A 57,671-nucleotide genomic window follows, 5' to 3' on the forward strand; every position below is an offset into this window, starting at 1 on the left:
ATCGTGCTCATTTTCTGATTGATTTTGTTCCAGCGTTGCTGGGGTTGTTTTGATGAATTGTATGCAAATAGGATACTTGTATAATTTTCCTTTAGCCGCAGCCATACTGGCCATTATTACTGCGTAAATTTCTAAGATAAAAAGCCCAAGGAGCAATAGAACTACTATAAAAAATAAGATTGCATATCCTACACTATTTTTAATTTCTGAAAAATGGAGACGATCCACATTGTGTTCTATAGAATCAATTAATGCTATAAAATCTGAAGCAAAAATGATAAAGAAAGGGAGACATACCAATCCAATTACTAAAGTGTAAACCAAGACACTTAACTGAAAATTTAGCGCCTGCTTCCCATGTTCATCAACAAAACTTCTTTCTTTATTAATGGTCCATAATAATAGGGGACCTACAAAATTTCCAAAAGGGAAAAAGTATTTTAAAAAGGTAGAGAGGTGAATAAAAGTACTAACACTTTTATCGTTTTCTGAAATTTCTACACTTGATTTTGAAGTTGGATTTTCCATGATTCATTAATTTCTTATACAAATATATGTTTAAAAAAAGGTATTATGTTACGCATAGTACTAAAATTTAACAAAATTTTAAGAATTGTAAAATTCTATTTACCAGCGTATCTTCGTGCAAAATATTTCTCTAATGCCCATATCAGCTAGTAAAATCAACACATTTACTTTATTTAAATTACCTTCTGCTTTTTTTTGTGGTGTTCGGGTTGTATCTATTACTGAAAGCACGTGTGTAGTTAAAGTAAAGCACCGTTGGATTAATCAAAACCCATTTAAGTCTATGTTTTGGGCTGTACAAGGTATGGCAGCAGAGTTAAGTACAGGCGCTATGGTTTTATCTTCTATTAAGGATAGTAATGCCAAAGTTTCTATGCTAGTAGCAAATAATAATGCTTCGTTTACTAAAAAAGCAAGAGGCCGTATAACATTTACTTGCAAAGATGGTCTTGCAATTACTGAAGCTATAAAAAAAACAATTGAGACTGGGGAAGGACAAACCTGCTGGATGCAATCTGTAGGTGTAGATAAACAAGGTGATGTTGTTTCTACATTTAATTTTGAGTGGACAGTAAAAGTTAAAAGTAAGCAGTAGTTAGTTGAGGTAAACAGTTGAGGTAAACAGTTGAGGTAAACAGTTAATATAGTCTAAAGTTTTTATATTTTATTTTTGAGTTTAGGTTTTCATCTTCATCTTCGTTTCCATATCCTCCTTATTCTATATTCTTCAAGCTAACCTGTAACAATTTCAAATACTACCCAACACATATAATAGTATCAACCTTTAATTTTAAAAAAAAATGAATGCACACGAAATAGATTACACCATTTATGGTGAAGAAATGCAATATGTAGAAATAGAATTAGACCCTAATGAGGGAGTAGTTGCAGAAGCTGGTAGTTTTATGATGATGGATGATGGCATCAAAATGGAAACTATTTTTGGAGATGGTTCTCAAAAAGATAAAGGGTTTATGGGAAAGGTATTTGGAGCAGGAAAACGCTTACTTACAGGAGAAAGTCTATTCATGACCGCTTTTTATAATACCGTTGTAGGCAAAAAGAAGGTTAGTTTTGCATCACCCTATCCTGGAAAAATTATAGCAATTGATTTACAAAAGTTTAATGGTAAGTTTGTGTGCCAAAAAGACGCTTTTCTTTGTGCTGCAAAGGGAGTTTCTATAGGGATAGAGTTTTCAAAAAAACTTGGAAGAGGGCTTTTTGGTGGCGAAGGCTTTATTATGCAAAAGTTAGAAGGAGATGGAATGGCGTTTGTTCATTCTGGAGGTACCACAGCTACAAAAGAGTTAGCACCAGGAGAAAAACTTAAAATTGATACGGGTTGTATTATTGGTTTTGACCATACAGTAAATTACGATATTGAGTTTGTTGGGGGAATAAAAAACACTCTTTTTGGTGGTGAAGGACTCTTCTTTGCAAATCTTACAGGCCCCGGAACGGTTTATATTCAATCACTACCTTTTAGTAGGTTAGCAAAAAGAGTTTGGGCAGCTGCTCCAAGAGGCGGGGGAAAAGATAAAGGAGAAGGTAGTATTCTAGGAGGTTTAGGAGATTTATTAGATGGTGATAATAGATTTTAACACCTTTTGTTGAAAAAAAACAGAATTAATTTCGACTTTTTTAGTTATATTTATATCACTAATAAAAAACAACTGCTTATAGTCCAAAAATACTTAACTTTTTAATTTTGTTTACTATGTCAAGAGCAATGTTTGATTACACCAAGACGGTGCTTTCTAAAGTTAGTTTTGATGTAAATTTGTTCTGTAAAGAGTTGAAAAAGGCGATGGATAGACTTCTTCCTTATGAAATCGAGGAACTAAAAGTTTGGATAGATACTCTAATAAAGCAGAACCCGCAACTTGATAAATGTCTAATTTATTTAAATTAATAAATAAAAACCTCTAAGAAATTAGAGGTTTTTTTATTTTACAGGTGATATAATTTTTACATCTTGAAAAGCTATAGCACCTCTAACAACTCCAGCAATAACATCATACATTGCGTTAATAATTTGCATCTTTAACTCACTAGCACTATAAATAATACTCACCTCTCTCGCTGGAGATGGTTCATTAAAGTAACGGAGGTTTTTTTCTTGTTTTTCTGAAAGGTCTAGTGTGTGTAAGTAGGGAAGTAAAGTCATTCCTAGCCCTTCGTTAGATAACTTTATAAGTGTTTCAAAACTTCCACTCTCTAATTGAAAAGTATCATCTGGATTTAGTTTTGAAGCTTTACACAAATTTAACACCCCATCTCTAAAACAATGGCCATCTTCAAGTAATAAAATATCATCTAGGTCAAGGTCTTTTCCATCTATTTTTTTCTTATTAGCTAACCTGTGACTTAGGGGAATATATCCAACAAAGGGTTCATAATATAAAGGACGTTCTTTAATTGTTGGTATTTCTAAGGGAGTTGCAGCAACCGCAGCATCTAGATGCCCTTCATTAATCTTCGATATAATCTCATCGGTAGTTAACTCTTCAATTTTTAAATGAACTTTAGGATACTTTTTAGTAAAATTCTTTAAAAACATAGGAAGTAGTGTAGGCATTATCGTTGGGATAATTCCTAAATGAAAATCTCCACCAATAAAGCCTTTTTCTTGATCTACAACATCTTTCATTCGTTCAGACTCGTTCACAATGTTACGTGCCTGACTTACAATTTTTTTCCCTACAGAAGTTAATTCAATAGGCTTCTTACTCCTGTCAAAAATGAGAATGTCAAGCTCTTCCTCCAGCTTTTGTATTTGCATACTTAATGTAGGCTGGGTAACAAATGTTTTTTGAGCCGCTTTTGTAAAGTTTTGATGCTCTGCAACTGCAAGCACATATTTAAGTTGGGTAATCGTCATTATAATGATGTGTCTACCAAATATAACCCTATTGTTAAAACTTATAAAACTTTTTGTTATAAAAGTTTTTGCCTATCTAAAATTAGATCATTGGGTTATTGTACTTTATATAAGTTTACCGTTTTTTGCGTAAATCTACGTACTACTACGTATGTCATTATCTACTTGTAGAGAACACAAACTAACAGATAGTCGAAGATTTAATATTTCTTTAACTAAATTAAGTAGCTGACTGTTAGTTAATTAATTTTTTTGTTATTTAAATTCAGCTTAAAGAAGTTGCTTCATCGATTATTTTTCAATTATACTAAATAATCAGCTACCTTACAGTAGAAATTTTTAAGGACTTAACTTGTTTAAAAGTAAGGCTTAAATATATGTACAGTATACCACAGTATTAATAAATTATAACTAAATAACCACAATCATGAAAAAAATTACATCCGCAAATCATTTTTTTTCTATCTTTTTTTTCTTACTAATTTTCTCGTTTAATAGTAATAACTTACTGGCACAAACATATTGTACTTCAAGTGGGTCTGCTGGGAGTACTTTTTTTGTAGGGCAAACATGTTTAGCAGCTAATAGTCCAAATTGTGAAAATTGTTGTGCTCAACCTGGATCTTATACAGATGAGACTGGTCGTCAACCTATCACAACGTTTACTCCTAATAGCGCTACTAATGATAACTTATTTGTAAGTTACAATACAAATTCTGGTGGATTGCAAAATTATGTTTTTGCAGTTTATATTGATTTAAATCAAGATGGTGATTTTGAGGATCCTGGGGAAGAAGTCAATACTGGTGGTGGCTCTTTCAATTCACCAACTGGAGGGGGAGGAACATTTGGTGCTACACCTAGCATTCCTGTTACAGCCACAAATGGTGTCACAAGAATGAGATTTATAGTTAAAAATGGTACAACACCAGTTTCAGGTCCTTGCGAAAATGGATTTAATGGAGAAACAGAAGATTGGCCTGTAGAAATTGCTGGTGCTGGAATGACTGGTGGCGGAGATACAACACCACCCAATGCAGTATGTATGAATGCGACAGTACAGTTAGATGCCGCAGGGAATGCTACAATAACTGCTACGCAAGTTGATGGAGGTTCTACAGATGATACAGGCATCACCATGAGATCGGTTTCACCTAATACATTTACATGTGCAAATGCTGGAACTAATATAGTTACACTAACGGTAGAGGATGCAGCAGGTAATATGGATACGTGTACCGCAACTGTTACTGTAGAAGATAATATAGACCCTACAATTACTTGTGCAGCAGGTGGAACAAGAAATCCACAGCCAGGTCAAATGGCTTATACAGTTCAAGGTAACGAGTTTGACCCAACAGCTTCTGGAGATAATTGTGGTGCTCCTACCTTAACACATAATTTTAATGGTGGTGGAACTTCGTTAGCTGGAGAAATGCTACCACTTGGTGACACTATGGTAACGTGGACTGCAAATGATGGTAATGGACAAACAGCTTCCTGTATGCTTACTATAACTGTGGAGTATGATACAGACCCTACTATTACTGGAGATGCTAACGATAATGATTTTGAAGTATTTATAGATGGTACTGAAATAGTAGTAACACAGGATGGAACTGAAATTATAAGACAACCAATAAGTGTTACTAACTCTATAACAATTAATGGTGGTGATGGTAATGATAATTTTGAAGCAGATTTTTCTGGAGGAAACTTTACAATACCTATTACTGTTAATGGACAAGGACAAACTGGAGCACCAGGAGATGCTTTGGTAATTTCAGGAGGGACATTTACAAATACAACAGTAAACCACTCAACACCTGGTCCAGATGGTAACAATGGAGATTTAGATTTTGATGGCTCAATGATTACCTATACAGGTCTAGAACCTATAGATATGACTGGTAGTACAATTACAAACTTGGTGTTTAACCTACCTACAGGTGTCGCTAACGATGCTACCTTGCAAAATAATGGTGCTGCTGGAGCTTCAGAGTTAATAGATAACGGAGCTACTTTTGAAGATACTGCTTTTAGTAATCCAACTAACTCATTAACAATAAATACAGGAGACCAAGGAGATATTATCAATGTATCTGGACTTGATGCTGCTTTTGATGCTAGTTTCACTATTAATGCAGCAATTACAGGAGACAACGTAGTTTTTGATACAGCTCCAACTTCAATTGGAACAGGAGACTTACTTGTTAACGCAGATGCTTTATCTGTAGAAAATAGTGTCTCTACTTCGGGAAGTATTACTATAAATTCAAATAACAGTACAGCAATTACTGCAACAGGAACAGTAGAAACAACGGGTGCTAGTGATGTAAGCATAAATGCTGGTATAGCTGCAACTCCTGGTTCTGCATTTATAGGTCTTAATACCTCTGGAACAATACAAGCTACAGGAGCAGGAAACGTAACAATCGTTGCTGATGCTGGTGGAACAACAGGAAACTTTAGAACGGGGATTTTATTAGGTGGTACAGCTTCTATTACATCAAATACTGGAGCATTATCTATTACAGGAACAGGAGCAAATGCTGTAAATAGTAATCACGGAATTACTTTTTTCCCAGGTAGTTCAGTAACCTCAAATGGAGGAGGAATAACACTTAATGGAACAGCTGGAAATGGAGCTGGTATTACAAATTTTGGTATTGCTGGAAACAATGTGACTATTCAAGATACCAATAATGGACTTGTTTCAATAACGGGTGTTGGAAGTGGAAACGGTCAAGGAGGCGTTGGTGTTCGATTTATTTCTGGAAGTCAAATAAACTCAACGGGTAATAATGTAGTAATAGATGGAACAGGTTCTGCAACGGGTACAGTTGATAACTTTGGAGTAGAAATCAATGCAAGTTCTATAACTGGTACTGATGTTAATTTAAATGGTACTCCTGGTAACGCAACAGACGCTGCAATGACATTTATTGGAGGTATGAGTGCTGTAACAGCTACTAATTCACTTACCCTTAACGCAGTTTCTGGAGAAATTAATACGCCAGATGGAACACAAACCAATGATTTATTTACAGGTACAAATGTTATTGTAGATGGAATATTAGCTCCAGGTCAATCTCCTGGACAACTTTTAGTTGTTGGTGCTTTTGCTATTGGAACAGGTGATACCTTAGAGGTAGAAGTTGATGAGTTTGATACTGCAGGAACAGACTACGACCAAGTAGTAGTAACAGGAACAGTAGATATTACAGATGCTACACTTACCCTTGTAGACAATACAGCTGCTACAGGAGTTATTGGTGATGTAATGACGCTTATAGATAATGATGCGGCAGACCCAGTTGTTGGAACATTTGCAGGACTTGCAGATGGTGATGATGTTTCTTTTAATGGTGAAACATGGAGAATTTTTTATAGTGGTGGTGATGGTAACGATGTATTATTAGCTTTTGTGCCAGACCCACTAGCAGATGTATATGTAAATGATAATTTTACAGCTGCAGACGGAACTTTTATTGCAGATGCAGACCCTAATACAGCAGGAGCACAAGCTGCTGTAATAGGTGTAAATGCATTTGATACCATTCAAGAAGGAGTGGATGAAGTAATTGCTGCTGGAAATGTAAACATCACAGACGATTTAGGAACAGATGGACCTGGAACATATATTGAAAATGTTACCATAGCGAAAAGTATAAATATTCTTTCTACAGAAGATGATCCAACAGCAGTAATTGTAGATGGTGGAGCTGCAGGAAGTGTTTTCTCAACCTCAGGTGGAGTAAATACAATGTCTTTTACAAGTCTTACCATTCAAAATGGTAATGCTGCTAATGGAGGAGGAATTAATAATACTGCTGCTACGGTCTCTATTAGTAATTCTTTAGTGCAAAACAATACAGCAACGTCAAGAGGAGGAGGAATTTTGAATGATGGAGGATTAGTTACTGTTACTGCAAATACAACTATAAATAATAATACAGCTAATCTTCGTGGTGGAGGTATCGAAAATTTTGGAGGTACTTTAAACGTGTTTGGTATGGTTACTAACAATACTGTTCCTGGATCTGGTGGAGGAATTTTATCACAAGCAGGAACTGTTACGCTTGATGGAGCAACTATTTCCGGAAACCAAGCTAATTTTGCAGGTGGAGGTGTTTCACTTGAGACTAATGCAAACCTTATTACATTAAATAATGTATCGATAACTGGAAATTCAACATTAAGTAATGGAGGGGGGGTATTTTTTCAAAGCTCATCAACTGCCACAATAGATATGGCTACTATTGCAAATAATACTGCAGGTCTATCTGGAGGAGGTATTTACATAAGAACTGATGCTGGAGTTGTAACTATTAGCAATTCAACCCTAGATACTAATACGGCTAGTGGAAATGCAGCAACAGAAGGTGGAGGTGGAGTTTTTCTAGATGATGCTAAATCACTTACGCTAGATAATACAGTCTCAATTATAAATAATATTGCAAATGGTACTTCTGGAAGTGGAGGAGGAATCTTCTTAGATACAGGAGCATCATTAACTGCAACAGGAACTACAATTACTGGAAATCAAGCCAACAGAGCAGGTGGAGGAATAGAAGATAATTCTGGAGCTGGATTGAGTCTTATATTAACAGATATAATTTTAAATAATAACAGCGCATTATCTAATCCAGGAAACGGAGGAGGTTTACACATAACTGGCGCTGGTGATACAGACATCATTGGTGGAACTGTAAATAACAACACAGCTGCTTTAGAAGGTGGTGGTTTATGGAATGGTACTGGAACTATGACAGTTGATGCAGTTACCATTAACAATAATACTGCTAGTGGAGCAGCTGCCAATGAAGGTGGAGGAGGAATCTTCAATGCTGGAGGCATTGTTTCAGTAGTAAACGGAACAACAATAAGTAACAATGAAGCCGATGGTACTGCTGGCTCTGGTGGTGGAATTTTAAGTGATGGAGGAACATTATCTGTATCAGACTCAGAAATATCTAATAACCAAGCCAACAGAGCTGGTGGAGGTATAGAAGTCACAGGAGCTGCAAGTCCTTTAACACTTACTAACATTGTTCTTAATGATAATAATGCAGGAGTTGCTCCTGCTGTAGCCGCACCAGGAAATGGTGGAGGGTTACATATAACAGGTGCAATCGATGCTAATATAACAGGTGGTGAAGTAAATAATAATATTGCAGCCTTAGAAGGAGGTGGATTATGGAATGGCACGGGTACCATGACGGTAGACGGTGTTCGAATTGGAGTAGATGCTACTGGCAATGACCAAGGAAACGATGCACAAGGAGCAGGAGCCGATGATGGAGGTGGAGGTATCTTTAATAATGGAGGTACTTTAATAGTAGAGAATGGTTCAGGTATTCGTTTTAATACTGCAACAGGAGCACAAGGTTCTGGAGGAGGAATCCTTTCAGTTGCAGGTGGAGGCGTAACCGTTGAGAACTCAGTAGTTTCAGATAATGAGTCTAACAGAGCTGGTGGAGGTATCGAAATGGCAGGAGCAGGAGGTACATTATCTATGGATAATGTAAACATGCGTCGTAATGTTACAGGAGTTGTAACTGGTGCTGGAGCTCCTGGAAATGGAGGAGGAGTACATATCACAGGTATGTTAGATGCGACGATACAGAATTCTTCAATCCGAGGAAATATTGCTGCTAATGAAGGAGGAGGACTTTGGAATGGAAGCGGTACAATGACAATAACAAATTCACAAATAAGAAACAACGAAGCCAATGGTGACGACTCTGGAGCTTCTGGTGGTGGAGGTATCTTTAATGAAGGCGGAGTAGTAACTACAGATGCAGACACAACTATTCTATTCAACACAGCAACAGGCGGTGCGTCTGGTTCTGGAGGAGGAGTATTAGTCGCTGGTGGATCATTCACAGCAACCGGAACTCGTATTGCACAAAACACAGCTAATAGAGCTGGTGGTGGAATCGAAGTACGTGATGCAGCAGCAGGTGGTTTAGCAACAATAATTTTAACAGATGTTAATTTAAATCAAAATGATGCTCAAGCCAATCCTGGAAATGGAGGAGGACTGCATATTACAGGCGCATCCAACAGTAGTATTACTGGTGGAACTGTGAATGGAAACGATGCTGCCAATGAAGGAGGAGGACTCTGGAACGGAAGCGGTATTATGACAATTAGCGGTGTTACCATATTTAATAACGATGCTGATGGTGATGATGCAGGTATGTCTGGTGGAGGCGGAATCTTTAATGAAGGTGGTATTGTAAATACAGACGCTACAACACTTATAGATAACAATCGTGCATTAGGAGGTGCATCTGGTTCTGGTGGAGGTATTTTAAATGCCGCTGGAACGATGAATATTAATGGAACAACTATTACAAACAACCAAGCTAATAGAGCTGGTGGAGGTATCGAAGTAAATGGAGTTTCTTTAACGAACCTTATAGATGTAACATTAGATGATAATCAAGCACTTGCTAACCCAGGTAATGGTGGTGGTTATCACATTACTGGAGGTGGTGACACTAACATAACAGGAGGTACAGTTAATAACAATACTGCAGCCAACGAAGGTGGGGGATTATGGAATGGAACAGGAACCATGACACTTACTAACGTAACAATTACTAACAACGTTGCCAATTCTGTAACTACTGGTGGTGGTGGAATCTTCAACAATGGTGGTATTGTTGATGTAGATGTAGCAACTTCGGTTACAATGAATGTTGCCGATGGTGCAACGCCTGGTGGCCGTGGGGGTGGATACTTCAACAGTACTGGAGGAACCCTTAATATTGCTTCAGGGTCAACCATAACTATGAACTATGCAAGTAGAGCTGGTGGTGGTATCGAAGATGCAAGTGATGGCACTTTGGTTCTAGATAATGTAACGATTACTCAAAATGGAGCAGGGGTTGACCCAGGTTTCTTTGGAGGAACAGTAACACCAAACCCAGGAAACGGTGGAGGTATTCACTTATCAGGAACTACAAGTCTTACAATTACCAATAGTGAAGTAACATCAAACCTAGCGGCAAGCGAAGGTGGAGGACTTTGGAACAATCAAGGTATAATGACTATTGGTACTACTGAAATTACAGACAATGTAGCAAGTGGAGATGGAGCCGATAACGGTGGTGGAGGTGTCTTCAATAATGGAGGTACTTTAGATATTCAAGCAGGTACTTTAATCCAGAGTAATAATGCAAACGGAATTTCAGGTTCTGGTGGAGGTGTTTTCTCTACAGATGGTGATGTAACAATTGCAGACTCGACGATAGAGTTAAATACTGCAAATAGAGCAGGTGGGGGTATCGAAATTATAGATGGTACTTTAAACTCCACAAATACATTTATAGACACTAATGCTACTGGAAGTAATCCTGGAAATGGTGGAGGACTTCATATTACAGGAGCTGCAAATGTTTCCATATTAGGAGCAACAGTTGAGGGTAATACTGCAGCCTCTGAAGGAGGAGGATTATGGAATTCTGCTACAGGAACACTAAGTGTAGATACTTTTGTAATAAACAATACCGCAAGCGGTGCTGCTGCCGATAATGGTGGTGGAGGAATCTTTAATAATGGAGGTACTCTTTCAGTAGAATCAGGAACAACTGTAAGTGGAAACATTGCAGATGGTACAGCTGGTTCTGGAGGAGGAATCTTCTCTGTTGCTGGTGACGTGACCATAGCAGATGCTTCTATTGTTAATAATACATCAAACAGAGCAGGTGGAGGTATCGAAATGATAGATGGTACCTTGACTATGAACAACACACAATTAAATGATAATGAAACATCTGCCGCACCAGGAAATGGAGGAGGACTGCATATTACAGGTGCTGCTAATTCAATTATTACAGGTGGTAATGTAGAAGATAACATAGCTGCTTCAGAAGGAGGAGGACTCTGGAATGGAAGTGGAAACATGACTGTAGATGGTGTAATTATAGATAGCAACACAGCAAGTGGTGCTGCTGCTAATGAAGGTGGTGGAGGAATCTTCAACGCTGGAGGTAGTGTAAGTGTTATAAATGGAACAACAATAATTAATAATATAGCAGATGGAGTTTCTGGATCAGGTGGTGGAATATTGAGTGATGCTGGAGGAACTGTTTCAATTGATGGTTCAACTATTTCTAATAATGAAGCCAACCGTGCAGGTGGTGGAGTTGAAATGGAAGGTGGAAACCTTACCGTTACAAGTTCTAATATATTAAATAACGATACTGGTGTTGCCTCTGGCGGAGCTAACCCTGGAAATGGAGGTGGTGTTCACTTAGGTGCTGGTGCTAATGGAAGTTTTACAGATAGTACTGTAGATGGAAATGTAGCTGCTGCCGAAGGTGGTGGTCTTTGGAATAGTAACTCTGGTACTATGGATGTAACAAATACAGCTATCACAAATAACGCTGCTAATGGAGACTTACCAGATAACGGTGGTGGAGGAATCTACGAAGATGGAGGTACCCTTAATATTAATACAGGAACACTAATAGATAATAATACTGCATTAGGAGTCTCTGGTTCTGGTGGAGGTATTCTTTCCAAAGGAACTGTTTCAATTGATGGTTCAACTATTTCCAATAATGAAGCTAACCGCGCAGGTGGTGGAGTTGAAATGGAAGGTGGAGACCTTACCGTTACAAATTCTAATATAGTAAACAATGATACTGGTGTTGCCTCTGGTGCTGCCAATCCAGGTAATGGAGGTGGTGTTCACTTAGGTGCTGGTGCCAATGGAAGTTTTACAGATAGTACTGTAGATGGAAATGTAGCTGCTGCCGAAGGTGGTGGTCTTTGGAATAGTAACTCTGGTACTATGGATGTAACAAATACAGCTATTACAAATAACGCTGCTAATGGAGACTTACCAGATAACGGTGGTGGAGGAATCTACGAAGATGGAGGTACCCTTAATATTAATACAGGAACACTAATAGATAACAATACTGCATTAGGAATCTCTGGTTCTGGTGGAGGTATTCTTTCCAAAGGAACTGTTTCTTCTAACGATGCAACAATCACGAACAACCAATCAAATCGTGCAGGTGGTGGAATAGAAATGGTAGGTGGAAGCCTTACAACTTCTAATATGGATATATCAAATAATGATACTGGTGTTGCTTCTGGTGGAGCTAATCCTGGAAATGGAGGAGGAGTTCATGTAACTGGAGCTGGTACAGTAAATATTACTGATGGAACAGTAAACGGTAACGTCGCTGCATTAGAAGGAGGAGGACTTTGGAACGGAAGTGGAAACATGATTGTAGACGGTGCTTTAATTGATGGTAACACCGCAAGTGGAGCTGGAGCTAACGAAGGTGGTGGAGGTATCTTTAACGCTGGTGGTAGTATAACAGTAACCAATGGAGCAACGATAAGCAATAACATAGCCGATGGAGCTTCTGGTTCTGGTGGAGGAATTTTGAACGATGGTGGAGATTTAACTGTATCAGATTCAGAGTTATCAAATAACACTTCAATGCGAGCTGGTGGAGGAATTGAAGTTGCGAGTGGCGGAGGAATCAACAGTTTGACTAATGTTGATTTATTAAACAATACGACAGCAGCTGCTCCAGGAAATGGAGGAGGGCTTCATATTACAGGAAGTGACAACTCAACTATTACTGGTGGAACCGTAAGTGGTAACGTCGCTGCATTAGAAGGAGGAGGACTTTGGAACGGAAGTGGAAACATGACTGTAGACGGTGCTTTAATTGATGGTAATGCTGCGAGTGGAGCTGGAGCTAACGAAGGTGGTGGAGGAATCTTTAACGCTGGAGGTAGTGTAAGTGTAATAAATGGAACTACGATAAGCAATAACATAGCCGATGGAGCTTCTGGTTCTGGAGGAGGAATTTTGAACGATGGTGGAGATTTAAGTGTATCAGATTCAGAGTTATCGAATAACACTTCAATGCGAGCTGGTGGTGGAATCGAAGTAGCAAGTGGTGGTGGAACTAATAGTTTGACTAATGTTGACTTATTAAACAACACGACAGCCTCATCACCAGGTAATGGAGGAGGACTTCATATTACTGGAGGTGATGATTCTACCATTACTGGTGGAACCGTAAGTGGTAACGTCGCTGCATTAGAAGGAGGAGGGCTTTGGAACGGAAGTGGAAACATGACTGTAGACGGTGCTTTAATTGATGGTAATACTGCGAGTGGAGCTGGAGCTAACGAAGGTGGTGGAGGAATCTTTAACGCTGGAGGTAGTATAACAGTAACCAATGGAGCAACGATAAGTAACAACGTAGCAGATGGAGCTTCTGGATCTGGAGGAGGAATTTTGAACGATGGTGGAGATTTAAGTGTATCAGATTCAGAGTTATCAAATAACACTTCAATGCGAGCTGGTGGAGGAATTGAAGTTGCGAGTGGTGGTGGAACTAATAGTTTGACTAATGTTGAATTATTAAACAATACGACAGCAGCTGCTCCAGGAAATGGAGGAGGACTTCATATTACTGGAGGTGATGATTCTACCATTACTGGCGGAATAGTTAGTGGTAATGTTGCTGGAAGTGAAGGAGGAGGACTATGGAATGGTTCTGGAACGATGACAGTTGATGGAACATTAGTTGATGATAACTTGGCAGATGGAGATGACCCAGATAATGGTGGTGGGGGTCTCTTTAACGCAGGAGGTTCACTAATAGTTGTAAATGCAACAATTACCAATAATGACGCTGATGGAACATTTGGTTCTGGAGGTGGAATCTTAAACGATCAAGGAACCCTTACTGTAACAGATACAGAGATAGCTAGCAATGAGTCTAGAAGAGCAGGAGGAGGTATTGAAGAGAATTCTACATCAGGAAGCAACTTAGTACTTACAAATGTAACTTTAAACGGAAATACAACAGCTAATACACCTGGAAACGGAGGAGGACTTCATATTACGGGAAGTGGAGGCGCTACTATTGATGGAGGAAGTGTTTCAGCTAACGTTGCTGCATCTGAAGGTGGAGGTCTTTGGAATGGAACAGGACTTATGACTATTACTGGTACTATAATAGAAGATAATATAGCTATGGGTAACTCTGGAAGTAATGGAGGAGGAGGTCTCTTTAATGAAGGTGGAGATGTATCTATTACAGATGTAACCTTTATGAAGAACATCGCTAACGGTACTTCAGGTTCTGGTGGAGGATTATTCACTAAAGCTGGAGGTGTAACTATAGTAACTACTTTATTTGATGGTAATAGTGCAAACCGTGCAGGTGGAGCTATAGAAGTAGTGAATGGAGCATTAGACTTTTCAAACTCACAGATGATAGGTAATGATGTTAATAATGGAGTTGGAACAGCTAACCCAGGAAATGGAGGAGGACTTCATGTAACTGGTAATTCTGCATCGGTTACTATCTCAAATAGTGAGGTAAGTGATAATCAAGCTGCTAGAGAAGGTGGTGGACTATGGAACCAATCAGGGTCATTAATGACAGTAGAAGTATCTACAGTAGATGGAAACAGTAGTTTTGGTACAGACCCAGATGATGGAGGTGCAGGTATCTTTAACAATGGTGGATTACTAGATATTATTGATTCAACAATATCTAACAATGAAGCAATTGGAGGTAATGGAGGAGCACTTCATAATAATACTGGAGGTGATGTAACAGTTGTTACTAGTACACTATCTGGTAATAGTGCTGGTTCTGGTGCTGGAGCATTTAACAACGGATCTAGTTTAGACTTTAATGCGGTTACTATTGCAAATAATACTTCTTCAAGTACTGGAGGTGGTATAGAAAGCGCAAGTAGTACTTCATTGAAAAACACACTAGTTGCAACAAACAATGCTTCATCAGGAATGGATGTTTCTGGTAGTTTTGTTTCTAATGATTTCAACCTAATTGGTACAGATGATTTAGGAGTATTCCCAGAGCAGTCTAATGATATTGAAGAAGCTGATGCATTCTTAGGTCCATTACAAAACAATGGTGGTACTACAGAAACACATGAGCTATTGTTTGGATCATTAGCATTTAATGGAGGAGACCCGGCTGATACTTTTGATGATCAAATAGGACAGGCAATTTTCTCTACAGCAAGAGATATTGGAGCGTTTGAAGCGCAAACAGTAATACTTAATGTTGAAGAAACTGCAGATGGAGGATTTGATATTAGAGTATACCCTAACCCTTCTAAAGGACAATCTAATGTGTCTATTCCAGTAAACTTTGGAAATGAGATAACAATGACAATCATTGAAGCAGGATCTGGCAAGCTGGTAAGAGTAGATACTCTTACGAGTGGTATTAATGAGGTTCGTTTTGATGAAATGCAAGATGGTGTATATGTGTTACGATTAGTATCAGAAACACATACTTCTACCCATAGATTAATTCTTGGGAAGTAATAGATAAACAATATTCAATAACAAAAAAAGCCCTTACATATTGTAAGGGCTTTTTTTTAGTAAGTACTATTTTTACTATTGGCAAATTACATTCTTATTTCCATTTCGATAGGTTGGTTAGCTACTTCAAATTTTGCATCATTCCATTGCGGTGGTCCCATACTCATTACATTGTTTGATACACCATACATTTCCTTTGGCATTCCGTTGGGTTCAAAATCCATTTGTTTATTATCATTAGTATCATGGAATAAGCTTATTGCATAAACTCCAGGAGCAACATCCTTAAAGGTTACTACCGCTTTTCCGTCCTTAATTTTACTTTCAAGCCCTTGTATTGGAGCAGCTTTCATAAAAGTAGTTTCGTTGTATAATCCAAAAATTACATGTCCTTTGTCACTCTTTACAGGAACAGTTACTGTTATGGTAGTTCCTTCGTTTTTTGTTTCAGTAAGTGATGTTTGTGCGCTTACAAATAATGTGCTTGCTAAAAGCGCTAGTGTTGTGATAATAGTTTTCATCTGTATATAATTTAAGTTGTTTTTTATTTCTGAAACAAAGATGCAACGTAAATCTCTTTGGATACAATGAAAGCTACTCAACTGTAGTTTTAGTAGGATGAAGTGTATTGTACTAATTATACTTAAATAGATAACCCTTTAAAAGTTATCTATAAAAGCCCTCTAGCTTTTATTTCTAAGTACTTGTTAATTGTATTTACAGTTAGGTCTTCTGGTGCGGTTAGGATGCTTTGTATGCCATATTTTTGAAGTTCATTTACAATTAGCTTCTTTTCAAAAACAAACTTTTCAGCAATAGTTTTCTCAAAAATTTGGTGTGTAGTCTCAGCACTTTTATTTAAATAGGCTTTTAATTCTGTATTTTCAAAAAAGATAACAACTAGTAAATGTGTTTTTGCAATAGCTTGTAGATAGGGAAGTTGCCTGTGTAAAGCATCAAGTGTTTCAAAGTTTGTATAAAGTAATAACAAACTTCTTTGCTTTATATAGTGCTTTACGTCTATATACAACCGAGAAAAGTCGCTTTCTGAAAAATCTGTTTTTATATTATATAAGGTTTCCAAGAGAAGATTCATTTGCGCATTCCGCCTTTGTGCCACTACTCTATCTTCAACTTTTCTAGAAAAAGTAAACATGCCTGCTTTATCATGTTTTTTAAGTGCAATATTACTTATTACAAGTGTAGCGTTAATAGCATAGTCAAGAAGGCTTAATTTATTAAAAGGCATTTTCATAACTCTACCTTTGTCTATGACAGAATAAACAGGTTGTGATTTTTCGTCTTGAAACTGGTTTACCATCAGCTCATTTCGTTTGGCTGTTGCTTTCCAGTTTATATTTCTTACATCGTCTCCAGGAACATATTCTTTTATTTGTTCAAACTCCATTGTATGTCCTATTCTTCTAATCTTTTTAAGACCAAAGCGTTTTAATCTATTAGTAAAAGCAATGAAATCGTATTTTTTTAATTGTAAAAAGGAAGGATAGTTTGGCACCATTTGTTCTGCTGCAAATTGCTGTCTTCTAGCAGCAAACCCTAAGATTGAAGATGAGAAAACATTTAAATTTCCAAAGTGGTATTCTCCTCTTTCTGTAGGGTGAACAGTATAGGTAAACTTTTTTTCTTCTGAAGGTTTTAAGATTGTATTTATTTCAAAGTCTCTTCGTTGCCATTGTACTGGAAGCTCATCAATAATTTTTACAGATGTTTTTATTTGAAACCTGTTTATAAGTTGTATTTCTATATCATTATCATCTCCATTTGATAACTTTTCTGGAAGTATTCTAGAAGCTTGTATGCCAACTTTATTTCTATATAATAAGAGTATATCAAAAAGTAAAAAAGCAAAGCATAGTAATAATAAGAATTTACAGAGCCCAAATAAATTTTCAAAAAAGTATGAAAACACAAAAACTACTGTAAGCGAAAATAATACAGTAAAAAACCGTTTTTGCAGATACAAACTTTTAATAAACTTCTTCATTATTATTTATTAGAACTTTTCTATTTACAGTTACTTATCGAGGAATTTCTATTGCTTCAATAATTTGTGCAACTACTTTATCTGGAGTAATACCTTCCATTTCTCTTTCTGGAGTTAATAATATTCTGTGATTTAAAACTGCTGGAGCTATTTTTTTAATATCATCTGGAGTTACAAAATCACGACCATTAATAGCTGCCATAGCCTTAGAGGCATTCATAATAGCCAATGATGCTCTTGGTGATGCACCTAAAAAGAGATTGGCATTATTACGAGTGTTATCTGTAATTGCAGCGATGTATTTTAGTAAGTTAGGCTCTATAATTATTTTTTTAATAGTGTTTTGATATTCAGCTATTTGCGATGCAGTTAAAACTGGTTTTATTAGGTCTAATGCAACTTTATTTTCGCGGTTATGCTCATTTTCTAAAATTACTATTTCTTCCTCTAGACTAGGATATGGAACATTTATTTTAAACAAAAACCTATCTAACTGTGCTTCTGGTAAAGCATATGTTCCTTCCTGTTCTACAGGGTTTTGTGTTGCAAATACTAAAAAAGGAGGTTGCATTGCATACTTAGTCCCATCCATAGTGATTTGTCGTTCTTCCATTACCTCAAATAAAGCAGCTTGGGTTTTTGCAGGAGCTCTGTTTATTTCATCAATTAAAACAATGTTTGAAAAAACCGGACCTTTTTTAAATTCGAACTCACTTGTTTTTACATTAAAAACCGAAGTCCCCAAAATATCACTAGGCATTAAATCTGGTGTAAATTGAATTCTACTAAAGTCTACATCCATTGTCTTTGCAAGTAGCTTAGCAGTAACAGTTTTTGCAACACCAGGTACACCCTCTATAAGTGAATGCCCATCACTTAAGATAGATACAATAAGCATTTCTAGCATGTTTTGCTGACCAACTATTACTTTACCTAGTTCTGCTTTAATTTTTTGGACTGCACTTTCTAAGTCTTTAAGATCTATGCGAGAAGTAAACTCCATCCCTTTAGTTTCATCTTGTGGAGTTTCTTGTGCTCCTGTATTATTTTGTGAATCTTCCATAATTTATTTTGTAAAGGCTTCTATTAGTTTGTTTAAAGATATTAAGTCTGCTTCTGTATGCATTACTTTTTCTTTAAAGTGTTTTACCGTATTAATTAGTTTCTTTGTGTCATCAATATTACTTCCACTTTTTGATGCTAATTTTTTAATGAAGTTATCATCTAATTCATTTGTGTCTAAGTAATAGTTTGTGCGTATAAACTCTAAAAAGTAGGTGATTTTTTTTGCAATAATATTACCATAGTCTTTATGCTGAAAATATAAATCTCCTATGGTCTTAGTAAATTCTATAGATGAATTTTCAAGAGGTTCTACAACTTCGATAATTCTTTGTTCTCTCTTGCTTCTAAAAAGTACAAAAAGCAGTAAACTAGCTAAAAGTAAATAAATAGCCCATTTTAATGATCCTTGACTCAGTACAAATCGCATAGGCGATTCTACAATTTTTCTTCCAGACTTCATATAGGCATCTAAGTAAATATGGTCTGCTTCTATATACGAAAGTATTCCAGCTGCATACTCCTGGCTATCTCTAAGTAAATAGTAATTTGAAAATGCTTCAGGGACTGTATGGAGGTATATTTTACCCTCTCCATACCCAACTTTAACAAAATTAAGTTCATTAAGAATACTATCTTTTTCAGTAAAATAACCTAATGCTTTTGTTTGTAAAGTGTCTATTTCTGAAAAAGTAGTCTTATACAATCCTCTTTTAAATTTTGGTAAGGAGTCTGGTGTAAATGAAGTTGAAAATAATGTTGGTTTTAACTCTTCTTCTAAGGCTGTGTAATTAGTGTTTATGCTTACTTGTAAAGAGTCTTCTAATATATAACCAAAACTAGAAGCCGACATAAATGCAGTATTACCCTTGGAGACATAATTTAAAAAAGTTTCGGTTTGGGTAGCATCAAAATAGACGTAATTATTTATAAATAGATAAGCAGAGTTTTCTTTGTAATTAGTACTATCTTGAAGAAATACGTATGGATCTTCACTTACGGTTTCTAGAGTTTTGTTATTAAATAGGGATGGCAATTCTTCGTAAAGCACATAACCTCCAAAAGGTATTTTATCGCTAGATGTATAACTAGGACTCCAGTTAATTTCTTTAGGGCGTACTGTTTCAGTAATCACCAAGACTAATAAGGCAATACCAAATATTACGAGTATTCTTTTTGAACGCTTATCTAACATGGTTAATTTGTTTTGTTAAGTGTTCAAAATCTTTTTTTGCAATATCAAAACCAGCTGTATCTAACTCAAACTCTCCATACCAAATATTATCATATAAATAAGATGTTTGTTTATATGCTTTTTTTAAAGTTCCGTCCTTAATTTCTGTGTAATAGTCTGTATTAGTCTTATCATAATGCCAGTCTATCAAATTTTTCTGAGAAAGCTCCTTCAGGCTTTTTAGATACATATACCTAATTGCAAGTCTATAATTTCCTTGTTTAAGAGCCTCTTTTATTAATGCATCTAAGTCTATATTTTCAATATGCTCTTCTTGGATGTTAAGAGGAGCTAGTTGGGTGCTTTTTTTCGTAAAGAATGAAGACGGACTATCCCCAACCAATAATTTTATTATTATATAAACAGCTAAAATTCCAATAAGTGTATAAAAAAACAACTCTAGAAATTTTATCATTTCTGGACTTACATCAAAACCAAAAAAGTCTCCAATTTTTCTAAAAAACCAACGTATTGCTCTAAAGATAAAGTTCTCTGCTTCTCCATCCATAGTGTCATAATCAAACTCATTTCCAGTATATTTTTCTGAAAGTTTTTCTGAAAAACTTCTTTGAGAAACAAGACTACTGTCAACAACCACTCTAAGGCTATCTTGAGTAAAAGCTAATATCTTAAAAGGAATAAACCCTAATAGTGTTAATATGGCAGTTTTCTTATTCAATAGTAGCTCCTATTTGGTCAATTTTACTCCTTGTTACTTGGTTATAGGTTTGTTCGTGAATTGAAAAGTATAGAACACTATTTACAAACTGTGATAATGACTGGTTGAAGGTATAGACAATTAACACAATAGTACCTGCTAAAGTCCAGACAACTTTTGCTACTGCAGATTCAGCTAAATCAACACCAGCTTCCAAAGAAAAGAATGCGTATATGCCAATTAAAATGCCTGGTATCATAAGTACTACCATGAGTAAAATACTAAGTAATAAACTTACCACTAGGTTTACTAGAACACTTTTCCAAAAATATTTAAAAAGTAAATTCCATCCTTCACTTATGGCATCCATTAAGTCTCTATTTTCGTATAACATCGCCATAAAAGCCAATCCCATCCAAGCCAAAAAGCCAAGTTGTAATGCATAATAAGCAAAAGTCCCTAAAACAGGGATAAAAGATATAATCATCCCTATCACAAAAACGACCAAGAATAGTAAACCCGCAACGATAACAAATAAGATTATTTTTCCAAGATACTTTGAAACTAAGCCCCAAACTTTCTTTTTTTCAACTTCAGGAGTATCCTTTTTTTGATATTCTATACTATAAGAAGCTGCAAGACTATAATTAAGTATTGAAGTGATTATTAATAATGCAAAAAATCCTAATGCCCCAAATCCAAGATACATAGAACTATCTATGGTTTCTGTTACTGCTGTACCGCCTATTGTAGATTGCGTGCTTCGCATCATTCCAATAAAGCCTGTAACTAGTAGGTAGCTAACACCCAAGAAACCTAATAAAAAGATACCATTATACCGTATAAAAATATTGATAAATGGTTTTAGGTTTTTTTTGAAAAAGTCGAAATATACAGCAATTATCTCACCAATATCTCTTCGTTGTTTTAACTCAATATGATCCTGCTGCATAGTTTCTGTTCAGACGTATAGGGTAAATTATATAATAGAAAATAATAAGTGCTAAAGAACTAAAAATAATAGTCATTGCCAACCAAACAGGCATATTACTGTATCGTGTGATAAAGCCTTCAATAAAGCCTGCAATAATAAAAAATGGGATTGTACTTACCACCACTTTTAACCCATCTTTTGCTCCTTTCACAAAGGAGACTTTTCTGGAGTAGGTTTTCGGAAACAAAATACTGTTTCCCATTATTAACCCAGCACAACCAGCAATTACAATTACTGAAATTTCTATGGTACCATGAAGCCAGATCGTTTTTGAAGCTTCAAATAGCAAATCTCTATTGTAGAAAAAAGCAAAAAATGCTCCAAGCATTACACCATTGCTAAAGAGAATATAGCCTGTTCCTATAGAAGTAATAACACCTGCAGCATATGCAAAAATGGCTACTCGAATATTATTTATGGTAATGCCTAGAAAGGTACCTAACTCACCACCACTTTTGTAAATAGCAGTAGGGTCTCCATTTTCTATATTATCTAATGTTTTATTTACATAGGCATCACCCAGAATTAGTCTTACAAATGAATCGTCATTAATTGTAGAAATTACACCAATTGCTGTTGCAATTGCAAATAATAAGAATGTATAGAAAAGTGTTTTGTGGTATTGTTTAAAAAATAGTGGAAATTCATATTTCCAGAAACTCACTACTCTGTTTTTTGTCTCTTTTTTATTAATATAGATTTTTTGGTGTGCTTGTGATGCTATTGAGTTTAAGTATAGTAGTGTCTTACTCTCGGGATAATATGTTTGAGCATATGATAAGTCATTAGTTAGCTGGATATAGTAATCTGCTAATAAATCTGGACTTATTTTAGAATTTAACGTGATTGCCTTTTCAAAAGCAATCCATTTTTCCTTATTTTGCTTGACGAATGCCGCCTCCCGCATAGCGCATTTTTTTTATAAAGATAAACACTTGTTTTAATATGGCAAACTTAGCAATTAACACTACTCAAAATGTAAATCTTGACTATACGGTTGTAAGTGTTGGGGAGCGTATTTTAGCTTTTTTGATTGACTTATTATTGTTTTCGGTGTACCTCTACGTAGTTGAGTTAATTACCTCTGCAATGGGGCAAGCAATAAGTGATAATTGGACCATATTCGGAATTCAGCAATTACTGCTTTTACCCGTTATGTTTTATTCTTTATATATGCATATCCTTTTTAATGGTCGAACTTTGGGTAAGTGGATCATGAAAATTAGAGTTGTAAAAATAGATGGCAATCCAGTTCATTGGTCTAATTATTTAACGTTATGGATGCTTCGATTAGTCGATATCTGGATTTTTCTTGGCTCTATTGGGCTTCTGTATTTAATATTTACTGAAAAAAACCAACGACTTGGAGATATGGCAGCTGGAACTGTAGTAATATCTACAAAGCAAAAAACAAAGATTTCTCATACTATACTTGAAGAAATAGCCGAAGACTATACTCCAACGTTTCCTTCAGTTATAAATCTAACAGATAAAGATGCTAGATTAATTAAAGAGATTTATCTTGTTGCCTTAGGCTCTAGTGATTTTAAAACACTTAATGCACTTAGAAAAAAAGTAGAGTCTGTAATTGAAGTTGAGGCAGATATGTATGACAAGCCTTTCATAGATGTTGTTTTAAAAGACTATAACTTTTACACCCAGAACATGTGAGTTTATTTTTAATCATAGACATATTAGGGACCATTGCATTTGCTGTATCTGGAGCACTTACTGCTACAAGAAAAAAGATGGATTTGTTTGGCATCTTTATTATAGCCTTTGTAACAGCTGTTGGTGGAGGTACACTACGAGATGTTCTTATAGACGCTAATGTTGTGTGGATGCGAAACCTAACATTTGTTTATGTAATTATAATCTCTGCGATTGTTGCTATTATTTTTCGTGAAAAATTACAATATGTCAAAAGGTCTCTTTTTTTGTTTGATACTATTGGTATTGCACTTTATACTATTGTGGGAATTGAAAAAGGTATTGATGCTAATTTTCCACCCTTAATTTGTATTGCATTAGGTACTATGTCGGCTTGTTTTGGTGGTGTAATTAGGGATATTTTGTGTAATGAAATACCTATAATTTTTAGAAAAAATATTTATGCTACTGCTTGTATTTTAGGGGGTGTAGCTTATTTTGTATTACGTAAGTTTGGAGTTGGAGAAAACCTTGTTGTTATAATTTCTGGCTCAATTGTAATTACTATGCGATTATTAGCTGTTACTTTTAATTGGTCATTGCCTAGTATTTATAAAAAAGAGGTAGAATAAATTAGTTAATTATTTCAGTTTTAATTTTTACATTTCTAAGTGGCCATTCGCCTTCATCTCTTGGCAAGTTAGCAATTTTTTCAACTACATCCATTCCTTTAGTGACTTTTGCAAAGACTGTATAGTTACCATTAAGGTGACTGGTTGAGGTTTGTGGTCCAAGAAAAATAAAAAACTCAAAAGGCATAGTTTGTTTGTCTGGGTTTTCTCGGTATTGCTTAGCTCCAGAAACACTTCCATAGGTATGATTACGAGTTATCTCCGCTGGGATTAAATACTCATTCCCAATTTTAAATCTTTTTTTATTGGTATCTGCATTGTCACTATTTCCTCCCTGTATTATAAAGTTTGGTACCACGCGATGGAAAAATGTCTTGTCAAAATACCCTTGTTTTACTAGGTAAATAAAGTTGGCTCTGTGTAAAGGAGTGTCTTCGTAAAGTTCAATCTCTATATTACCATGTTGCGTAATAATTTTTACTTTATTTTCGGGGTTGTTTTTTTCATATTGGGTTAAAAATGATTCTACGTTATCACTTGTTATTTTTTCAAATACTGGCTGGTTATTAGTTCCTTTATTTGCTTCAGAAGAAATGCTATCCTTTATTTTTTCTGAAGTACTTTCAGTAGTTATTTTTTTTTCCTTTTTAGTATCTTCACAACTTGCAAAAAAAATTAAGCTCAGCACAAAAAACAGGTAAAAAGTCTTCATAGAATGGAATTTTCAAAATTTGAAAAACAGATTGTAAAAATAAGCAAAATGGAACTTCCTGGTGAAACCTCCCATCTAGAAATGGCACCTATTGAACGCTTACTCGAACTTAAAAAAAAGGCTAGAGGTAAAAATACAGCAAGAAAAGCAGCAGTCTTAGCATTATTTTACCCCTCTCAAAAAGATGAAACAACAAGTTTAGTACTTATACTTAGAAAAACGTATAAAGGGGTACATTCTGCTCAAATAGGTTTTCCAGGAGGGAAAGTTGAGAGTGATGATTTGGATATATTAGACACAGCATTAAGAGAGACAGAAGAAGAAATAGGGATTACCAGAGATAAGATAAAAGTTTTAAAAGAGCTTACTGAAATTTATATTCCGCCTAGTAACTTTTTTGTTCAACCATTTTTTGGTATTAGTAACCAGAAATTAGATTTTATTCCTCAAGATTCTGAAGTAGAAGCAATAATTGAAGTGCCACTTTCGCAATTTATGAATGATACTGTTTTAGTGACCAAAACGCTAACCACTTCTTATGCAATAGAAATACAAGTACCTGCCTTTTTATTAAACAAACAAGTTGTTTGGGGTGCTACAGCAATGATGCTCAATGAAATACGACTTATGCTGAAACAAATAATCTAACCTTTGTTTTTTTGTATCTTTGAACCCTAGACTTTTCTACTAATACAAGTAGTCTACAACATAAAAACCGAACATTTTACATGGGGCTTTTTAAAAAGAATCCTTTTGGACATATACTATTTATAAAACTGTGGTTAATACGCATTCTTGGTGCTTTAACCCACCGGAGATTTAAGGGGTTTAATAAACTTGAAATTGAAGGAAGTGATATTTTACGTAACCTTCCAGATACTAACGTCTTATTTATTTCTAATCATCAAACTTATTTTGCAGATGTAGTAGCAATGTTTCACGTATTTAATGCTAGTTTGAGTGGAAGGGAAGATAGTATTAAAAATATTGGGTATTTATGGAAGCCTAAACTTAATATGTATTTTGTAGCTGCAAAAGAGACGATGCAATCTGGACTTCTTCCTAAAATTATGGCATACACAGGGTCTGTTAGTATAGAACGTACATGGCGAGCCGAAGGTAAAGAAGTAAATCGTCAAGTAAAAATGAGTGATGTAAGTAATATTAAAATTGCTCTAGATGATGGTTGGGTTGTGACCTTCCCACAAGGAACTACTCGCCCATGGAAACCTATTAGGCGAGGTACTGCTCATATTATTAAAAAGAATAAACCTCTTGTTGTTCCTATTGTTATAGATGGATTTAGGAGGTCTTTTGACAGAAAGGGGTTACGTATAAAGAAACGCGGTATTTTGCAATCTATGGAAATTAAGCAACCCCTAGAAATAGATTATGAAAATGAATCTATAAATGAAATTGTAGAAAAAATTGAATACGCTATAGAGCAACATCCTTCATTTTTAAAGGTAATTCCGCAAGAAGAATTACAAAAGGAAGAAGAGTTAAACAAAGAAAGACAATGGAGATACTAATTTTGAAGCATCAAGAATAACTCTACTCTTTTTTTCAATACTATATAATTACCATTGGGATCTCCCATATTTTTAAATCTAAACCTCCATCTTTTTTAACTCCCTATAGTTGCGTTTAAGTCTCTTTAACAAAATACCATAGATAAGTCTATAAAAAAGTAATAAAAACCCAATAAATAAAATACCTACAATTGCTTGAGAGCCAAAGAAAACAGCTGTAAATGTTTCTGGTGGGATAGAAGCATAGCCATCAAAGTTTTGTTTCATTATTTCAAAAAGTCTGTCTTTTTCAAAATAGTAATAAATATTAATACCTATAAGAGCTAAGACTGATGCACCAACGTTATAAACAACAAAGTACTTTACTGTTTTACGAGTGTTTAATATATTTTTCATTAGTTGCCTACTCGTGTCTGTAACCTGAATTTTTTGATAGTTTCTGTAGAATAGGTAAATGAAAACTATAAAAACAGAATAGTTAATAATATTCACCACTAAGAATATATTTTTTAAGCCAAGCTCTTCATTAATTGCTTTACTAGATTCAGGAATAAAAAAGGATAGTGCTGTCCAAAATAAAATCTCAGCAATACTTATAAAGAAAATCCACTTCACTATAGAAGATGATTTTTTTAGTAACATTTTATAAATGTCATCATAGGACAAAGTAGGGAGCTGTTGCTCCGTATTTTTCCACTTCTCTTTTAATAATTCTAGTTGATCCATAGCTTTTACGGATTTAATATTTTTCTAAGTTTTCCTTTTATTCGGTTCATCTTTACCCTTGCATTTACTTCACTTATTCCCAATGTTTCCGAAATTTCTTTATAATTTTTATCCTCCAGGTATAAAAACACTAGAGCTTTGTCTATATCATTTAAGGTCTTTACGGCACTATACATTAGTTTTAATTGTTCTTCAATTGTATCGTCATATTCTTCGGCAGATATCTTAAAACTAACACCTTCGTAATCGTGTGTTTTTACTCTTCTTTTAGACTTTCTGTAAAGTGTTATTGCTGTATTAAGAGCAACTCTGTACATCCATGTACTAAACTTAGCGTCCCCTCTAAACTTTGGAAATGCTTTCCATAATTGTATAGTAATCTCCTGAAACAAATCATTGTGCGCGTCGCTATTATTTGTATATAACCTACAAATCTTATGCACAATGTTTTGGTTCTCTTCTAGCTGAGTAACAAAACTATGTTCGAGTTTTTTATTCAATGATTGATTGTTAGCTATTGCATTAGTAGGTAGTGAACTTTTATTGTTACACTATTTTAAAAAATAAAAAAGATTAGTGTCTCATTTATTTACTCCTTACCTTTGTAATAATAGTCATTTATAATGAATATACCTACTTCCTCTTTGCCTCGAATTATTGTTGTAGGTGGTGGTTTTGCTGGAATTTCTTTTATTAAGAAAATGAGAAAAGAAAAAGTACAGATTGTACTTTTCGATAAACATAACTACCATACATTTCAGCCTCTTTTATATCAAGTTTCTACTGCGGGATTAGAACCAGATTCTATTGCATATCCCCTTAGAAAAATATTCAGAAAGCATAAAAATTTTCATTTTAGGTTAGCAGAAGTTACATCAATAAACACCAAGGATTCAACGATAGAAACTACAATTGGTAACCTCTCTTATGATTATTTGGTGCTTGCAACAGGCACTAAAACAAATTATTTTGGTAACAAGACTATTGAAAAAAATAGCATGCCAATGAAGAGTGTCCCTCAAGCACTTAACATACGTAGTCTTGTGCTACAAAATATAGAAGAGGCAGACATTACTGAAGATAAAGAGAAGCGACTTCAGCTTCTAAACTTTGTAATAGCTGGAGCCGGCCCAACAGGAGTTGAACTCGCGGGGGCATTGGCAGAGTTTAGAAAAAGTATTTTGGCTGTAGACTACCCAAGCTTAACACCACAAGATATGCAAGTGCATCTTGTAGAAGGGGCTAATAGAGTTTTAAGTGCAATGAGTGAACATTCTTCAAAAAAGGCCAAACTGTATTTAGAAAAATTAGGTGTCACTATTCATTTAAATACATTAATTAATGGGTATGATGGGGAAATTGTCACAACAGTAAATGAAGACTTATCTTTTAAAACTAAAACATTTATATGGGCAGCAGGAGTTACAGGTGCGCCTGTAAAAGGTCTTAATGCTAAGGCTCTAGCAGAAAGAGCAAATAGATACAATGTTAATGAGTTTAATCAAGTAGAGTCATACAAAACTATTTTTGCATTAGGAGATATTGCTTTAATGCAGACAGGTAAGTTCCCAAAAGGACATCCTCAAGTTGCACAACCAGCTATACAACAGGGAGAACATTTAGCTAAGAATATTAAGAGAATAATAGACAATAAAAGCTTAATTCCCTTCTCTTATTTTGATAAAGGTTCTATGGCAACTATAGGGAGAAACAAAGCTGTTGTAGATTTAAAGAAGTTTAAATTTGCTGGGCCTTTTGCTTGGTTTGTATGGATGTTTATACATCTATTTTTTCTTGTAGGGTTTAGAAATAGAGTAGTTACCTTTTTTAACTGGGCGTATAATTATATTAATTATGACCGAGCTGCACGTCTTATTATAAGACCCTTTAAGAGAAAAAGTTAATTAACCTTGACAGGAATTGGCCCTCCAGAAAGTACAAAACTTCCTCCTATCTCATCAATATTTACATCTAGCTCATCACTAGTCTCTATGCTTTTTAGGTTTACGTCTAACTCATCATACGTATCAACACTTTTTATATTAACATTGAGCTCGTCATAGGTATTAATATCTACAATACGTACATCCATTGTGCTAGCTTCGTTTACTGGAACTAACATATAATCTGAAGTTACTTTTGGAGTAGTATTATTTTCTGAAGCAAATGCTTTGGGAAATATATCAATGGTTTCTATTGCATTAATTGCAAGACATATAGCAATAATTGTAAGTACGGCTTTTGTGTAAAGATCTGTTTTCATAGTTGAAAATTTTATTAGTTACTACAAAGTAAACTACATTAATTATTCCAAACTTTAAAAACTTATACTTTGTAGTAGGTAACCAGTCCAATATCGTTAGCTTTCCCTTTCAGTTTTTTTGCTCCTAAAGACTTTTTTGCTACTCCTTTAGGCAGCTTATATGCAATATCTCCAAACTCTGAAGAGGCTAAAATATCAACTTGAAGTTCATTGCACATTTCTTGTATTCTGGAAGTTGTATTTAGCACATCTCCAGAAAATGCAATGTCTCTTTTAAGCTTTCCAATCTCTCCAACCATTACATTCCCAAAGTGAAAACCAACTTTAAATTCTGGTACAACATTATACTTTCTTAGATACCTGTTAGATTTATAAGCAATAATTTTTTTCATGCTATAAAAACAACGAATTGCATTTCCGTTTTTTAAACCATGCTTCATTTTCCACGAAATTACCACTTCATCTCCTACATATTGATATACCTCTCCACGTGTTTGAACAATAGCTGGTGCGATATCACGATAAAAGTCCTTCAAAAAATTAAAGTACTTTTCCTCACCCAATTTTTCTGCAATGGTTGTAGCATCTCGTATATCTGCGAACATAAAAATTCGTCGTTCATTTTTAGGCATAAAGTATCGACCCATTAAATAATCTGGGAAAACGCCTGGTCCATATTTGTCATTTACAATAAGTACTATTAATGTGACCACAACAATAACAAGCCATATAAATAGGTTTTTTATAAATAACCAACTTCCAAAGAATAAGTAAACTTCACTTAATATATCTTCATGATAAAAAGGGAGTGAGAGGTAATCTGTGTAATAATAAAATGCTCCCAAAGCACTAATTGAATAAGCAGCAACTATATATATTACAATGATGTATAGTAATGCCTTCCAAAAAGCATACTTTCGTAGCCAACGCTCCATAAGGTTTACCGTAAATATTCCACCTATTAATCCTGCAATTACTCCTACTATCAAATTAGCAGTAAAAGAAGTTTTAAAGTCAAAGCTAGAGCTCAACACACCTTCGCTTTTTAAAGTAAAAAACTCATAAAAGAATATGAGATTAGAAATAAGTACCCAAGCAAATAAAATGTATAAGGCTCTTTTAGTATAATACCAGAGTTGTCTTGAGGTATACTTTTTAAATCTTGGTTCTTTCAATTGTTTAGCAGTTTTTATATTTATCGTGTAGTCCAACACCATTAATTATCATAGGTGTTATTTTTTCAATTCTTTTTTGTTTTGTTGCATCTCTTTTGGCTTCAGAAACATATCCAGCATACTCTCGTTGCTTCCCTGGGGTTAGGCCTTTAAATGCTTCATGGAGTGCTTTATTTTTAGAAAATGCATTTTGTAGTTCTTCAGGAATTATAACCTCTTTTTTACGTTCAACTTTTACTTCTTTTCCTTGTTTACAATTTTCGACCGCCTCATCTACGTACTTTTTTACTAGTTGGGTTTTAATTGTATCATTCTCTTCAAAACGCCATTGGCGTAATGCTTTTGTTTTACCTTCTTGTGCATTTACTAAAACTTTTTCATCATCTTTAAAAAAAACTCCTTGATGAAACCAAACTGCATAGTGGTTTTTAAAAGCTGCAATCCCCGCGACTAGCTTTCCATTTAGGCTATAAGTTGGACTTCCCCATTTTATTACTTCATCAAGCTCTGTGTCCAAAAAAATATTACGTAAAATAGTTAGTTGTGATGCCCATTTAGAATGCTTTGCTATATAGGCATCTATTTTTGCACTATCATTCATTTTGTTCCTGTTTTAATTACCAAGATACTATTTTTAGTTTTTCTGAAAATAAGATATTTTCACTTTATGATTAATTTACAATTCAGCTCCCTAATTATGCAATTGGGTATTATTTTTCTGTGTACTACAATCTTCTTAAAGATGTTTGTACTGTCAAATTAATCAAAAAGAAAATGAACTACTTTAAAACAATCATCCTACTATTATCTTTTTTTATCCTTTCTGAAGGTATTGCGCAAACAACTATTAGTGGAAAGGTTACTGAAAAAAATGGCACTCCTATTTTTGGTGCTAATGTATTTCTTGATGGTACTTACGATGGAGCTACAACTAACAAAGAAGGGGTGTTCTCTTTTGAGACCTTTGAAACTGGAATACAAACACTCACAGTATCCTATGTTTCTTTTGAAACATTTATGATGGCAGCAGATATTTCTCAATTAAAAAATGTCTCTATAGTATTAGCTGAGGATGTAAACTCCTTAGATACTGTTGTGATATCTGCCGGAACATTAGAGGCTAGCGATAATAGCAAAGTTTCTGTATTAAAGCCCTTAGATGTTGTGACAACTGCGAGTGCGCTAGGTGATTTTGTTGGAGCATTACAAACTTTACCGGGTACTACTACAGTCGCTGAGGATGGTCGCCTTTTTGTACGTGGAGGAGATGCTGGAGAAACTCAAATTTTTATAGATGGAATTCGAGTATTTACGCCTTATACGCCAACTACCAACAATATACCCACAAGAGGAAGATACAGCCCTTTTTTATTTGATGGTATTACTTTTTCAGCAGGAGGATACTCAGCCGAATATGGACAGGCACTCTCATCTGTTTTATTATTAAATACTATTGATGAACCCGATCAAGAAAAAACCGAAATTGCTTTAATGACCCTAGGTGCTGGCTTAGGAAACACCCAAAAGTGGAAAAACAGCTCGTTAAGTGTAAACACTTCCTACATTAATCTTGCTCCTTATATTGCAGCTTTTCCAGACAGAAATGATTGGCAAAAACCTTTTGAAGCATTAGCAGGAGAAACCGTTTATAGGCATAAAATAGGAGAGGGGTTATTAAAACTATATGCTGCTTTTGATACATCCAATTTTGAATTGACTCAAGAAGATATTAATGACCCATCTGGAGTTAATTTTAAACTTAAAAATGCTAATTTTTATACTAATGCGAATTATACTACAGACCTAAAGAAGAAATGGAAGTTGTTTACAGGAGGAAGTTTCACAACCGCAAAAACAAGAGTAGGTATTAATACAAGCGATATAGACGATACTGAAAATTCGGCTCACTTTAAAGTACGTCTCCAAAAAAAGTTTAGTAATCGTGTAAAACTTCGTTTTGGGGCCGAGCAATTTCTAACCGATTTTACTGAAGAATTTTCAGAGACAGATTTTAATATCAACTACGGGTTTAATAATAATATCTCTGCTGCTTTTGCAGAGAGTGATATTGTTTTTTCTAGAAAGTTTGCTGTTAAGTTAGGGTTAAGAGGTGAGTATAGCGACCTTTTTAAGCAGTTTACGATGTCACCAAGAGCTTCGGTAGCTTATAAAACTGGAAAAAATAGTCAATTCTCTGTAGCTTATGGTGACTTTTATCAACAGCCAACTAATGAAGTTTTAAAGTTTAATAGTTCATTAGAGGCAAGAAAAACCCAACATTATATTATAAACTACCAATATGTTGCTAATAATAGAATTTTAAGGGCAGAGTTATTCAGAAAAGAATATTCAAATCTAATCACATACGACACAGAATTTTTAAGCTTTGATAGTACAATAGGAACTAGAGGAAATGGTTTTGCACAAGGGTTCGATGTTTTTTGGAGAGATAATAAAACATTTAGAAATTTGGATTACTGGGTAAGTTACTCATATCTAGATAGTGAACGTAAGTATCAAAACTTTCCAACAGCTGCTGTGCCTTCTTTTGCAAATGCTCATAATGCTTCTTTGGTCACAAAATACTGGATGGAAAATTGGAAAAGCCAGATTGGATTTAGTTACCAATTTGCTAGTGGAAGAACATATACTAATCCTAATAAACCAGGATTTCTCCAAGAAAAAACAAAAGCTTTTAACAACCTTAGTTTTAACTGGGCGTATTTAATTTCACAACAAAAAATCCTGTACTTTTCTGTAAATAATGTACTAGGTTTTAATAATATTAATGGATATCAATATGCTAATATTCCTAATGCAGATGGAATGTTTAACAGAAGAACGTTACGTCCAGCTGCAGACCAATTTTTCTTTGTTGGTTTCTTTTGGACTATTAGTGATGACGGAACAGATAATCAACTTAACAATTTGTAAACTAGTTATTCTCTCCTGAAAGCTGTTTTAAAAATGGCTTATAAACTTCGTGTATCCCCTCAAACTTAATAATGTTAAGTTTGTTACCAAAAAGGTTGTTTCCTTTTAGGGTCTGCTCAGTTTTTCTAGCTTCGTTTATATACTCATCTTTATCTCCGTAGAGATAAGTAACATTGGTGTTTGGATGTAAATAATTAAAGTCTGTTGGCTCTAATTCAGTTGGAATAGCTCCAGAATGAAGGACAAGATGATTGCATTGTATTTTTCTGGTGGCTGCCCACCTAGTGGCTATAGATACTCCTTGAGAGTAACCTAAAATTATTAAATTGATAGTGTCTTTTTCAGGCTTTTCATTTTTCCAAATAGCATCAATATAGTTCAAAACATTTTTAGTTTCTTCAATGGTATTCTCTCTAGTAAGCCAAGAGGCACCAACATGCTTAAAATTTTTTCCTTGATAATATTTAGAAGGCGCTTGAGGTGCAATAACGTAGTTCTTTTCTTTAGAAATTTCAGAAAAATAACGTACAAAATACTTGCTTAAATACCCCATCCCATGAAATACTAGCCATACATTTTTAGTTTTTTCAGTAAAAGTATTTAGCGTCGTGTAGGTATTTTTGTTTGTATAAGTAACAGCTTTTTCTATAGACATAGTGGCATATTTTGTATTTTTACAAAGATAATCTATGTACAATGAAATACAGTAAAGAAGAAATTTTAGAAGGTTGCCGTAAGATGTGTAAAAATACGTTGATGGAGACTCTAGATATAGAGTTTATTGATGTTACAGAGGATACTGTAGTTGCAAAAATGCCAGTTACACCAAGAGTACATCAGCCTGATGGCGTTTTACATGGAGGCGCATCTGTTGCACTTGCCGAAAGTGTTGGGAGTGCAGGAGCTTTTATCTTTCTTAATGAAGAAAATGTTGCAATTAGAGGAATTGAGATAGCTGCAAATCATGTAAAAAGTGTAAAAGAGGGTTATGTATATGCAACAGCAAAAATTTTGCATAAAGGAAGAACTATTCAGCTTTGGCAAATAAAAATTACTAATGAGGATGAAAAATTAGTATCATTAATAAAACTAACTACGCTTACATTACGTACATAGAGTATGGAATACTCTAATCTAACAAGTAAAATTGAAGCAGCCTATGCTGCGAAAAGGCCTTTTGTGTTTTTCTCAAAACCTAATGAAGATTCTGCTACTGCTATATTTCCAACACTTGAGGTATTACACCCAGTTACTGTAAATAGTCATGATGGGTTTCTTTTCGCTCCTTTTTTATTAAAGGACAAGGTTTATTTGTACCCCCTTGAAGGAAGCGAAGTTTATACAACTACAGTACCCAATATTAATACATTAAAAACTACTGTTAAAATTCAAGAATCCAAGAAAACACTTAGTGATTATGAAGGCCTAATTAGTAAAACAATTTCTGAAATTAAAAAAACAAATTTAAAGAAAGTTGTTATATCTAGAAATGTATCTATTGACCTTAAAAACTTTAAAATAGACAATTTACTTACTAGGCTTTTTAATCTATATCCAGATGCGTACAGGTATATATGGTACCATCCCAATCATGGATTATGGTGTGGAGCAACTCCAGAGTTATTGTTAAAAACAGATGGTAGTGTGATTAATACTATAGCCCTAGCAGCTACACAAACTAACGGAGCTAGTATTTCTTGGACTGTAAAAGAAAAAGAAGAACAAAGCTTGGTGACAAGAGACATTTCTAGTCTTTTACAAAGTATAACTACAGCCTTAAATATTGGTAAAGCTAAAACTCATGTTGCAGGAACACTAGCTCATTTAAAAACAGATATCACAGGAGTACTTAATAAAGGAGTTCATGATGTTTCCAGCTTAGCAAGTAGACTACATCCTACGCCAGCTATTTGTGGAACTCCAACAGAAATGGCTAAAGATTTTATTCTTAAAAATGAAGGCTATGATAGGTCTTTTTATACAGGTTTTTTTGGAATTACATCAAACAAAGGACGAGTAGGAGAGGTTTATGTAAACCTTAGATGTATGAAAATTGAAAATAAGAAAGCAACTTTATATACAGGAGGCGGTATTACAGCTTCTTCTAAGCCTAAAGATGAGCGTATAGAAACACAAAAAAAACAGCAAACTATGCTGCAAGTTCTAGCACCCTTTCTTTAGTTATAACCATGCAGTTTGTACCTTTGTATAAATGCATTTTTCAGATAAAATTTTATCGCAAACTGTAACCCAATTGTGTTTAGACTCTGGGGTTACTTCTGTAGTGATATCTCCTGGGTCTCGCAATGCTCCCTTAACAATAGGCTTTACTTTAGACAACCATTTTAATTGTTATAGTATTGTAGATGAACGTTGCGCTGCTTTTTTTGCATTAGGCATCGCACAACAAACCCAAAAACCAGTTGCCTTAGTCTGTACTTCTGGTTCTGCACTACTTAATTACTATCCAGCTATTGCCGAAGCCTTTTATAGTGACATTCCTCTTGTTGTTATATCTGCAGATAGGCCAGAGCACCTAATTGAAGTTGGGGATGGGCAAACCATTATGCAAGAAAATGTGTATGGAAAACATATATTGTACAATGCTAATTGTAAAGAAGGCAAAAACTCTCAATCTTATAATGAAGAAGAGATTGGTAAGGCATTAATAAAAGCTGTTAACGAGAAGGGACCTGTACATATTAATGTTCCTTTTTCTGAGCCACTTTACAATACCTCTGAAAAAAGAAATATAACCACCTCATTAAAGATTCCTAAGAAAAAAACAACTTTAATTTATGATGAATTAGATAGTGTTTTTACTAATTGGAATAAAGCAGAAAAAAAAATGATACTCGTTGGAGTATTACCTCCTAATAGTATTGAAGAAAAAATAATAAACAAATTAGCCGCTAATGAAAGTGTTTTGGTACTTACAGAAACTACTTCAAACCTTAAACACTCTAACTTTATAAATGCTATAGATCAATTAATAGCGCCATTAACTCAAGATGGCTTTATGCAACTACAACCAGATATCTTGTTGAGTTTTGGAGGAATGGTAGTTTCAAAAAAAATCAAAGCATTTTTAAGAAACTTTCCGCCAAAATTTCATTATCATGTAGATGCCAAAAAAGCCTACAATACATATTTTACACTAGATAAGCATGTAAAGACTACCCCTTCTCTTTTTCTAAAGGAGTTACTAAATAAGTCAACACCAATTTCGAGCACTTATCGAGATACTTGGTTAGCTGTTAAGTCTAAAAGGCTACAAGGGCATAATACTTATTTAAATAATATCCCTTTTTCAGATTTTAGTGTTTATGAAAGTATAGTTAAAAACTTGTCAAAACCTTTACAACTTCAGTTAGCAAATAGTACAGCAATTAGGTATTCACAATTATTTACACTCCCTAGTGATGTTGAGGTTTTTTGCAACAGAGGCACAAGTGGTATAGATGGGAGCACAAGTACTGCAATAGGTGCTGCTGTAGCTTCAAAACTTCAGACCTTATACATTACAGGTGACTTAAGTTTTTTTTACGATAGCAACGCGTTATGGAATAATTATATCCCCTCAAATTTTAGAATTATTCTATTAAATAATAAAGGAGGCGGGATTTTTAGAATACTACCAAAAGCTAAGGAGTCAGCTCACTTTACTACCTTTTTCGAAACAAAACATGACTTAACGGCAAAGCAGTTATGTGAACTATTTAATTTTGATTATCTAGTTGCCAAAACCAAAGAACAAACAGAAAGTGCTTTAAAAGAGTTTTATAAGGTTTCAGAAAAACCGAGGTTATTAGAAGTATTTACACCTTCAGAAATTAATGATGAAGTGTTACTTTCTTATTTTAAAGCTATCAAATAAGTTAATTTTGAAGTATATTTTGTGACCAAGAATATGCCATTTCCATGGTTTCAAAAATGGCAATTGGTTTTTTAAAAAAGATGGCTTCTAATTTAGCATTTTCTCTTGCCTCCTCCCTATCTGCCACAATGCAAATTCCTTTAAGACTGGGGATTTTGCTTAAATATTTATAATCATTAGGGTTTAAAGAGTAAGAGTTTATTCTATTTGAGATTATCACAAAAGGTTTTAATTCCACTATTTTTAAACACTTGGAAAGCAATGAAGCCCCTGTTTTAAATGAGACAGATACGCCTTCATTCATTTCTGTGACTACAATGTTATCATAAAAATAGATGGTTCCTAAATCTGCAGATATAAACTCCTTGAGAACTACATCTTTAGGGAAATTATGGTGAAGAGTTGGTTTCATTGCCCGTGAAGTTACTAAAAAATTTATGATGATTTTATTTTTTTTGAGCCCAATTTGATAGTATAAATGGTAATTTTGTGACAATGATAACATTAGGAGAATACAACACTTTAAAAATTTTAAGAGAGACAGATCCAGGCTTATATCTAGGCGATGAAGAGGGAAATGACATCTTATTACCACATAAGTATAAACCTGCCAATTACAGCTTAGAAGATGAGTTAGAGGTCTTTGTTTATCTTGATAATGAGGAACGACCAATTGCTACTACATTAAAACCCTACCTTACAATTAACACATTTGGGTATTTGCATTGTAGTGATGTAAATAAATATGGTGCTTTTATGGATTGGGGAGTAGAGAAGCACTTGTTTGTTCCGTTTAGAGAGCAAGCCAGACCTATGAAGGTTGGAAACTGGTACATTGTGTATATGTATCTTGATGAATTAACAAAGCGATTAGTTGGTTCTAGTAAAACTAATAATTTTGTATCAAATGATGATGTGACCTTAGAACGTTATGATGAGATAAATGTGTTGGTTACTCATATTACTGAAAAAGGTGCTAATGTTATTATTAATGGAAAACACAAAGGTCTAATCTATAACGAAGATATTTTTGAAGATATCCGTTCTGGAGATACCTTTGTTGCTTATGTAAAAAAAGTTAGACACGATAATAAAATAGATGTTGTCTTACAACCCCCCGGTTATAAAAGTATAGAGCCAAACGCTAATTTTATTTTAGACGAATTAAAAGCTGCAGGAGGATTTATTGGATTACATGATAAGAGTGATCCAGAAGCAATTAAAAATGAATTGGGTATGAGTAAGAAGAGTTTTAAAAAAGCGATTGGTACACTTTATAAAGACAAACAGATTATTATTAAAGATGATGGAATAGAATTGGTTGAATAATTAATAAGATTGTGTCTATAAGAAAAACTAAAATCTTATAAAGTAAAATACAAAGCTTGTTGAATACTACTAACTATTTACTGATTTACCCGATATATATCCAATGGTGAACAAAAATAAACAGGTCTTTGTTCTTGATAGACTGAATTTTTCACACCATAATTTGTAGTTCCATTTCTAGAATTACTTCCATTAACCGAAAAAGAAAAGCTAAGCCCCTTTGGTGTTGCTTTTGTTTTACCATCCCATTTTTTTGTAATATAATTTTGTCTTTCTGCTAAAGCTTCAGTCATATTAACAGGCGTTCTATAATTCTCTTCATTCATTTTAAAAGTTGGTAATTGTGAATCAAACATTGTTGGAGACGTTGTTAATGAAAAAGTTGCTAAATCTTCAATAAGGGGAAGCGATTCAGCATCAATAGTAAAATAGCGAGTTTCGAAATCAAGCTGAGAAAACCCTGTAAACGGAATAAAAACGAATAAGAATAGTAGCTTTTTCATATCTATTTTGCATCAAATTTTAAGCCAAAATTATAAATTCAATTTTTTAGCAGTAGTTTGAGGTACAGCATCTTTATGAACCATAATACTTATGGTCTTAAGACGCATATAAGCTTCACTAAAATATACATATCCTCCATTGGCATTTCTGCTTTCATCTGTCCCCCAACTGTTTTTTACTTTGTAGTAGGTTGTGCCATTTTGGTCTTGTAATATCCCAGTAACATGCATTAAATGGTCATCTGTAGTAGTGTAGTTTTCAAACTCATCTTGACGATACTCTTGTGTAATATTCATTTCAGGATAAATACCTTGCAAGGCTTTTGCGTTATTATTTGCATCCTTAGGGATTACAGCTACTCCATCTTTTGAAGAAAATGTACGCTCACTCACATCACAATCCAACTCAACAGTATAGCCATTTTTAAGAGCGTAATCTATAGTGTTCATTAGTTCATCTAGTGGGACATTATAAAAACTTCCATAACTCCAATTATCTGGAATGTTTAGAATAAATGTTTTATAAAAAGGTGCGTGTGTAAATGAGGTAATAGTAACGTAATCCCTTGGGTTTATCTTAGTCAACTCTAAGAAGCTTTTAGGTGTGTATTGCTTTCCTTTATATGTAAATTGGGTAACATTTTTACCAAGATAAACATCCAAAACTCCCTCTACAGCATGTTTCCATTTTTTACTCAATTTTCTACCAGGGTTATCTACATATGTTGTGAGCATAGATTTTAATACTGCTACCATCTCTGCGTGATTGTGATTAGTTTCATTATCAGACAAACCATCAAAAGCCTCTTGCGGTACAAGCCCATATTTTGCAACCGAGTTAATAACATCATGTGCTAAGCCTCCTTCAGAAAATTGAGCTTTTCCCTGTCGCATCACAAAATTCTCTGCCTTTTTTGGGTAAGTGTTACGTACGGTGTACATTTCAGATAAATCAATTTGATTACCCGTAAGTCTAATAATTTCAGATTCTAAAAAAGAAGAAGTAGAAAAACTCCAGCACGTTCCTGTTCTTCCTTGACTAATTACCGGTGTAGCTTCTAGGTCAATAACTTCAGTAAACTTATAAGCTTCTTGGGCATTTACTGAAATTATAAAACATACTAAAAAGGAAACTGATAAACTGAATTTTAGAAATTTGAATTTTTTCATTTGGAAATTTTATAGAGTATCTTTGATGTAAATTTAATAAATATGAGTACACCCAACTGGAAAATAGCCAAAGAATATACAGATATTACCTATAAAAAATTTAACGGAGTTGCAAGAATTGCTTTTAACAGACCTGATGTTCGAAATGCATTTAGACCTAAAACTACAAGCGAATTGCTTGATGCTTTTCACGATGCACAAGAAGATACTTCTATAGGTGTAGTTTTATTATCTGCCGAGGGACCTTCTAGTAAAGATGGTGTGTATAGCTTTTGTAGTGGAGGAGACCAAAAAGCAAGGGGGCATCAGGGATATGTTGGAGAAGATGGGTATCATAGACTTAATATCCTAGAAGTACAGCGCCTTATACGGTTTATGCCTAAGGCTGTAATTTGTGTAGTGCCAGGTTGGGCAGTTGGAGGAGGACATAGTTTACATGTAGTGTGTGATATGACATTAGCTAGTAAAGAACATGCTATCTTTAAGCAAACTGATGCAGATGTTACAAGTTTTGATGGGGGGTACGGTAGTGCATATTTAGCTAAGATGGTAGGACAAAAAAAAGCACGAGAAATATTTTTTCTTGGAAGAAATTATAGTGCTCAAGAAGCTTTTGAGATGGGAATGGTAAATGCTGTGATTCCTCATGCAGATTTAGAACAAACTGCTTATGAATGGGCACGAGAGGTTTTAGCTAAGTCTCCAACATCTATAAAAATGCTGAAGTTTGCAATGAACCTTACAGATGATGGTATGGTTGGGCAACAAGTTTTCGCTGGTGAAGCAACCCGTCTAGCTTATATGACAGAAGAAGCAAAAGAGGGGCGTGACGCCTTTCTTGAAAAAAGAAAACCTAACTTTGACAAAAAGTGGTTGCCTTAACTTTACCTTTACCTTGTAACTAATAATGGATGTACCCATAAAAAAACTTTCAATCATTATCCCAGCTTATAATGAAGGAAGAACGATTTATAAAATTTTAGATAGGGTTAAAGAGGTGACTTTGATTAATTCAATTGAAAAAGAATTAATAATTGTAAACGATTGCTCTACCGATGATACAGAAGATGCTATTCTAGAGTATAAATCTAATAATCCCTCTCTAAACATTACTTATTACAAACACGAACAGAATAAAGGAAAAGGAGCCGCTTTACACACGGGAATAATTAAAGCAACTGGAGAGTATCTAATTATTCAAGATGCAGATTTAGAGTATGACCCTTCTGAATATAACTTACTATTAAAGCCTGTAGTTGATGGATTTGCAGATGTAGTTTATGGATCTAGATTTGTAAGTGGTAAGCCACATAGAATACTATTTTTTTGGCATACTATTGGAAACAAATTTTTAACCTTTCTTTCCAATATGCTAACTAATCTAAATCTCACAGATATGGAAACCTGTTATAAGTTATTTAATACAGGCATTATACAAGGACTCACTCTAAGAGAAAACCGGTTTGGTTTTGAGCCTGAGGTAACAGCAAAAATTTCTAGAGTACCTAAGATACGTGTTTACGAAGTTGGTATTTCTTACTATGGAAGAACTTACGAAGAGGGTAAAAAAATAGGCTGGAAAGATGGTTTTAGAGCTATTTATTGCATTTTAAAGTACAATCTTTTTTCGAGGTAAATTAATCCAATCATTTTAATTTATTTTAAACAAAATCCCTTCAATACTTATAAAATCTCCGCTTCCGCTATCACCATCTATATAGTGTATTTACCCGTTAGCCTGCACATCAATACCTAATGCCTCACCTCCAGGTTGTAGGCCAGAACACAATTTTCTAGTTACTGGTCTATAACCAGCAGGTGCTATAAAAATGATTTCACCAGCTACAAAGGCTCCTGTTTTTCGTAGTAAGCCCTCTAGATAGACTCTTCTTTGGCTTTGGTGGTAACTAGGAGTTGTGTATGTGCCATTATATGCAGACCAGTTTATGTATAGCATTGCGGCTATAGAAGGTTCAAGATTGTCTACATATACTTCAAAGATTGGTAGAAACTTTAAACAATTGAGTAGAAAAACTTGTATAAGCAATTTATCTTGAGAAAAAGTATAACACATAAAAAAACGCCAAATTTCATAATTAAAAGAGATTAGGCGCTTAGTTTTATATTACTTTTCTAAAATTATGACAATACTTGGAAATTTTCTACAGCTTTTTCAATTTTAGTGTCTCCTTCTAAAATTTCAAAAGATTGGTTTTTGGCAACATGGTTGTCAAGACTTTTTACTAATGTTCTTGCAACATCCCATCGTGGTATCTCTCCCTGCTTGCCAATTTTATTTTCAAGTTTAATCTTTCCAATTCCTTCTTTATTTGTTAGAGCTCCAGGCCTTACTATCGTAAAATTTAAACCGCTTATGTCTAAATATTGGTCTGCATTTTGTTTGGCTTGAAGATATTCTTTTAGTTCGCCTTTTGGATTATCTGCTCCCATAGAACTTAGCATTACAAATTTTTTAATGCGCTCTTTCTTAGAGGCATCTATTAGTTTTTGCGCACCTTTTTGATCTACATTTATCACATCTTTTCCACCAGACCCTGCTGCAAATATAACTTTATCAATCTCTTTGGTGGTATGAGAGATATCTGATGTGAGATTTCCTATAACAGTTTTAACTCCGTTTTTCTCAAAAGTTTCTTTTTGCGATTCGTTTCTAATCATTGCCACAGGAGTATATTGTGGCGAATCTTTTAATAAATTAATGATTTTATTTCCGGTGGCGCCTGTAGCACCTGCAACTAATATATTTTCCATGCTATAATTTACAAAACGAAATATAGCCTTTAAAAAAACTTAACGCTCTTTAACGCTTAGACTTAAAAAAATTAGAATATTTAACATTACTAGAAAGACACTAGTCTTAGTATATAAAGTTTATTCTCCCGGGACTGCAGAAATACTTGTTAGCCTTTTTTTATTTTCTTTAGTAAGTTGTTTTCTAATTTGCTTAATGGTAAGTGTACTACCATCATGACTCCATCCTGGTGGACCAAAGGCATACATAAACTTATAGTATAAGTTATTTGATTTTTTCATGTCTTGCCAAATATTTTGGTATTCGTGTGTGAGTATTACGTATAAGCTGTAAGAATTTGGAGGAGTAGAAACACCATACTCAATATTTATATTTTCATCGAGCTCCTTCCATGTGCCAAACATTCTGTCAAAAATGTTAAGAAAACCACCATGGTTTTTATCCATGTATTCTATGTTTCTAGCATGATGTACTTGATGCATTGTATGGGTGTTAACAAAGGTTTCTAGAAAACCTAAATTTTTAATATACTTTGTATGTAATTGAAATTGCCAAAGTGCTTCTATACCTAAGCACACTACTAACATTTCTGGAGGAAAACCAATTATTACAATCCAAACATAAAAAAAGGGTTTGTAAAAAATTGTGAACCATCCATTTCTTACTGCAGTGCCTAGATTAAAATTCTCTGAGGAGTGATGTACAATATGTGCAGCCCATAGAAACCTAACCATATGGTTTTGTCTATGAAACCAATAGTAAGTAAAGTCATCCAGTAACATGCAAATAATCCAAACATACCAAGCATATCCAAAAGATTGCCAACCCATTATGTTTGTTCTAACACCATCTATCTCAGGGTTAAAAATGTCATAAGCAAAATTAAAAACTAGTATAATTGATACTGTTTTAATAAGTGCTCCAAGAATAGCAGATCCAATGCCAAGTAGTAAACTAGAAGTAAAGTCTTTCCACTTGTATAATTGTTTGTCGTCAAATACTTTGCTGTAGGATAACTCTAATGCTATAAAACCTAAAAAACAAGGGACGCCATATACAAGTGGGTTAGTAAAATCCATTAACTATTCTGTATTTTAAAAATTAAAAAGCTGCAAGCTAAAGTAATTATTAGAAGATAGCTTACAATCTAATAAGTATTATACAAAATAGTTAACAGAATATGTAGTTTATACGAATAAAATAATCTCAAAAAACTAATTGTACTATTGATATTAATATCTTGAGATTATTTCTATATTTATTAGTATGCTTCATCATGTATGTTTGCTACAGCACGCCCACTAGGATCATTCATGTTTTTAAAACTTTCGTCCCATTCTAAAGCAACAGCGCTACTACATGCCACACTTGGAACAGATGGTACCGTTAATGCTGCAGCATCACTTGGAAAATGCTCTTCAAAAATAGTTCGATAATAAAACTCCTCTTTGCTTGTAGGCGTTTGTATTGAGAAACGATATTGTGCATTTGCCATTTGCTCATCTGTAACCTGTGAGTCAACTAAATCTTTTAAGGTGTCTATCCAACTATAACCAACTCCATCACTAAATTGTTCTTTTTGTCTCCAAGCTACAGCTTCTGGTAGCATATCTCCAAAAGCTTCTCTTAACACCCACTTCTCCATAGCTTGTTTTGCTTTTGGGCTGTCCTGTCCGGCAATAATCATTTTGTCCTTAGGGTTTAGTCGCATAGCAACATCCATAAACTCTTTATCTAGAAATGGGACACGTCCCTCGATTCCCCATGACGCAAGTGATTTATTAGCTCGTAAACAGTCATACATATGTAACTTATCAAGCTTTCTTACATTTTCTTCATGAAAGTCTTTTGCAGATGGTGCTTTATGAAAATATAGATATCCTCCAAAAATTTCATCGGCTCCTTCTCCAGAAAGTACCATCTTTATTCCCATAGCTTTTATAGCTCTTGCTAACAAAAACATTGGTGTAGAAGCTCTAATGGTTGTAATGTCATAGGTTTCAACATGATATATCACATCTCTAATAGCATCAATACCTTCTTGTATAGTAAAATGAATTTCGTGGTGTACAGTTCCTAAGTGGTCTGCTACTTTTTGTGCCGCTGCTAAATCTGGAGAACCTTCCAGTCCAATTGCAAAAGAGTGTAAGCGAGGATACCAAGCGTTTTCTTTATCTCCACTTTCTATACGCTTGTCTGCATATTTTTTGGCAAGTGCAGAAGTAATTGATGAGTCTAGTCCTCCAGATAATAATACTCCATAAGGGACATCACTCATTAATTGTCTATGTACGGCCGCATCTAATGCATCTCTTAAATCATTGATTGAGGTTTCGTTGTCTTTTACGTTTTCAAATTTCATCCAATCACGTGTCCACCATCTTTTAAGTTCTCCTTCTTTGCTATCTAAGTAATGTCCCGGAGGGAATAATTCAATTTTAGTACAAACCCCTTCCAGAGCTTTTAATTCACTTGCAACATAAAAAGTTCCATCTTTATCCCAACCCATATATAAAGGGATAATCCCCATATGGTCTCTAGCTATTAGGTAATTGTCTGTTTCAACGTCATATACTGCAAAACCAAAAATACCATTTAGTTCGTCTAAAAATGCATTCCCTTTTTCTTTGTATAATGCTAAGATTACCTCGCAGTCGCTTTTTGTTTGAAAGTTATAAGTACCTTCAAATTGCTGGCGTAATTCTTTGTGATTGTAAATTTCACCATTGGCAGCTAATACTAGATTTTTATCTTCAGAAAATAATGGCTGTTTTCCAGAGGTAGGGTCTACAATTGCTAAGCGTTCATGTGCCATGATTGCTTTATTATTTGTAAATATACCACTCCAATCTGGCCCTCTATGTCTTATACATTTTGCCATTTCTAATACTTGAGGACGTAGTTCCTCGGTTGTCTTTTTTAGCTTAAAAGCACATACAATTCCACACATAATTTTTGTTTTATTTCATAAAAAAACCGCCAAGCGTTTGAAACTTGACGGTTATATATAGGGTACAAGTTTCTGTTACGTCTTGGCGTTATTATTATTTATATTATTAACTTGAAGTAACATCAACATATTAATTTCTTTTGTTGTTTCAAATATTGGGTTATTTATTTTGGTATCCAAATTTATTTTAAAAAATTATCTCAATTTAGGATAACTACTTGGATTAGCTTCATGAAGTATCTCATATACCTTTTCAAAAATATCCTCGGTTGATGGCTTAGAGAAATAATCGCCGTCAGTTCCATAGGCAGGTCTATGCGGTTTTGCTGCTAATGCTTGTGGTTTACTGTCTAAGTATTGATAACCATTTTGTTCATCTACAATATGTTGTAAAATATATGCAGATGCTCCTCCGGGTACATCTTCATCAATAACTAAAAGGCGATTAGTTTTGGCAACGCTTTTAACCATGTCATGATTAAGATCTAATGGTAGTAGTGATTGTACATCTATAATTTCAGCGTCAATCCCAACTTGTTGTAGTTCTCTTGCTGCTTCCTCTACTAGTCTTAGTGTACTTCCGTAAGAAACTAGAGTAATATCTGTTCCATCTTTAACTGTTTCTACAACGCCAATAGGTGTTCTAAATTCTCCTAAGTTAGTAGGAAGTTTTTCTTTTAAACGATACCCATTTAAGCATTCTACTATAAGAGCAGGCTCATCTGTTTGTAATAATGTATTGTAAAAACCAGCAGCTTTGGTCATATTTCTTGGAACTAAAATATACATTCCACGTAGTAAATGGATAAGGCCTCCCATTTGAGAACCACTATGCCATATTCCTTCTAACCTGTGTCCTCTAGTTCTTACAATTAGTGGTGCTTTTTGTTTACCTCTGGTTCTGTAGCGTGTTGTTACCAAGTCATCACTCATAATCTGTAGGCAATACAAAATATAATCTAGGTATTGAATTTCGGCAATAGGACGTAATCCACGCATTGCCATACCAATTCCTTGACCTAAGATAGTTGCTTCTCTAATACCGGCGTCACTTACTCTAAGTTCGCCATATTTTTCTTGCATTCCTTCTAATCCTTGGTTTACATCACCAATTTCACCAGCATCTTCACCAAAGATTAATGCCTCTGGATATTTACTGAAAATAGCATCAAAATTATCTCGTAAAACAACTCGACCATCTACTTCTTCTGAAGTATCATTATAGTTTGGTTTTACTTCTGAAATAGTTTTGGCATTTTCTGAGGCTTCAGAATATAAATGTGAAGAATATTTAGGTTGAATGGTTTCAAAATAATTGTTTAACCAATCTATGAGTTGCCTTTTTTCGGGACTATCCTCTCCAACGACATATCGTAACGATTTTCTAACGGCGCTAGCAATACTCCTACGAAGTGGCTCTGTATCTGAAGCCAAATCGTTTTTTATTTTTTCAATAAAGTTTTTATTGGTAGAGCTTTCAGCAAGATTAGAAAGTAGCGTAATTGCTTCTTTCTGTTCTTTCTTTTGCGGAGCTAAGAAAGCTGTCCAGGCTGCTTTTTTGCCATCTCGAACTTCTTTTTTAATGTCTTTTTCAAGAGAGGTAAGTTCTTCTTCGGTAGCAAAATTATTTTCAATAATCCACTCACGCATTTTTACATTACAATCGTGCTCTTGTTCCCATTGTAAGCGTTCTTTGCTTTTGTATCTCTCATGTGATCCACTTGTACTGTGACCCTGTGGCTGCGTAAGTTGTTGCACATGGATTAAAACAGGTACATGTTCTTCTCTAGCAATTTTACCAGCTTTCTCATATGCTTCAACTAGTGCGGGATAATCCCACCCAATTACTCGAATAATCTCATAACCGTTTTCGTCTTCTGTACGTTGAAATCCTTTTAAAACCTCACTTATGTTTTCTTTTGTAGTTTGATGTTTTGCATGTACTGAAATTCCGTACTCATCATCCCAAACATTTATAATCATAGGAACTTGAAGTACTCCAGCAGCATTTATAGTCTCCCAAAAAAGACCTTCACTCGTACTTGCGTTTCCAATAGTTCCCCAAGCAACTTCATTACCATTAATAGAGAAGTTAGTTTTATTCTCTATTCCTTTTACGTTTCTAAATATTTTTGAAGCTTGTGCTAATCCAAGTAGTCGCGGCATCTGTCCTGCAGTTGGCGAAATGTCTGCACTACTATTTTTTTGAGTTGTTAGGTTTTTCCAGCTACCATCATCGTTAAGACTGTGTGTCGCAAAGTGACCTCCCATTTGTCTTCCAGCACTCATTGGGTCTGCTTCTAGCTCTGTATGAGCGTATAAACCAGAAAAAAATTGTTGAATACTTAATTCTCCAATTGCCATCATAAAGGTTTGGTCTCTGTAGTAGCCACTACGCCAATCTCCATTTTTAAAAGCTTTAGCCCAAGCTAATTGAGGTACTTCTTTACCATCACCAAAAATTCCAAACTTTGCTTTACCAGTTAAAACTTCTCTACGGCCTAAAAGACTACATTCCCTGCTGGTTACAGCGATTTTATAATCGTTTAATACTTCAGCTTTAAAATCTTCAAAAGAGAGTTCTTTATTGGTCTGAGGGTTTGTTTGCATAGTTTCAAATTTCGGACTACAAAAGTAGGTAAAATGAGAACGCGAAACAATGCTAAAGTTTTACGAAATTGATATTTTTTTTACAGTTTTATTAGCTTTAATTTAATAAAATACAATACAGCGCAAAAACCACTATTAAAATGTAATTAGGATTGGGTTTTTAATGTGTATTTTTCAATTAGGTATTTCTAGTACCATTCACGAGTGAATAATTTAAGTAGTGTACTTGGACTTAAAGTAACTATAAAACGTATTCTTTGATCGTAGTTGGGTAACCCGGGCTCCCATCCTAGGTTAGAATATAAAGGGAAGTATAATTCAAAATAATCCTCTACTAAGTTTAGGCGTATTCCAGTATCAAAAACTGCCTGCGTGCCTAGTCTAGTATTGTGAACCAAACCAGCATCACCGTAGGCAAAAATCCATCGCCAAATACTGGTGCTTGTATTAATTGTTGTAATCCAACTATTTGCGAAAGCCGGCTCTAATTTTGATTTGAAGCCTCCTTCTGCAACTATTAATTGTTGGCTAAAAAGACCTGTGTCTTCACTTCTTCCGTAGTAATTATAATCAAATAGATAATCTGTAGGGCGGTCTAGTGCAAAACTAAAAAAGTCATCATTTTGTCTAGTATCATTAAAAAGAAATACCCCTGCAAAGGCTCTTACATTTAGTTGCCTATTGCTTAAAAAAAGTTTTCGATATTCAAAAGTGGTTGAAAGCTTACTAAACCTACTAGAAATTTGATAATCTACAACTCCTCTAAAATAGTTGATTAAATTAGGGTTAGAATAAACATATTGAAAATTAAAAACACTATAATTTGGGTCAGCATCAAGGTCCAGAGGGTCTTCATCTCTAAAAACATTTACTGCCCTTAAATTAATAAATTGTTTCTCGTTATTACGTAAATCATTTTCAGGTCTAAAAGCAAAAACTATAAAAGGACTTATACGCTTATAAAATAAATCTACATTATAAGAATAGTAGCTACCAGAAATACCATACCGAGTAGCATAATGTGTTTTGTTTTGATTTCTAAATTGTTGGGTAAAACTAACAGACCCACTACCAATTATTGTATTGGATCTCAATCCATACTGGGGTTCAATTTTATAATTGAGTCCTTTTGTTAAAACTGTTTTGTTATAAAGTTTTACACCAGTTGTAAAGCCGTCATAAAGATTATACTCAAAAATGGGCATAAAAAAGAGCTGGTTGTATTTTGGGTCTTCAACATCTTGAAATAATCTAAACTGTAATGGTCTATTAAAAAGCCCTTTTACACTCTTATAATTGTTACGCTGATTAAACTCGGGTATTTTAGCTTCATAGTTTAATGCTAATCGTTTTATTCCTTTTTTAGGTATTGTAACAGTTACTATGCTATCTATTGGTGCAACCCAGTCTTTAAATACTATTTCTTTTTTATTTAATCCATAAAGGGAGACAGGCATTTTGGTATGTTGCTTATCTTTTATGGTTACTTTTAAAGAGTCACCAACCTCTTGTACTTTTTTAATTTTAAAATCAATAATATTTCTTTTGCTAACGTACTCTTCAAAAAACCAGTTGATTGGCAAGTCTGTATTACTCTCTAATGTTTTTTGGAACCTTTTTGAAGTAACGAGTCTGTTTTTATTTTCTGAATAAAACTCCTTTATTGTTCTTAATAACGATTCTTTTCCAATATAGTCTGCTAAGTAGCTAAAACCATTTCCTGCATAATAATCACTAGCTATTTGTTTATTAAACTTTACTAATGAGTCTTTGGGAGTGTTTAGGGATTGGTGCAGGTTATTACGCGCCATGTTTAGATAGAGCAGGGGATATTGATCATTAAATTCTAAATCTGCAGCATGAGCCCAACGAATAATCCAAAAGTCGCTTAGATTTCCAATAATTTTCATTTTAGGGTAATACGTATCAACGTATTCCTTCATTAAATAGATTTGTAGTGCTCCAGTAAGCCAATAGTCTTCTCTTGGATGTAGATGTAAAGTGTTTTCAATATAATTTCTAGTAATAGTTTTAAGTTGTTCTATATCATACTCAAAACCATCTGGAAAGGGACTTATAAAGCTGGGTAACTGGTTAAGACCATAAACAGGGCTAGACTTATAATCTGCTTTTGAAACTAGCATTGCTTTATGTGGATAATCTCCTAGCTTATCATTTAAAAAATGAACCACTCTGTCTACAACCAATGCTCTTATAGGTGGATTCACTTTTTCGTCATCTAGATTAGTAACAACATCAAGCTTATCTGTACTTATAATTTTAAAAGTATTGTTCTTCTCTAAGTGTATAATGGCGTTTCTTCGTTGCTTTCCTTCTAAGGTGATAAGCTTTGTAGATTTTGAAATTTCTTCGGCTACTGTATCAAAATCTGATGTTACAGAGAATTCAGGATTTATATTGAGTATTATTTTAAAGTTCGAAGGCCCAGCAAATAAATCGTCTGTATTTTTATTACTATAAATTTCCCAATTATCTCTATAAACAGCAGGGGATAGGTACCAATATTTTAATTTGTAATTTCCATCTTTTGTTGCTCCGTAACGAGTAAATTTATCATCGGGTAGCGTTACAGTATAGTCAAGATTTAATGTAAACTTCTCATTTGGTAAAAGAGGATTTGTAAGATTTACTTTTAAAATATCTACTTGCTTTCCTCGCTCCCAAGAGAGTAAACCACCTTGAGCATTTGTTATCTTTTTTATTTGAGTATTTCCTCTTTTTTCATTTTTTTCAAAATGAAAAGAGGCATCATAATTTTCAGCAAAGCGTTTTGCAAGAGGTGTTGTTTTACTGCTGAAGCTATTGGCCCAATCGTTAAAGTAAATTTCAGAAAGTGAAGTGTCCGTAGTATTTGTAAAAACTACTTCTTGTTGAATTATTAAACTATTAGTCTGTGTATTTAAAGAGGCAATGATAGAGATATCATGCTGTCCATAGGTAATGGCTGAAATTGCAAAAAATATGAAATATAAATACCTGTTCACTAGAAAGTTGTCTTTATAAATTTAAGAGGGGTGTTATTTGACAGGTTGGTTTTTATGTAATAAATCCCTTCTGGAAATGAAGAAACATCTATTAGGTTTTTATGAGAGTTTTTTGTTGAAATATATTTAATTTTTTGCCCAAGTGTGTTGTATATAGTAAAAGAGACTTCGTTAAAAAGTACCTCTGGAATATCTAAAGAAACCTTATTTTTCACTAACGTATTATTAATCTTTATTTGCTTTATAACAGCATCAAACTCTGTACCGCTAAGTATAATCTCTTCGTTTGTTTCTAACTCTAGCACAACTGGTAAGTGATCACTCATACCAAACAACCTTGTTCTTATTTGTTGGCTAAACTCTCCTGTGCAATTAGAAGCGCTTACATCTTGATTAAAACAATTACCATTATTGCCATATGCCTTATAGGTATCTGTAACATACCTAAGCCTTGGATTGGTAAGCATATTTTCTGAAAGTAAAATAAAGTCAAATCTGTCATCAAGGCCACCACCAGCACCAGCACCAAAAGGTCCAGAGCTTTCTCGAGTACTCTGTGTATGAATGCCCTGAAAACTTATATTATTACTCCAGTCACCTGGTAATTCTATAGGGTCTTTAAGTACAATATCATTTGTAGGATCTAATAGTTCTTGGTAAGCGGGTTCATCAGAGTCATAAACATTTAAATCTCCAGCAAAAATTACATAAGAGTCGGGGTCTAACGTATTAAGGGTACTCGTAAATTCATTTACCATGCTAAGGCGTAAATTTTCATTACTGCTACCTTGGCTAGATTTTAGGTGTGAAACATAGATGTTTAAATCTAACGGGTCTGATCCTCCATTAGCTGTATTAAGCTGTAAAATGTATCTATTAATATCACGAACTGTGGTTTGTATTATTTCAGAATTCTCTAATGAAAACTTATCGGCTCTATAAAAAATTAACTGTTGTATATCTGCACCGCTTGAAGTATTAGGCTGAAATGTTGCTCGTCCATAAGGAAAATCCCCAAAAGTAAGTGAAGTGTTTAAAATTTCATTAGCTCCTTCTTCAGATTCTAATTCGCAAACCATAAAAATATCTGGTTGATACTCTTCCATAATATTTCTAAGGATTACATCTCTATTACCAGGGGAGGCAGAGGGGAATTCTAATAAATTATAGAACATAACTTTTAGAGTCTCTTGTCCCTGTACTTGAAGGGTACAAAATATAATTGCTGCTATAAATATTTTTTTAATCATGCGAGTTCTAGAAGTTAGGGCTTAAGTTAAATTCGTCGTAGAAATTATTTAAAATTTCAAGTACTTCATCTTCAGTATCAACAACATGAACTAAATCTAAATCTTCTGGGCTAATATTGTTGTTAGCTTCGAGTAGTGTAGATTTTATCCAATCCATGAGACCTTTCCAAAAGGAAGTTCCAACAAGAATTAGAGGAAATTTTCCAATTTTATGTGTTTGTATTAATGTAAAAGCTTCAAAAAACTCATCTAATGTTCCAAATCCTCCTGGCATTACAACAAAACCTTGAGAGTATTTTACAAACATTACTTTGCGCACAAAAAAGTAATCAAAATCTATGCTCTTGTCACTATCGATGTATTTGTTATCGTGTTGCTCAAATGGAAGTGTGATATTTAGCCCTACAGAAGTTCCTCCTGCTAAGTGTGCTCCTTTATTACCAGCCTCCATGATACCTGGTCCACCTCCAGTAATAACGCCATATCCATTTTCGGTTATTTTTTTTGCAATACTTTCAGCAAGTTTGTAGTATTTATGGTCTGGTTTTGTTCTAGCTGAGCCAAAAATTGAAACACAAGGACCAATCCTGCTCATTTTTTCATAACCATTAACAAACTCTCCCATTATCTTAAATATAGCCCAAGAGTCGTTTGTTTTTACTTCATTCCAGTTTTTAGGTTGATTTTCGTTTCTCATGCTTAGAAATCTATAATTTAAAAGTTTTGTGCCTAATGTAACTCTTTTTTAAGGAAACGAGCTGTATAGCTTTTTTTGTTTTTTATTATTTCCTCGGGAGTTCCTGTTACAAGTATTTTACCTCCCTTTTTTCCACCCTCAGGACCAATATCAATAATATGATCTACCACTTTTATTACGTCAAGGTTATGCTCTATAATTACTACGGTGTTACCTTTGTTAACAAGCTTATTTAAAACTATTAATAATACTCTTATATCCTCAAAGTGTAGTCCAGTTGTGGGCTCATCTAAAATATAAAAGGTGTTTCCTGTATCTCGTTTGCTTAACTCTGTTGCTAATTTAATACGTTGTGCTTCACCACCAGATAATGTAGTAGATTGCTGTCCCAAGGTAATATATCCAAGTCCAACATCCTTAATAGTTTTTAGTTTTCTATAGATCTTAGGGATGTTTTCAAAGAAATTACAAGCGTCTTCAATAGTCATTTCTAGAACATCATGAATAGACTTCCCTTTGTATCTAATTTCTAATGTTTCTCGATTAAAACGCTTTCCTTGGCAAGTTTCGCACTCTACATATACATCTGGAAGGAAATTCATTTCAATAGTTCGTAAACCGCCACCTTTACAGGTTTCGCATCTTCCTCCAGCAACGTTAAAACTAAAACGTCCTGGCTTGTATCCACGAATCATGGCTTCGGGTATTTTTGCAAAAAGACTTCGTATTTCAGAAAAAACACCTGTGTACGTAGCTGGGTTTGAACGTGGTGTTCTACCAATTGGAGATTGGTTTATATCTATTACCTTATCTAGATGCTCTAAACCTTCTATTTTTTTGTAAGGCATAGGTTTTTTTACTCCATTAAAGAAGTGTGCATTAAGTATTGGGTAGAGCGTTTCATTAATTAGTGTAGATTTTCCACTACCAGAAACACCAGTAACTCCTACCATTTTACCTAACGGAATTTCTAATGTTACATTTTTAAGATTATTTCCAGTTGCTCCGGTAAGCTTTAATGTATTTCCATTACCTTCTCTTCTTTTATTAGGAACTTCAATTTCCCTAACCCCACTTAAATAGTCTGCAGTTAGTGTATTATGCTTTAAAATTTCTTTGGGCTTTCCTGCTGAAACAATTTTACCTCCGTGCTTTCCTGCTGCAGGACCAATGTCAATAACATAATCTGCACGCTCAATCATATCTTTATCATGTTCTACTACGATTACTGAATTTCCTATCTCTTTTAAGGAAATAAGCGACTGGATTAATTTCTCATTATCTCGTTGATGTAGGCCAATACTAGGTTCATCAAGAATATACAAAACACCAACGAGTTGAGACCCAATTTGAGTGGCCAATCTAATACGTTGTGCCTCTCCACCAGATAGTGATTTTGAGCTTCTGTCTAATGCAAGATACGTTAGTCCTACGTCTACTAAAAAACGAAGTCTTGTTTTAACTTCTTTAATAATTTCACTAGCAATTTTAAGTTGAGTTTCGCTGAGTTCTTTTTCTAAATCTTCAAACCATTGTGATAGCTCAATAACATCCATTTGTGCTAGTTGTGCTATATTTTTATCGTTTACTTTAAAATAAAGTGACTCTTTTCTTAGTCTACTGCCTTCACAGTCTGGACATTTAATTTTGTCCATATACTCTTTTGCCCAACGTTGTAAAGATTTAGATTCGTTTGCCTCAAAAGTATTTTGAAGAAAAGTGGCTACACCTTCAAAATCAATTTTATATTTTCGAGTAATACCAAGTGTTTTAGAGTTTACCTCAAACCTCTCATCGCCTCCATGAAAAATGAGTTCTTTGGCTTCTTCTGGTATTTTTTTAAATGGGTCTGTTAACTTAAACTTGTAGCGTTCTGCAATTAATTCTAATTGCTTAAATACCCAATTATTTTTTTGTGGGCCATGTGGCGCTAATGCTCCATTTTTTATTGATAGTGAATCGTCAGGAACAATTTTGTCTAAGTTTACTCGATATAGTTGCCCAATCCCTTTACACATAGGACACATCCCTTTTGGAGAGTTGAATGAAAAATTATTAGGCTCTGGATTAGGATAGGAGATACCACTTTTTGGACACATCAATGATCTACTAAAAAAACGCACTTTATCTGTTTCGTTATCTAGAATCATAAGTACATCGTTACCATGATACATGGCTGTAATAATACTTTCTTTAAGACGCTTATCTTCTGTATTACTGGCATCTACTTTGAGTCTATCTATAACTGTTTCAATATCGTGTGTTTTGTAACGGTCTATTTTCATTCCCTTTACAATATCTAAGAGTTCTCCGTCCACTCTTACTTTTACAAACCCTTGCTTGCCAATTTGCTCAAAAAGCTCTCTATAGTGCCCTTTTCTAGAACGAACTACTGGTGCTAAAACAGTTATTTTTTTTCCATCAAACTCTTTAAGAATGAGTTCTTTAATTTGCTCATCACTATAACTAACCATTTTTTTACCTGTATTATAGCTATATGCATCACTAGCTCTAGCAAAAAGTAGCCTTAAAAAATCATAAATTTCGGTAATGGTTCCAACGGTAGAACGAGGACTCCTACTTGTTGTTTTTTGCTCTATGGCTATTACAGGAGACAACCCTTCAATTTTATCTACATCGGGTCTTTCTAGACTTCCTAAAAACTGTCTTGCGTATGCTGAGAAAGTTTCAATATAACGACGTTGTCCTTCAGCATAAATAGTGTCAAAAGCTAATGAAGATTTTCCACTACCCGAAAGCCCTGTAATTACAACTAATTGTTCTCTGGGAATGGTAACATCTATGTCTTTTAAATTATGAACGCGTGCGCCCAAAACTTCAATACAATCTTCATTTTTTACCATAGTTTGCAAAGGTACTCAATTGCGTTGAAATTTTAGAGTTTCAACATACTCAAAACAGGACCTTACCTTGTTAAAGTTTAACTTCTTTTTGTAGAAATTATAAAAGGATAAATACTCAAGGAAATCAAGAAAAGAGAGGCAACAGTCACCGAAATACTAATGATAATAGAAATTATAGGTAAGCTAAATAGCAAATAGGCAATAGGGAGTAATACCCCTACAAATACCATTGTTAAAAACAGCATATATAACGCTACGATTTTTGAAGATGCTTTTTCTTGGATGGTATCTTGAAACTGATATAGCTTTGGAATAACTTCCTTACTCATATACTCACCTAATTTTGACAAGAATACTTCGTTAAATGAAGAGTCTTCAAAGGTTTTACCATCTATTTTGTTAGCAAGTTTCATGATTTTATCTTGATGCCGCTCATATACCGAATGTAAATCTAAAGCATCTTTATAAGCTCCATATTTATACCCAAAAAAGTACCAAAGCCCAGATCCAACTTTGTGTTCTAACCATTTTGATACAATTTCTTTACTATAAAACTGTGGGTATTTTATATTTTCTGAAACCCTTTTATCCTTAGGACTCGTCATTAAAATAGCCTTTAATTCGAGATAGAGGTTTTCGGTTTCATCATAGCTGTTTTTTTCCTGAAGAAATTCAATTGCTAATTTTGACTTTCCTTTATAAAATTCTTTCACATCAAAAAAAGTAAGTCCTTCAAATTCTTCATCTATATACTCTTTAAGCCCAGAAAGCCACATTTTTGATCTATATAAAAGCTCTACAATAGTTCTAAAGTCATGCATTTTTTGAGTAATGGCACTTAGACTATTTATTGCAGAGTTTTTGGAGTTTTTAACGGTAAAAGCATTGAAAACTAAGTAAAACAGTATTAAAGCTGCTATAAAACCACTAATACTTATAAAAACACCTAGATGCTTTTTTAAAGTTTCAGCAAATATTGGAGTATCAAAAACTTTTTGTTGCAATAAGAAGACTAATAGTATAGCAACAAAGCCACTAACTAAAAGCGGGATAAGAATATATAAATCTTTATAAAAAGACTTCTTCTGCATGTATTAAACTTCAAACAGTAGGGATATAACTTTTAAATTAGAGTACTATTAAATCCTCACTAAGGTTAGTATTTAAAGGGTTAATTGATATTTTAAGTTATATCAAAAATACGCTAAAATGTAGGAAAATGTAGTAATTTACTTACAATTCGATGTAGTGAAAGGTAATACCGATAAACAACCTATATTGCCTTGTTTTTTAGGT

General features: G+C 34.3%; 47 protein-coding genes (3 of these 47 only partly in view). 16 read left to right on the forward strand and 31 right to left on the reverse strand.

Annotated elements, in window-relative coordinates:
• Window positions 1–11, reverse strand: partial view of a hypothetical protein gene (locus RM538_RS11195; RefSeq protein WP_311333526.1) — the start only. 184 nt of this gene lie to the left of the window's left edge; only the first 11 of its 195 coding nucleotides appear in the window; the start codon lies at window positions 9–11; its stop codon lies beyond the left edge, outside the window.
• Window positions 1–528, reverse strand: the 5' portion of a protein-coding gene (locus RM538_RS11200) for a DUF4870 domain-containing protein (RefSeq protein WP_311333527.1). The gene continues 6 nt to the left of window position 1, outside the view; the window shows 528 of its 534 coding nt (coding positions 1–528); the start codon lies at window positions 526–528; the stop codon falls past the left edge of the window. The genes RM538_RS11195 and RM538_RS11200 overlap by 17 nt, the downstream gene beginning before the upstream one ends.
• Window positions 529–661: 133 nt before the next feature.
• On the opposite strand from RM538_RS11200, the gene RM538_RS11205 reads away from it, so the two are divergent.
• The 3 genes from RM538_RS11205 (at window position 662) to RM538_RS11215 (ending at window position 2,440) form a co-directional block, all read left to right on the forward strand.
• Entirely contained in the window at window positions 662–1,123 is a 462-nt protein-coding gene (locus RM538_RS11205) for a DUF4442 domain-containing protein (protein WP_311333528.1), read from the forward strand.
• A 205-nt stretch (window positions 1,124–1,328) separates the two neighbouring features.
• Complete coding sequence (locus RM538_RS11210; RefSeq protein ID WP_311333529.1) at window positions 1,329–2,129, forward strand: TIGR00266 family protein; 801 nt, start codon at window positions 1,329–1,331, stop codon at window positions 2,127–2,129.
• 116 nt (window positions 2,130–2,245) lie between these two features.
• Window positions 2,246–2,440 carry a hypothetical protein gene (locus tag RM538_RS11215; protein ID WP_311333530.1) on the forward strand — a complete coding sequence of 65 codons (195 nt, stop codon included), beginning with the start codon at window positions 2,246–2,248 and terminating at the stop codon, window positions 2,438–2,440.
• A 33-nt stretch (window positions 2,441–2,473) separates the two neighbouring features.
• Here RM538_RS11215 and RM538_RS11220 read toward each other — a convergent pair whose 3' ends face one another.
• Window positions 2,474–3,409, reverse strand: coding sequence for a LysR substrate-binding domain-containing protein (locus RM538_RS11220; protein ID WP_311333531.1), 936 nt, complete (start codon window positions 3,407–3,409; stop codon window positions 2,474–2,476).
• Between the two features lie 427 nt (window positions 3,410–3,836).
• Between RM538_RS11220 and RM538_RS11225 the strand changes: the two genes are divergently transcribed.
• Window positions 3,837–15,770, forward strand: coding sequence for a GEVED domain-containing protein (locus RM538_RS11225; RefSeq protein ID WP_311333532.1), 11,934 nt, complete (start codon window positions 3,837–3,839; stop codon window positions 15,768–15,770).
• Between the two features lie 86 nt (window positions 15,771–15,856).
• Here RM538_RS11225 and RM538_RS11230 read toward each other — a convergent pair whose 3' ends face one another.
• The 7 genes from RM538_RS11230 to RM538_RS11260 all read right to left on the reverse strand — a co-directional run bounded on the left by RM538_RS11230 (window position 15,857) and on the right by RM538_RS11260 (window position 22,630).
• Window positions 15,857–16,291: a DUF2141 domain-containing protein gene (locus RM538_RS11230; protein ID WP_311333533.1), complete on the reverse strand. Its 435-nt coding sequence runs from the start codon at window positions 16,289–16,291 to the stop codon at window positions 15,857–15,859.
• A 149-nt stretch (window positions 16,292–16,440) separates the two neighbouring features.
• Window positions 16,441–17,775, reverse strand: a complete 1,335-nt coding sequence (locus tag RM538_RS11235) for a DUF58 domain-containing protein (protein WP_311333534.1) — start codon at window positions 17,773–17,775, stop codon at window positions 16,441–16,443.
• A 34-nt stretch (window positions 17,776–17,809) separates the two neighbouring features.
• On the reverse strand, window positions 17,810–18,838 hold the full coding sequence (locus RM538_RS11240) for an AAA family ATPase (RefSeq protein WP_311333535.1): 1,029 nt from the start codon (window positions 18,836–18,838) through the stop codon (window positions 17,810–17,812).
• Window positions 18,839–18,841: 3 nt separating this feature from the next.
• Window positions 18,842–20,032 (reverse strand): DUF4350 domain-containing protein, encoded by a 1,191-nt coding sequence (locus RM538_RS11245; protein WP_311333536.1) that lies wholly within the window; start codon window positions 20,030–20,032, stop codon window positions 18,842–18,844.
• Entirely contained in the window at window positions 20,022–20,750 is a 729-nt protein-coding gene (locus tag RM538_RS11250) for a hypothetical protein (RefSeq protein ID WP_311333537.1), read from the reverse strand. The genes RM538_RS11245 and RM538_RS11250 overlap by 11 nt, the downstream gene beginning before the upstream one ends.
• A complete protein-coding gene (locus RM538_RS11255; RefSeq protein WP_311333538.1) occupies window positions 20,743–21,681 on the reverse strand; it encodes a hypothetical protein in 939 nt (312 codons plus the stop codon). Before RM538_RS11255 ends, RM538_RS11250 begins: the two co-directional genes overlap by 8 nt.
• Window positions 21,662–22,630 (reverse strand): stage II sporulation protein M, encoded by a 969-nt coding sequence (locus RM538_RS11260; RefSeq protein ID WP_311333539.1) that lies wholly within the window; start codon window positions 22,628–22,630, stop codon window positions 21,662–21,664. Before RM538_RS11260 ends, RM538_RS11255 begins: the two co-directional genes overlap by 20 nt.
• A gap of 38 nt (window positions 22,631–22,668) precedes the next feature.
• Here RM538_RS11260 and RM538_RS11265 point away from each other — a divergent pair, with 38 nt between their 5' ends.
• Both RM538_RS11265 and RM538_RS11270 read left to right on the forward strand, forming a co-directional pair.
• Window positions 22,669–23,394 carry an RDD family protein gene (locus tag RM538_RS11265; RefSeq protein WP_311333540.1) on the forward strand — a complete coding sequence of 242 codons (726 nt, stop codon included), beginning with the start codon at window positions 22,669–22,671 and terminating at the stop codon, window positions 23,392–23,394.
• Window positions 23,391–24,005 carry a trimeric intracellular cation channel family protein gene (locus tag RM538_RS11270; RefSeq protein ID WP_311333541.1) on the forward strand — a complete coding sequence of 205 codons (615 nt, stop codon included), beginning with the start codon at window positions 23,391–23,393 and terminating at the stop codon, window positions 24,003–24,005. The genes RM538_RS11265 and RM538_RS11270 overlap by 4 nt, the downstream gene beginning before the upstream one ends.
• A gap of 1 nt (window position 24,006) precedes the next feature.
• On the opposite strand, the gene RM538_RS11275 is transcribed toward RM538_RS11270, so the two are convergent.
• Window positions 24,007–24,717, reverse strand: a complete 711-nt coding sequence (locus RM538_RS11275; RefSeq protein ID WP_311333542.1) for a peptidylprolyl isomerase — start codon at window positions 24,715–24,717, stop codon at window positions 24,007–24,009.
• Between the two features lie 3 nt (window positions 24,718–24,720).
• Here RM538_RS11275 and RM538_RS11280 point away from each other — a divergent pair, with 3 nt between their 5' ends.
• Both RM538_RS11280 and RM538_RS11285 read left to right on the forward strand, forming a co-directional pair.
• The gene (locus RM538_RS11280; protein ID WP_311333543.1) at window positions 24,721–25,365 is read left to right on the forward strand and encodes an NUDIX hydrolase; all 645 of its coding nucleotides are present in this window, start codon (window positions 24,721–24,723) and stop codon (window positions 25,363–25,365) included.
• Window positions 25,366–25,445: 80 nt separating this feature from the next.
• Window positions 25,446–26,249, forward strand: a complete 804-nt coding sequence (locus RM538_RS11285) for a lysophospholipid acyltransferase family protein (RefSeq protein WP_311333544.1) — start codon at window positions 25,446–25,448, stop codon at window positions 26,247–26,249.
• A 78-nt stretch (window positions 26,250–26,327) separates the two neighbouring features.
• Here the strand turns inward: RM538_RS11285 and RM538_RS11290 are convergent, their stop codons facing one another.
• Together RM538_RS11290 and RM538_RS11295 are read right to left on the reverse strand one after the other, a co-directional pair.
• Window positions 26,328–26,975, reverse strand: a complete 648-nt coding sequence (locus RM538_RS11290) for a DUF8845 family protein (RefSeq protein WP_311333545.1) — start codon at window positions 26,973–26,975, stop codon at window positions 26,328–26,330.
• Window positions 26,976–26,980: 5 nt separating this feature from the next.
• Complete coding sequence (locus RM538_RS11295; protein WP_311333546.1) at window positions 26,981–27,475, reverse strand: RNA polymerase sigma factor; 495 nt, start codon at window positions 27,473–27,475, stop codon at window positions 26,981–26,983.
• 123 nt (window positions 27,476–27,598) lie between these two features.
• Between RM538_RS11295 and RM538_RS11300 the strand changes: the two genes are divergently transcribed.
• On the forward strand, window positions 27,599–28,879 hold the full coding sequence (locus RM538_RS11300; RefSeq protein WP_311333547.1) for an NAD(P)/FAD-dependent oxidoreductase: 1,281 nt from the start codon (window positions 27,599–27,601) through the stop codon (window positions 28,877–28,879).
• Here RM538_RS11300 and RM538_RS11305 read toward each other — a convergent pair.
• The 3 genes from RM538_RS11305 to RM538_RS11315 form a co-directional block, all read right to left on the reverse strand.
• Complete coding sequence (locus RM538_RS11305; protein WP_311333548.1) at window positions 28,876–29,238, reverse strand: hypothetical protein; 363 nt, start codon at window positions 29,236–29,238, stop codon at window positions 28,876–28,878. The two genes, RM538_RS11300 and RM538_RS11305, sit on opposite strands and share 4 nt — an antisense overlap.
• Before the next feature lie 62 nt (window positions 29,239–29,300).
• Complete coding sequence (locus tag RM538_RS11310) at window positions 29,301–30,413, reverse strand: adenylate/guanylate cyclase domain-containing protein (RefSeq protein WP_311333549.1); 1,113 nt, start codon at window positions 30,411–30,413, stop codon at window positions 29,301–29,303.
• A 4-nt stretch (window positions 30,414–30,417) separates the two neighbouring features.
• Window positions 30,418–31,014, reverse strand: coding sequence for a YdeI/OmpD-associated family protein (locus RM538_RS11315; protein WP_311333550.1), 597 nt, complete (start codon window positions 31,012–31,014; stop codon window positions 30,418–30,420).
• Between the two features lie 173 nt (window positions 31,015–31,187).
• Between RM538_RS11315 and RM538_RS11320 the strand changes: the two genes are divergently transcribed.
• Window positions 31,188–33,347 carry a TonB-dependent receptor gene (locus RM538_RS11320; RefSeq protein WP_311333551.1) on the forward strand — a complete coding sequence of 720 codons (2,160 nt, stop codon included), beginning with the start codon at window positions 31,188–31,190 and terminating at the stop codon, window positions 33,345–33,347.
• A 1-nt stretch (window position 33,348) separates the two neighbouring features.
• On the opposite strand, the gene RM538_RS11325 is transcribed toward RM538_RS11320, so the two are convergent.
• The gene (locus tag RM538_RS11325; protein ID WP_311333552.1) at window positions 33,349–34,002 is read right to left on the reverse strand and encodes an alpha/beta hydrolase; all 654 of its coding nucleotides are present in this window, start codon (window positions 34,000–34,002) and stop codon (window positions 33,349–33,351) included.
• A gap of 41 nt (window positions 34,003–34,043) precedes the next feature.
• Between RM538_RS11325 and RM538_RS11330 the strand changes: the two genes are divergently transcribed.
• The 3 genes from RM538_RS11330 to menD are packed head-to-tail and all read left to right on the forward strand — an operon-like array spanning window position 34,044 to window position 37,224.
• On the forward strand, window positions 34,044–34,463 hold the full coding sequence (locus RM538_RS11330) for a PaaI family thioesterase (protein ID WP_311333553.1): 420 nt from the start codon (window positions 34,044–34,046) through the stop codon (window positions 34,461–34,463).
• A 3-nt stretch (window positions 34,464–34,466) separates the two neighbouring features.
• Window positions 34,467–35,528 carry an isochorismate synthase gene (locus RM538_RS11335; RefSeq protein ID WP_311333554.1) on the forward strand — a complete coding sequence of 354 codons (1,062 nt, stop codon included), beginning with the start codon at window positions 34,467–34,469 and terminating at the stop codon, window positions 35,526–35,528.
• 31 nt (window positions 35,529–35,559) lie between these two features.
• Window positions 35,560–37,224 carry a 2-succinyl-5-enolpyruvyl-6-hydroxy-3-cyclohexene-1-carboxylic-acid synthase gene (menD, locus tag RM538_RS11340; RefSeq protein ID WP_311333555.1) on the forward strand — a complete coding sequence of 555 codons (1,665 nt, stop codon included), beginning with the start codon at window positions 35,560–35,562 and terminating at the stop codon, window positions 37,222–37,224.
• Between the two features lies 1 nt (window position 37,225).
• On the opposite strand, the gene RM538_RS11345 is transcribed toward menD, so the two are convergent.
• Complete coding sequence (locus tag RM538_RS11345) at window positions 37,226–37,636, reverse strand: hypothetical protein (protein WP_311333556.1); 411 nt, start codon at window positions 37,634–37,636, stop codon at window positions 37,226–37,228.
• Window positions 37,637–37,719: 83 nt separating this feature from the next.
• Here RM538_RS11345 and RM538_RS11350 point away from each other — a divergent pair, with 83 nt between their 5' ends.
• Complete coding sequence (locus RM538_RS11350) at window positions 37,720–38,553, forward strand: CvfB family protein (protein ID WP_311333557.1); 834 nt, start codon at window positions 37,720–37,722, stop codon at window positions 38,551–38,553.
• A 77-nt stretch (window positions 38,554–38,630) separates the two neighbouring features.
• Here the strand turns inward: RM538_RS11350 and RM538_RS11355 are convergent, their stop codons facing one another.
• A complete protein-coding gene (locus RM538_RS11355) occupies window positions 38,631–39,056 on the reverse strand; it encodes a hypothetical protein (protein ID WP_311333558.1) in 426 nt (141 codons plus the stop codon).
• A 30-nt stretch (window positions 39,057–39,086) separates the two neighbouring features.
• Window positions 39,087–40,226, reverse strand: a complete 1,140-nt coding sequence (locus RM538_RS11360; RefSeq protein WP_311333559.1) for a C1 family peptidase — start codon at window positions 40,224–40,226, stop codon at window positions 39,087–39,089.
• A gap of 42 nt (window positions 40,227–40,268) precedes the next feature.
• On the opposite strand from RM538_RS11360, the gene RM538_RS11365 reads away from it, so the two are divergent.
• Together RM538_RS11365 and RM538_RS11370 are read left to right on the forward strand one after the other, a co-directional pair.
• Window positions 40,269–41,108 (forward strand): 1,4-dihydroxy-2-naphthoyl-CoA synthase, encoded by an 840-nt coding sequence (locus RM538_RS11365; RefSeq protein ID WP_311333560.1) that lies wholly within the window; start codon window positions 40,269–40,271, stop codon window positions 41,106–41,108.
• A gap of 25 nt (window positions 41,109–41,133) precedes the next feature.
• On the forward strand, window positions 41,134–41,862 hold the full coding sequence (locus tag RM538_RS11370; protein WP_311333561.1) for a glycosyltransferase family 2 protein: 729 nt from the start codon (window positions 41,134–41,136) through the stop codon (window positions 41,860–41,862).
• 90 nt (window positions 41,863–41,952) lie between these two features.
• Here RM538_RS11370 and RM538_RS11375 read toward each other — a convergent pair whose 3' ends face one another.
• The 11 genes from RM538_RS11375 to ggt form a co-directional block, all read right to left on the reverse strand.
• Window positions 41,953–42,300: a hypothetical protein gene (locus RM538_RS11375; protein ID WP_311333562.1), complete on the reverse strand. Its 348-nt coding sequence runs from the start codon at window positions 42,298–42,300 to the stop codon at window positions 41,953–41,955.
• Between the two features lie 65 nt (window positions 42,301–42,365).
• Window positions 42,366–42,998, reverse strand: coding sequence for an SDR family oxidoreductase (locus RM538_RS11380; protein ID WP_311333563.1), 633 nt, complete (start codon window positions 42,996–42,998; stop codon window positions 42,366–42,368).
• 120 nt (window positions 42,999–43,118) lie between these two features.
• Window positions 43,119–44,078: a sterol desaturase family protein gene (locus RM538_RS11385; RefSeq protein ID WP_311333564.1), complete on the reverse strand. Its 960-nt coding sequence runs from the start codon at window positions 44,076–44,078 to the stop codon at window positions 43,119–43,121.
• Between the two features lie 182 nt (window positions 44,079–44,260).
• Window positions 44,261–45,949 carry an asparagine synthase B gene (asnB, locus tag RM538_RS11390; RefSeq protein WP_311333565.1) on the reverse strand — a complete coding sequence of 563 codons (1,689 nt, stop codon included), beginning with the start codon at window positions 45,947–45,949 and terminating at the stop codon, window positions 44,261–44,263.
• Between the two features lie 195 nt (window positions 45,950–46,144).
• Window positions 46,145–48,559, reverse strand: a complete 2,415-nt coding sequence (locus RM538_RS11395; protein ID WP_311333566.1) for an alpha-ketoacid dehydrogenase subunit alpha/beta — start codon at window positions 48,557–48,559, stop codon at window positions 46,145–46,147.
• A gap of 188 nt (window positions 48,560–48,747) precedes the next feature.
• On the reverse strand, window positions 48,748–51,564 hold the full coding sequence (locus tag RM538_RS11400) for a gluzincin family metallopeptidase (protein ID WP_311333567.1): 2,817 nt from the start codon (window positions 51,562–51,564) through the stop codon (window positions 48,748–48,750).
• On the reverse strand, window positions 51,564–52,814 hold the full coding sequence (locus tag RM538_RS11405) for a T9SS type A sorting domain-containing protein (RefSeq protein WP_311333568.1): 1,251 nt from the start codon (window positions 52,812–52,814) through the stop codon (window positions 51,564–51,566). The genes RM538_RS11400 and RM538_RS11405 overlap by 1 nt, the downstream gene beginning before the upstream one ends.
• Before the next feature lie 7 nt (window positions 52,815–52,821).
• Window positions 52,822–53,511 carry an LOG family protein gene (locus tag RM538_RS11410; RefSeq protein ID WP_311333569.1) on the reverse strand — a complete coding sequence of 230 codons (690 nt, stop codon included), beginning with the start codon at window positions 53,509–53,511 and terminating at the stop codon, window positions 52,822–52,824.
• Between the two features lie 32 nt (window positions 53,512–53,543).
• Entirely contained in the window at window positions 53,544–56,375 is a 2,832-nt protein-coding gene (gene uvrA, locus RM538_RS11415) for an excinuclease ABC subunit UvrA (protein WP_311333570.1), read from the reverse strand.
• A gap of 77 nt (window positions 56,376–56,452) precedes the next feature.
• Window positions 56,453–57,466: a hypothetical protein gene (locus RM538_RS11420; RefSeq protein WP_311333571.1), complete on the reverse strand. Its 1,014-nt coding sequence runs from the start codon at window positions 57,464–57,466 to the stop codon at window positions 56,453–56,455.
• Between the two features lie 204 nt (window positions 57,467–57,670).
• Window position 57,671: a 1-nt sliver of a gamma-glutamyltransferase gene (gene ggt, locus RM538_RS11425; protein WP_311333572.1), read on the reverse strand. The gene runs 1,712 nt beyond the window's last position; a 1-nt sliver of its 1,713-nt coding sequence is all that appears in the window; its start codon lies beyond the right edge, outside the window — the gene reads right to left on this strand; the stop codon is cut by the window's right edge — 1 of its three bases falls inside, at window position 57,671.

The sequence above is a fragment of the Patiriisocius hiemis genome (assembly GCF_031846325.1).
Classification (GTDB): domain Bacteria; phylum Bacteroidota; class Bacteroidia; order Flavobacteriales; family Flavobacteriaceae; genus Patiriisocius_A; species Patiriisocius_A hiemis.

Coding starts and splice junctions, on each gene's coding strand:
- RM538_RS11205 (WP_311333528.1), top strand. CDS start 662: ATGCCCATATCAGCTAGTAAAATCAACACATTTACTTTATTTAAATTA.
- RM538_RS11210 (WP_311333529.1), top strand. CDS start 1,329: ATGAATGCACACGAAATAGATTACACCATTTATGGTGAAGAAATGCAA.
- RM538_RS11215 (WP_311333530.1), top strand. CDS start 2,246: ATGTCAAGAGCAATGTTTGATTACACCAAGACGGTGCTTTCTAAAGTT.
- RM538_RS11220 (WP_311333531.1), bottom strand. CDS start 3,409: ATGACGATTACCCAACTTAAATATGTGCTTGCAGTTGCAGAGCATCAA.
- RM538_RS11225 (WP_311333532.1), top strand. CDS start 3,837: ATGAAAAAAATTACATCCGCAAATCATTTTTTTTCTATCTTTTTTTTC.
- RM538_RS11230 (WP_311333533.1), bottom strand. CDS start 16,291: ATGAAAACTATTATCACAACACTAGCGCTTTTAGCAAGCACATTATTT.
- RM538_RS11235 (WP_311333534.1), bottom strand. CDS start 17,775: ATGAAGAAGTTTATTAAAAGTTTGTATCTGCAAAAACGGTTTTTTACT.
- RM538_RS11240 (WP_311333535.1), bottom strand. CDS start 18,838: ATGGAAGATTCACAAAATAATACAGGAGCACAAGAAACTCCACAAGAT.
- RM538_RS11245 (WP_311333536.1), bottom strand. CDS start 20,032: ATGTTAGATAAGCGTTCAAAAAGAATACTCGTAATATTTGGTATTGCC.
- RM538_RS11255 (WP_311333538.1), bottom strand. CDS start 21,681: ATGCAGCAGGATCATATTGAGTTAAAACAACGAAGAGATATTGGTGAG.
- RM538_RS11260 (WP_311333539.1), bottom strand. CDS start 22,630: ATGCGGGAGGCGGCATTCGTCAAGCAAAATAAGGAAAAATGGATTGCT.
- RM538_RS11265 (WP_311333540.1), top strand. CDS start 22,669: ATGGCAAACTTAGCAATTAACACTACTCAAAATGTAAATCTTGACTAT.
- RM538_RS11275 (WP_311333542.1), bottom strand. CDS start 24,717: ATGAAGACTTTTTACCTGTTTTTTGTGCTGAGCTTAATTTTTTTTGCA.
- RM538_RS11280 (WP_311333543.1), top strand. CDS start 24,721: ATGGAATTTTCAAAATTTGAAAAACAGATTGTAAAAATAAGCAAAATG.
- RM538_RS11285 (WP_311333544.1), top strand. CDS start 25,446: ATGGGGCTTTTTAAAAAGAATCCTTTTGGACATATACTATTTATAAAA.
- RM538_RS11290 (WP_311333545.1), bottom strand. CDS start 26,975: ATGGATCAACTAGAATTATTAAAAGAGAAGTGGAAAAATACGGAGCAA.
- RM538_RS11300 (WP_311333547.1), top strand. CDS start 27,599: ATGAATATACCTACTTCCTCTTTGCCTCGAATTATTGTTGTAGGTGGT.
- RM538_RS11305 (WP_311333548.1), bottom strand. CDS start 29,238: ATGAAAACAGATCTTTACACAAAAGCCGTACTTACAATTATTGCTATA.
- RM538_RS11315 (WP_311333550.1), bottom strand. CDS start 31,014: ATGAATGATAGTGCAAAAATAGATGCCTATATAGCAAAGCATTCTAAA.
- RM538_RS11320 (WP_311333551.1), top strand. CDS start 31,188: ATGAACTACTTTAAAACAATCATCCTACTATTATCTTTTTTTATCCTT.
- RM538_RS11325 (WP_311333552.1), bottom strand. CDS start 34,002: ATGTCTATAGAAAAAGCTGTTACTTATACAAACAAAAATACCTACACG.
- RM538_RS11330 (WP_311333553.1), top strand. CDS start 34,044: ATGAAATACAGTAAAGAAGAAATTTTAGAAGGTTGCCGTAAGATGTGT.
- RM538_RS11335 (WP_311333554.1), top strand. CDS start 34,467: ATGGAATACTCTAATCTAACAAGTAAAATTGAAGCAGCCTATGCTGCG.
- menD (WP_311333555.1), top strand. CDS start 35,560: ATGCATTTTTCAGATAAAATTTTATCGCAAACTGTAACCCAATTGTGT.
- RM538_RS11345 (WP_311333556.1), bottom strand. CDS start 37,636: ATGAAACCAACTCTTCACCATAATTTCCCTAAAGATGTAGTTCTCAAG.
- RM538_RS11350 (WP_311333557.1), top strand. CDS start 37,720: ATGATAACATTAGGAGAATACAACACTTTAAAAATTTTAAGAGAGACA.
- RM538_RS11355 (WP_311333558.1), bottom strand. CDS start 39,056: ATGAAAAAGCTACTATTCTTATTCGTTTTTATTCCGTTTACAGGGTTT.
- RM538_RS11360 (WP_311333559.1), bottom strand. CDS start 40,226: ATGAAAAAATTCAAATTTCTAAAATTCAGTTTATCAGTTTCCTTTTTA.
- RM538_RS11365 (WP_311333560.1), top strand. CDS start 40,269: ATGAGTACACCCAACTGGAAAATAGCCAAAGAATATACAGATATTACC.
- RM538_RS11370 (WP_311333561.1), top strand. CDS start 41,134: ATGGATGTACCCATAAAAAAACTTTCAATCATTATCCCAGCTTATAAT.
- RM538_RS11375 (WP_311333562.1), bottom strand. CDS start 42,300: ATGTGTTATACTTTTTCTCAAGATAAATTGCTTATACAAGTTTTTCTA.
- RM538_RS11380 (WP_311333563.1), bottom strand. CDS start 42,998: ATGGAAAATATATTAGTTGCAGGTGCTACAGGCGCCACCGGAAATAAA.
- RM538_RS11385 (WP_311333564.1), bottom strand. CDS start 44,078: ATGGATTTTACTAACCCACTTGTATATGGCGTCCCTTGTTTTTTAGGT.
- asnB (WP_311333565.1), bottom strand. CDS start 45,949: ATGTGTGGAATTGTATGTGCTTTTAAGCTAAAAAAGACAACCGAGGAA.
- RM538_RS11395 (WP_311333566.1), bottom strand. CDS start 48,559: ATGCAAACAAACCCTCAGACCAATAAAGAACTCTCTTTTGAAGATTTT.
- RM538_RS11405 (WP_311333568.1), bottom strand. CDS start 52,814: ATGATTAAAAAAATATTTATAGCAGCAATTATATTTTGTACCCTTCAA.
- RM538_RS11410 (WP_311333569.1), bottom strand. CDS start 53,511: ATGAGAAACGAAAATCAACCTAAAAACTGGAATGAAGTAAAAACAAAC.
- uvrA (WP_311333570.1), bottom strand. CDS start 56,375: ATGGTAAAAAATGAAGATTGTATTGAAGTTTTGGGCGCACGCGTTCAT.
- RM538_RS11420 (WP_311333571.1), bottom strand. CDS start 57,466: ATGCAGAAGAAGTCTTTTTATAAAGATTTATATATTCTTATCCCGCTT.